This window comes from Sphingosinicella sp. (assembly GCF_013911755.1).
In the GTDB taxonomy this organism is placed as follows: domain Bacteria; phylum Pseudomonadota; class Alphaproteobacteria; order Sphingomonadales; family Sphingomonadaceae; genus Sphingosinicella.
Map to the genome: position 1 here is coordinate 1 of NZ_JACESP010000021.1, position 53,860 is coordinate 53,860.

Consider the following 53,860-nt stretch of genomic DNA (forward strand, 5'->3'; position numbering starts at 1 on the left):
GCGCGGCGCGCGATCAGATCGCGATTCTCGTCCAGAAGTTTGACAACGCCGGCGCCGACCGTGCCGAGCCCGGCAAGCGCGATGCGCAAGGGAGGATTCACTACTTAACCCCGATTCTCAAGACATTCCGACAAGCGTTTACTCGCCAATGGCCTTTTGCTGGCCCGGCGTGTTTACACCCATCGATTGAAGATAGCGTTTCACGTTGCGCGCCGCCTGGCGGATGCGCTGCTCATTTTCCACCATGGCGATGCGCACGAAGCCCTCGCCGTCCTCGCCGTAGCCGACACCCGGCGCGACCGCGACGCCCGCGTGGGTGAGGAGCTGCTTGGTGAATTCTAAGCTGCCGAGATGCGCGAGCGCAGGCGGCAGCGGCGCCCAGCAGAACATCGAGGCGCGCGGGCTGGGAATGTCCCAGCCGGCCCGCCCGAAGCTCTCCACGAGCACGTCGCGGCGGCGCTTGTAGAGCTCGCGGTTCTTCTCGACGATATCCTGAGGGCCATTGATGGCCGCCACCGCCGCCGCCTGGATCGGCGTGAACGCGCCGTAATCGAGGTACGACTTCACGCGCGTCAGCGCCGCGATGAGCGTCTTGTTGCCCACCGCGAAGCCCATGCGCCACCCGGCCATCGAGTAGGTCTTGGACATGGAGGTGAATTCCACCGCCACGTCCTTCGCGCCCGGCACCTGCAGGATCGAGGGCGTCGGCACGCCGTCGTAGTAAAGCTCCGAATACGCGAGATCCGAGAGGATCCAGAGGCCGTGTTCCTTCGCGAACGCGACGACGCGCTCATAGAAGGCAAGATCCACCACCTCGGCGGTCGGGTTCGAAGGATAGCCCATCACCAGCACCGAGGGCTTGGGCACGGTGAACTTCACCGCGCGCTCCAGCGCCTCGAAATAGCGCTCGTCGGGCGTCGTCGGCACGCTGCGGATGGTGGCACCCGCGATGATGAAGCCGAAGGTGTGGATGGGGTAGCTCGGGTTCGGCGCCAGTACGACGTCGCCCGGCGCGGTGATCGCCTGGGCGAGGTTGGCAAGGCCTTCCTTGGAGCCGAGCGTCACCACGACCTCGCTATCGGCGTCCAGCTCCACACCGAAACGCCGCGCATAATAGCCCGCCTGCGCCTTCCTGAGCCCCGGAATGCCCTTCGATGCCGAATAGCCGTGCGCGTCGGGTTTCCGCGCCACTTCGCACAGCTTGTCGATGACGTGCTGCGGCGGCGGCAGGTCGGGGTTGCCCATGCCGAGGTCGATAATGTCCTCGCCTGCCGCACGTGCTGCTGCCCGCATCGCGTTCACTTCGGCGATCACGTAGGGCGGCAGGCGCTTGATGCGGTAGAAGTCTGACATTGTCTCCTCTTGGGTCTTTCCCGTGCATAGGCCGCATGATCGCGGCGGGCGCCGTTATAGCGACCGCCCTTGGCGCTTGGCGAGCGCTTGTTTATCGTCGGCGCAACTGCTGCTCTCGGGGAGATCGTGATGGTTGCCGCCGCCGACATCGAAGGTCTTGCCGAGCACGTCCAGCGCTGGACGTGGCTTGCGGGCAAGATGCAGCAGATGATGATGGAATTCCTCGCGAAAGAAGCCACTGACGGCGTCGTGCTCGGCCCCGATCCGCTCGGCCTTGTCGAGACGTGGAGCAAGATGGCGACCGCCGCGATCACCGATCCCGCTCGTCTCGCCCAGTTGCAGGCGGATTACTGGCGCGACGCGATGACGCTCTGGCAGGCATTCGCCACGCCGGGCGAAGTCCAGCCCCCGCAGCTTCCTGCCGACAAGCGGTTCAAGGGGTCGGCGTGGTCGGAAATGCCTGCATTCGATTTCCTGAAGTCCTCCTACTTGCTCGCCAGTCAGTACATTCTGCAGCTCGTCGGTGGCCTCGATGGCCTCGACGACAAGGAGCGGCAGAAGGCGATCTTCTACACGCGCCAGTTCATCGATGCCCTGTCGCCCTCGAACTACGTGCTTACCAACCCCGAAGTCCTGAAGGCCACGGTCGAGACGCGCGGCGAGAACCTGCTCAAAGGCACGCAGAACCTGCTCGACGACCTGCAGCGCGGCCGCATGACGATGACCGACGAGAAGGCGTTCGAGGTCGGCCGCAACGTCGCCGTCACCCCCGGAAAGGTCGTGTTCGAAAACCGGATGTTCCAGCTCATCCAGTACACGCCGACCACCGCGAACGTTTACGAAATCCCGCTCCTCATCTTCCCGCCGTGGATCAACAAGTTCTACATCCTCGATCTGACGCCGGAAAAGAGCTTCATCCGCTGGGCGGTGGCACAGGGCCTCACCGTGTTCGTCGTTTCATGGAAGAACGCCGACGCCAGCATCGCCGACGCGACGACCGCGACCTACATAGAGGAAGGCTTCATCACCGCGATCGATGCTGTGCTGAAGGGCCTCGGCATCAAGTCCACGCACGTCATCGGCTACTGCGTCGCGGGCACGACGCTCGCGATGACGCTCGCCTTCATGGCGGCGCGGGGCGAGGCGGAGAAGGTGAAGACCGCGACGTTCTTCACCGCGCAGGTCGATTTTTCGGAGTGCGGCGACCTCGGCGTCTTCGTGGACGAGGATCATCTGAAGGCGGTGAAGGAGCTTTCCGAAAGCAAGGGCTATCTCGACGGCCGCTACATGGCGACGACTTTCAACATGCTCCGCGCGAACGACCTCATCTGGAACTATGTCGTCAACAACTACTTGCTGGGTAAGGATTATTTCCCCTTCGACCTGCTCTACTGGAACTCGGACGCAACGAACGTCCCCGCCAAATGGCACGCCGAGTATCTCGAAGGGCTCTACCGCGACAACAAGATGATCAAGCCGGGCGCCATCGTGATTGACGGCACGCCCATCGATCTCACCAAGGTCCACACGCCGGTCTACATCCAGGGCGGAAAGGAAGACCACATCGCCCCTGCCCGATCCTCCTACAAGCTAACCCGGAACTTCGCCGGACCGGTTCGCTTCGTCCTTGCGGGCAGCGGCCACATCGCAGGCGTCGTCAACCCGCCCGACGCGAAGAAGTACCAGCACTGGACGAACGACACGCTCCCAGAGCGCTTCGAGGACTTCGCCGCCACCGCCACCGAACACCCCGGCAGCTGGTGGCCGGACTGGATCGCATGGCTGACGCCGCAATCCGGCAAGGAAGTCCCCGCCCGCACCCCCGGCAAGGGCCCGAAGGGCGGCACGCTCAAGGTGATCGAGGATGCCCCGGGGAGGTATGTGCGGGAACGGGTTGGGTAGGGCGGATATCCCGCCGCTGTAGAAAGGTTGCCCATGCGTCTCATTGATCGGCTCGGCCTGTCGGTTCCGGTGATCCAGGCTCCCATGGCGGGCGTATCCACGCCCACACTTGCTGCAGCCGTGTCGAACGCGGGCGCGCTTGGTTCGATCGGCGTGGGCGCAACGGATGCTCATCACGCGCGCTTGATGATCGACGAGCTTCGGGCGCGCACCGACCGCGCGTTCAATGTCAATCTATTCGTCCACGATCGTGCCAAGGCTGATCCGGTGCGCGAAGCCGCGTGGCTGGATCGACTTGCGCCGCTGTTCGCCGAGTTTGAAGCAGAGCCGCCGAACACGCTCCAAACGATCTACAAGAGCTTCGCCGACGATGCCGACACGCTGGCCATGCTGCTGGATACCGCGCCACCGGTGGTGAGCTTTCACTTCGGTCTGCCACCTGCTTCGACAATCCGCGCCTTTCAGGAGAAAAACATTCTCCTGATGGCCACCGCGACCAGCGTCGAGGAAGCGCGCCTCATCGAAGAGGCAGGGATCGACGCCATCGTCGCACAGGGCAACGAAGCCGGCGGGCATCGCGGCATGTTCGATCCTTCCGCACCAGACGACGCGCTCGGCATGGCTACCCTCACCCGCCTGCTGGTCAAGGAAAGCAGGCTTCCCGTGATCGCGGCGGGCGGCATCATGGATGGGGCGGGTATCGCAGCCGCACTCGATCTCGGCGCTGTTGCCGCGCAGCTCGGCACTGCCTTCATCGCTTGCAGCGAATCCGCGGCGGATGAAGCCTATCGCGCCGCGCTCATGGGTCCGGGGGCCTATCACACCACGCTGACACCGATCATCTCGGGACGGCCCGCCCGCGTGCTTGCCAATCGTTTCAGCGGCCTTGCGGGGATGCTCTCGGATTGCAAACCTCCCGATTACCCGATCGCCTATGACGCGGGTAAAGCCCTGCACGCAGCGGCGAAGGCGAAAGGTGAGAGCGGCTTCGGAGCGCAATGGGCAGGGCAAGGCGCGCCGCTTGCGCGTGCAATGTCCGCCACCGAACTGGTCGAAACGCTACGCCTCGAACTCCAACACTGCCGACGCGATAGCGTTTGAAGGCTACGGCCGCACGAAGGGGTCAGCGCACGCGGGGGAGTGGCGGCATCGGTGCCCGTGAGGGGCGGTTGCGGTCGCGCGGGAGCTGGGCCTGATAGGCCTCCGCGCAGTGCGCCATGCAGTAGGGGAAGCCCGGGTTCACCGGGCGGCCGCAGAACTGGAAGTCGGGCTCGCCGGGGTGGCCGATCGGCCACTTGCAGATCTTGTCGCTGAGGTCGAGCAGCGTCACCTTCTCACCAGGCGCGCGCGGCTTCACCGGCGCGGCGGGCATCGCGGCGCGGACCGGCATCGCGGGCTTGGGCGCGGCAGCGGGCGCCGACGCGGGGGCCTTGGCTTCGGGTGCCGGGCGCGGCTGCGTCGCGGCGACTTCCGGCGCGCTGGGTTCGGGCTTCGGTTTGGGCGCAGCGGGCGCTGCGGCCTTCTTCACCGTCTCGCGCGGCGTGCCGTCGCTGTCGCCCTTGACGGGCGACGGGCGCGCCTTCAGCCCCAGCCGGTGCGCCTTGCCGATCACCGCGTTGCGGCTCACGTTGCCGAGCTTGTCGGCGATCTGGCTCGCGGTCAGCCCCTTTTCCCAAAGGCTCCGCAGCGTTTCGATCCGTTCGTCCGTCCAGGACATCGCGTTCCCACTTCCAATCTTCAAACAAAAGAGCCGACCGGCTTGCGGGGTCGGGCGTCAGCCTCTACTCCCACGCGCATGCACGATCAGCTTGCCCAGCCTTCCGTAGCGAAACCGGCGGCGCCGGTCCACAGCGAACCCGGCGTGCCGATCATCGGGCGCATCAACTGGCCCGGCCTTCGAACGCTCTATGTGAAGGAGGTGCGGCGGTTCTTCAAGGTGCAGCTGCAAACCGTGTGGGCGCCCGCCATCACGACGCTGCTGTTCCTGGCGATTTTCACCGTGGCGCTGGGACGCGGCAGCCTCACCGTTCTCGGCGTGCCGTTCAACAGCTTCCTTGCGCCGGGTCTCATCGTCATGGCGATGATCCAGAACAGCTTCGCGAACACCTCTTCCTCGATCCTGATCGGCAAGGTGCAGGGCACGATCGTCGACATACTGATGCCACCGCTTTCGCCCGGCGAGCTGCTCGTCTCGTTCGTCGCGGGCGCCGTCACCCGCGCGTGGCTCGTCGGCACGGCGGTCTGGTGTGCGATGGTGCTGTGGCCAGGCGTTTCGGTGGCGATCCACAATCCGCTCGCCGTGTTCTTCTACGGCACGATGGGCGCGGTGATGCTGGGACTGCTCGGGGTCATCACCGGCCTGTGGGCGGACAAGTTCGATCATGCCGCCGCGGTCACCAACTTCGTCGTGCAGCCGCTCTCGCTGCTCTCCGGCACCTTCTACTCGATCGACCGGCTCGCCGGTGTGTGGCACACCGCGAGCCACTTCAACCCGTTCTTCTATGTGATCGACGGCTTCCGTTCGGGCTTCATCGGCGTCCACGACGGCCCGGCGCTCGGCGGCGCGATCGCGCTTGTCGCGATCAACACCGCGCTCTGGACGCTGTGCTACTGGGCGCTTCGCACCGGCTGGCGCACGCGCCAGTGAGATTGACTTGAAGGCCCGCGTAGGTCATGGAAGCGCGCAAGTCCGAAGGGCGGTCAGCATTGGCCGCCTTTTTCCGTTTCGAAGGCCGGTTTTCGGGGCCATTCACGAACGAAGGTTTGAAGGGCGATGCGGCATTTTCTCGATCTCGAAAGCACGGGCGCCGACGCCCTGCGGCTGATCCTCGACGAGGCGAAGCGCCGCAAGCAGGCTCGCGCCGGGCGCCCCAAGGGCGCGGTAGACGACGATGCCCCGCTTGCCGGGCATATGCTCGCAGCGATCTTCGAGAAGTCATCGACCCGCACGCGCGTCTCCTTCGACATGGCGATGCGCCAGCTCGGCGGTTCGGCGATGATTCTCTCCTCGGCGGACATGCAGCTCGGCCGCGGCGAGACGATCGAAGACACCGCGCGCGTCCTCTCCCGCTTCGTCGACGCCATTTCGCTGCGCACCAACGGGCATGACAAAGTCGAAGCGCTCGCCGCCGCCAGCAGCGTGCCGGTGATCAACATGCTGACCGACAGCGGGCACCCCTGCCAGATCGTCGCCGATCTGATGACCGTGGAAGAGCGCCTGGGCCGCAGCGTTGCGGGCACGGTGTGGACGTGGCTCGGCGACGGCAACAACGTCTGCCAGTCGCTGATCGAAGCGGCGGGCCTGCTCGGTTTTGAAATGCGGCTTTCGGTTCCCGCCGCCTACGATCCCGACGACACCGTCGTCGCCCGCGCGGAGGCGCGCGGCGCGCGCATCGTCGTCGAACGCAACCCGGAGGCGGCAGTCGCTGGCGCGGACGTCGTCGTTACCGACACGTGGGTCTCGATGGGCCAGTCGGGCGCCTCGGCGCGCATGGTTGCGATGGGGCCGTATCAGGTGACCGAAGCGTTGATGGCCAAGGCGAAGCCCTCCGCGATCTTCCTCCATTGTCTTCCCGCGCACCGCGGTGAGGAAGTCGTCGATGCCGTGATGGACGGGCCGCAGTCGGCCGTGTGGGACGAAGCCGAAAACCGCGTACATGCACAGAAAGCGATCCTTCTCTGGTGTCTGAACACGCTCGGCTGAACGGCAACGGCTCTGCAGGCACCCCGCAAACGGGGCGCGTGCTGCCGTTCACGATCCCGGCGCGGAGTGCGCGCGGGCGCGTCGCACGGCTCGGCCCTGCGCTCGCCGCAATCCTCAGCGCGCACGACTACCCCACCCCGCTCTGCCAGCTCCTCGGCGAGGCGCTGATCCTCACCGTGCTCATCGGCACCACCGTGCAGAAGGGCGAGGGCCAAACCACCGTGCAGGCGCAATCCAAGGGCGGGCCGATCGACCTTCTTGTCTGCGATTACCGTGCCGGCGAGATTCGCGGCTACCTCCGCTTCGACCCCGAACGGATGGGCGAAATCGCACCTGGCGCGCTGCTGCCAGACCTGTTCGGCGCCGGCTACCTCGCCATCACCATCGAGCAGAGCGCCGCTGACGAGCGCTATCAAGGCATCGTGCCGCTGGAAGGCGACACGCTGTGCCACGCGGTCGAGCGCTATTTCACGGATTCGGAGCAGGTGCCGACACTCGTGCGCGGCGCGGTGCGGCAGGCCGAGGACGGCGCTTGGGAAGCCGGTGGGCTTCTCGTCCAGCACCTCCCCCATGGCGAAACCGGCGGCCCGCGCCTCGCCGCGCGCATGGACAATCGGGACTGGGAGCATGTGCTCGCGCTTGCCTCCACGATCACCGACACGGAGTTGACCGACAGTCATCTGAGCGAGGAAACCGTGCTCTGGCGGCTGTTTAACGAGGACGAGGTCCGCGTCTCGCCGCCTATCGGGCTCACGCGCGGCTGCCGCTGCACGGTGCAGCACTTCCGCGAGGTGCTCAGCCGCTTCCCCACCGAAGAACTTGCCGAAATGCGCGGCCCCGAAGGCACGATCGACGTAAACTGCGAGTTCTGCTCGCGTCTCTTCCCAATTGAAATGAGGGATTAACGTCCCGGATATGCCTTATTCATCTGTAATCCTTATAGTGTGACCATCTCCGGATCGCCGGAGATTTGACAGGGAGTTACGCGCTCATGCGCCGGAGTCTGGTTCTTGCTGGTGGTGCCCTTGTGGCGGCTACAGCTGCGTTCGCGCAGCCGGTAACGCTGTCGCTGTTCGGTGGCGGTGATTTTCAGCCGGGCTCGTACAGCGTTTCGGGCGGTGCCAACCGTTGCATCATGTCGCCGGAATCGCTGATGCACGTCGGCCTTGAAGCCGCGGACGGCAAAAGCTGTGTCCATACCGTGGTCGAGGACACCGCCGAGCGCGCCACAGTGGCGTACAGCTGCCGCGGCCTTGGCAGCGGCCGAACGACCATCGTGAAGGACAACCGCAACCACTTCACGATCGATGCGCAGGGCATTCGCGGCCGCGAGCCGTTCGCGGTGCGTCAGGAATTCAAGCGCGTCGGCGACTGCTGATCAGTGGGCGGCGCCTGCCGCCGCGGGGCTCGTGAGCAGGAACAGCGGGATCGCGGCGTCGAAGCCCTGCCCCTTTTCGTCAAGCATCTGGAACGAGCCTGCCATCGTGCCCATCGGCGTTTCGAGCGGGCAGGCAGAGACGTAGTCGTAAGCCTCCCCCGGCGCGATCACCGGCTGCGCGCCGACGACGCCCGCGCCGCGAACTTCATGAACGTTGCCCGTGCCGTCCGTGATGATCCAGTGCCGGCTGATGAGCTGCACGGGCGCGTCGCGGCCGTTTTCGATGCGGATGTGATAGGTCCACACATAATGGTCCCGCTCCGGCAGTGAACGCTCCGGCAGGTAGGACGGGTTCGCACGCACGGTGACACCGGCGGTCGTCGCAGAGGCTGCGAAGAACTCCTTCACAACCCCACCGCCGAGAGCGCCCGGTCGAGATCGTCGATGACGTCGGCCGGGTCTTCGAGCCCTACGGAGAGGCGCAGCATCGATTCCGTGACACCCATCTCCTCGCGCACCTTCTCGTCGAGGCCGGCGTGGGTGGTCGAGGCAGGGTGCGTCATCAGCGTGCGGGAATCGCCGATGTTGTTCGAGATATCGACGAGGCTGAGCGCGTCCAGGAGCCCGTGCGCCTGCTTGCGCCCGTCTGCAACGAACAGGCTCATGATCGTGCCGCCGCCCGACATCTGCGCCATCGCGAGATTGTGCTGGGGGTGCGAAGGCAGCGCGGGATAAAGCAGGCGCGGCACGCGCGCATCGAGGAAGCGGGCCACCGTGAGCGCGTTCTCGCACTGCTTCGCCATCCGCAGCTCGAGCGTTTCAAGGCCCTTCAGCACCACCCACGCGTTGAACGCGGAGAGCGTCGGCCCCGTGTTGCGGGTGAAAGCGAGGAGGTCGCCTTCGATGAATTCTTCCGGGCCGAGCACGGCGCCCGCCAGCACACGGCCCTGTCCGTCGAGCATCTTCGTTGCCGAATAGGCCACGATGTCCGCGCCGAATTCGAGCGGGCGCTGGAGGACGGGAGTCGCAAAGGCATTGTCCACCACGACGACCGCACCGGCATCGTGCGCGATGTCCGAAATGGCGCGGATGTCGCAGATATCGAGCGTGGGATTCGCGGGGGTTTCCATGAAGAACAGCTTGGTGTTCGGACGTACCGCCGCCTTCCAGTCATCGACCTCGCGGCCATCGACCACCGTGGTCTCGACGCCGAACTTCGGGAGCAGCGAATCGACGAGCCAGCGGCAGGAGCCGAACAGCGCGCGGCCCGCGACGACATGATCGCCCGCGCGCAGCTGCGAGAGCAGCGCCGCCGTCATCGCGGCCATGCCGCTCGCCATCGCGCGGCACGCCTCGGCGCCCTCGATGAGCCGCAGCCGTTCCTCGAACATCGCGACGGTCGGATTCTGCAGGCGCGAGTAGGTCATACCCTTCTCGTCGCCGCGGAAGCGCGCCGCCACCGTCTCAGCGTCGTCGTAGCAATAGCCGGACGTCAGGAAGATCGCTTCCGAGGTTTCACCAAACTCGCTGCGCATCGTGCCGCCGCGCACGGCACGCGTGGCCGGACGCCAGCCTTTGGTTTCTTCCCTGTTTGCTCCGCTCATCCGTTTCATGGCGCGTGCATCGCAGCCGCGCGCGTCCGCGTCAACGCCTCTTGACCAGCGCAGGCGCGCCATTCAAATGGGCGCCGTGCGGGTGTAGCTCAATGGTAGAGCAGAAGCTTCCCAAGCTTACGACGAGGGTTCGATTCCCTTCACCCGCTCCACCCGGAGAACGCCCTTGATCCTGCCGCCATCGGTTTCGACTCCGGCTGTGGGGCGCCCGTTCTACGCGCACCTCTATTTCCAGGTTCTCCTCGCGATCGCGCTCGGCGGCACGATCGGTCACATCTGGCCGGAATTCGGCGAAAGCCTGAAACCGCTCGGCGATGCCTTCATCAAGCTCGTCAAGATGATCATCGGTCCGGTTATCTTCCTCACGATCGTGACGGGCATCGCCGGGATGCGCGACCTCGGGCGGGTCGGACGCGTGGCGGCGAAGGCCTTCATCTACTTCCTCGTCTTCTCGACGCTCGCGCTCATCGTGGGCCTTATCGTCGCCAACGTCATCCAGCCGGGGCGCGGCCTGAACATCGACCCCGCGACGCTCGATGGCGGCGCGGTTGCCCAATATTCGACCGCGGCACACGACAGCAGCATCGTCGGTTTCCTGATGCACATCATCCCGAACACGCTCGTCAGCGGTTTCGTGGAGGGCGACATCCTGCAGGTGCTGTTCGTCTCCATCCTGTTCGGCATCGCACTCACACTTGTCGGCGACATCGGTGCGCCGGTCCTGCACTTTTTCGAGGCGCTCGGCGCCACTGTGTTCCGGCTGGTCGGCATCCTGATGAAGGCCGCGCCCATCGGCGCGTTCGGCGCATTTGCCTTCACGATCGGCGCCTACGGCATCGGCACGGTGGCGAATCTCGCCGCCCTGATCGCGACCTTCTACCTTACCTCGCTGCTGTTCGTGCTCGGCGTTCTCGGGCTGGTGGGCGTCGCGAACGGCTTCTCGATCCTGAAGCTCATCCGCTACCTCAAGGAAGAGCTGCTGCTCGTGCTCGGCACGTCGAGTTCGGAAGCCGCCCTCCCCAGCCTGATCGCCAAGATGGAGCGCGCGGGCGCTTCCAAATCGGTGGTCGGGCTCGTCGTGCCGACCGGCTATTCGTTCAACCTCGACGGCACCAACATCTACATGACGATGGCGGCGCTGTTCATCGCGCAGGCGCTCAATATCGATCTCAGCCTTGAAGAGCAGGTGCTGCTGCTGCTTGTCGCGATGCTGAGCTCGAAGGGAGCGGCGGGGATCACCGGCGCTGGTTTCATCACGCTCGCCGCAACGCTTTCGGTGGTTCCCAGCGTGCCGGTCGCAGGCATGGCGCTGATCCTCGGCATCGACCGCTTCATGAGCGAATGCCGCGCGCTCACCAACTTCGTGGGGAACGCCGTGGCGACGATCGTTGTCGCGCGCTGGGAGGGCGAACTCGACCGCGCAGCGCTCAACGCCGCGCTCGCGGGACCGCCGCTTCCGATCGCGGCCAAGCCCGATCCCGCCGCCGGTCCGGGCGACGACACCGCCGTTACCGAGGACTGATCCCGCCTCGCCCGCGCCTGCCCAAAATCGTGGCTTGCCCGTATATATCTAAAAGTCATATTCTCCCGACAAACACGAGGAGGACTTGATGAAAACACGCATCACCGAGCTTTTTGGCATCCAGCACCCGATCATTCAGGGGGGCATGCACTTCGTCGGTTTCGCGGAAATGGCCGCCGCCGTCTCTAACGCCGGGGGCCTTGGCATCATCACCGGCCTCACGCAGCGCACGCCTGCCGACCTCGCGAATGAGATCGCGCGCTGCCGGGACATGACGGACAAGCCCTTCGGCGTGAACCTCACCTTTCTCCCGGTGGTCAACACACCCGATTATCCGGGCTACGTGCGCGCGATCATCGAAGGCGGTGTCAAGGCGGTCGAAACGGCGGGGAACAACCCGCAGCAGGTGCTTCCCTACCTCAAGGACGCCGGCATCAAGGTCATCCACAAGTGCACCTCGGTGCGCCATTCGCTGAAGGCCCAGTCGATCGGCTGCGACGCGGTTTCGGTGGACGGCTTTGAGTGCGGCGGTCATCCCGGCGAGGACGACGTGCCGAACTTCATTTTGCTGCCGCGCGCCGCCGAGGAGCTTGAAATTCCGTTCGTCGCTTCGGGCGGCATGGCTGACGGGCGCAGCCTCGTCGCGGCGCTCGCGCTCGGTGCGGAAGGCATGAACATGGGCACGCGCTTCATCGCCACGAAGGAGGCGCCCGTGCACGAGAAGGTGAAGCAGGCGCTCATCGCCGCAAGTGAACTCGACACGCGGCTTGTCATGCGACCGCTACGCAACACCGAACGCGTTCTCCACAACGCGGCCGTTGAACGCCTGCTCGAAAAAGAGAAGCAACTGGGCGCGAACCTGAAGTTCGAGGACATCATCGAGGAGGTCGCAGGCGTCTACCCACGCATCATGAAGGAAGGCGACATGGACGCGGGCGCGTGGAGCTGCGGCATGGTCGCCGGGCTGATCCACGACATTCCGAGCTGCAAGGACCTGATCGATCGCATCATGGCCGAAGCAGACGCGATCATCCGGCAGAGACTGACGGGCTTCGCGAACGCATAGCGCCCCGGAGCTTTCAAAGAGCACGGGGTTTCGTCCCACGACTTTCCCTATTTGGAAAGCGCTTTCAGGGCCGCTTCAAGAGCGCCTGTACGACGTCGATCCCGCCCGACCGGAAGCCACCTTCGCAATACATCAGGTAGTAGCGCCAGATCGTATCGAAGGCGGCGTCGAACCCGGGCGGCAGGCGGCCTTCCTGCCGTGCGGCATCGTAGCGGAGGCGCCATTGGCGGAGCGTCTCGGCATAGTGCTGCCCGAACGCCTGCGCACCTTCCCACCGGAAGCCCGCGTTTTCCGCCGAGGTCCGCAAGCGCGGCTCGCTCGGCAGGATGCCGCCGGGGAAGATATAGGTCTGGATGAAGTCCGCGCCGGAGCGGTAGGCGGGGAACACCGCTTCGTCTATGGTGATGACCTGCATCGCCGCGCGTCCGCCCGGTTTCAGGGCGCGGAAGGCGGAGCGCATGAAGGTCTTCCAGTAGCGCGCACCGACCGCCTCGAACATTTCAACCGACGCCATGTGATCGAAACGTCCAATATCCTCGCGGTAATCGGCGATGCGCAGGTCGACGCGGTCTGAAAGCCCGGCGGCCGCCATCCGGCGCTGCCCGTACTCCAGCTGCTCCCGGCTGAGGGTGATGCCGGTGACGTGGACGCCGTATTCCTTCGCCGCGATCTCGGCGAGGCCGCCCCAGCCGCAGCCGATTTCCAGCAGACGCTGGCCCGGCTTCATCTCCAGCCGGTCGAGCAGCACGCGCACCTTGCGGCGCTGCGCGTCGGCGAGCGGCTCGTCCGGCGTGCCGAAGATCGCCGACGAGTATGCCATCGTTTCGTCGAGCCAGGCGGCGTAGAAATCGTTGCCGAGATCGTAGTGGAACTGGATGTTGCGGCGCGCGCCAGTGAGCGTGTTCGCCTGCAGCGCACGCATCAATCGGTTGAACAGGCGCCCCGGAAGCGCGCCGCGCCCGGTGCTGCCAAGCTCGCGCCGGTTCAGCATCATCACTTCGAAGAAAGCGGGAACATCTGGGCTTGCCCAGTCCCCGTCGAAATACGCCCGCGCCCATCCCGCCGATCCGCCCGCCGCAAGCCGCAGGAAGGGACGCCAGTTGATGAGGCGAAGCTCGGCCTGCGGACCCGGGGCGCGGCCACCGAGGCGCTGCATGCGGCCGTCCGGCTCGATGAGCGTCAGCGTGCCCCGAGCGAGCCCGGCGTCGACGCGGTTGATGAGGCGCTGGCGGCTGCCGGCAAACAATCGTGCAGGAAGGCCGCCAATCCAGAACCGGCGGTCTGCTTCGACGACGCGCGCGCCGCGCGTTTCCGGATGTGTCGCCATCCGTTTCTCCCCGGCGGTGAGTATGCGGCATTTCCAAGCGAATTCAAAGCCTAGCGAATCGTGGAGAGGGCAGCGAGCGCACGCTCCCGCGCCGGGCGGTGCCCGATGCGTTTTGCGGGATAGGCGACGGGCCGCGCGTCGTGCGCTTCCGGGTCGTGGATCACGGCGTCGTCAAGGCGCGAAAGTTCGGGCACCCAGCGGCGGATATAATCGGCAGCGCCGAACTTTTCGGACTGGGTGAGCGGCGCCATGATGCGCACGAACATGTTGGCGTCGATGCCCGTGCCCGCCGTCCACTGCCAATTGACGCTGTTGCTGCCATAGTCGGCATCGACGAGCGTGTCCCAGAACCAGCGCTCGCCCTCGCGCCAATCGATGAGGAGATGCTTCACGAGGAAACTGGCCGCGATCATCCGCACGCGGTTGTGCATCCACCCCGTCGCCCAGAGTTCGCGCATCCCGGCGTCGACGATAGGGTAGCCCGTCTCACCCCGGCACCATGCGCGGAAATCCGCAGCGACATCGGGGTCCGCCATATCGCGCCAGGGGAACGGATCGAACGCCGGCAGGCCGTTCGCCTTGCCGTAGTCCGGGCGAGCGAGGATGACGTTTTGCGCATAGTCCCGCCAGGCAAGCTCGCGCAGGAACGGTTCGGCGCCCGGCCGAGCGGCGGCGCGGCGCCAGACCTCGGCGACGGAAATTTCGCCGAAGTGAAGATGCGGCGACAAATACGAGACGCCCTGCTCCGACGGCAGGTTCCGCGTGGCATCATAGGCAGCGACGTTCGGCAGGAACGCTTCCAGCCGCTCCGCCGCGCCGACTTCGCCGGGCGTCCAGACGTGGAAACCGCTTGCCCAGTCGGGACGCTTGGGTAGCAGCGCCCAGTCCTCCAGCGTGTCGGACGCGGGCCAATCTTCCGGCGCCGTGAAGCGCTCGGGTGCGGCGATTGATGCGGCAGGCTGTATCCGGTCGCGGAGGGCGCGCCAGAACGGTGTGAAAATCTTGTAGAAATCGCCCGCCCCTGTCCGGACCTCGCCGGGCGGCAGCAGGCAGACGCCGTCGTGGAGGACGAGATCGACCTTGCCGCCGAGCGCCCGCTCGGCATTGCGCCACCACGGCGCATAGTGGCGTAGCGCGTGGACCCGCCGCGCGCCGGTTTCCGCGGCGAGATCGGCGAGGACGTCCGCTGCGACGCCGCGACGCAGAATGAGGCGGGAGCCGCGCTTGCGGAGGTCCGCATCGAGACTTGCAAGACTGTGGTGCAGCCACCAGCGCTGCGCGCCGCCGAGACGGCGGTGGCGAGGCGTTTCGTCGTCGAGGACGTAAACGGGGATCACCCTGCCCTCGCGCGCCGCAGCGGCAAAGGCGGGCTGGTCGGCGAGGCGGAGATCCTCGCGGAGCCAGACGATCGTACCGTTCATGCTTTTCCCTTCATCGCCGCTTGTTCTTCCCTGCCCCGAACACTAGTCAGACTCGCAGAAAACACGGAGTCGCAACGATAAAATGTCCCGCCTCGCTTACGTCAACGGTCGTCTCGTTCCGCTCGCCGATGCCACGGTTCACATCGAAGACCGCGGCTTCCAGTTCGCCGACGGCGTCTACGAGGTCGCCGCGACGTTGAACGGCCGGATGCTTGACTGGCCGCAGCACGTTGCGCGGCTCGGCCGCAGCCTTCGTGAACTCTCGATCGCCGCGCCGATGAGCGACGCGGCGCTTTCGATCGTTGCCCGCCGCGTGCTTGCCGCGAACCGTATCCGCGACGGGCTGCTGTATGTGCAGGTGACACGCGGCGCGGCGCGGCGTGACCACCCCTTCCCCGCCAATGCCGTGCCGACATTGGTGATGACCGCCCGCCCGTTCGATTTCCGGGTGCGGGTCGCGCAGCAGAAAACCGGGATTTCCGTCATCACGCAGCCGGAAAGCCGCTGGCAGCGCCGCGACATCAAGTCCATCGCGCTGCTGCCGAACGTGCTCGCCAAACAGTCGGCCCGTGAGGCGAAAGCGTTCGAGGCGTGGTTCGTGAACCCGGACGGCACGGTCAGCGAAGGCTCCTCCACCAATGCCTGGATCGTCCGCAAGGACGGCACCATCGTTACGCACCCCGCCACGGAAAGCATCCTCCACGGCGTGATGCGGGGCACGCTGCTTGCCCTTGCCCGCGAGCACCAGATCCGGGTCGAGGAAGCGCCCTTCACCACCGCCGACGCACTGGACGCCGCCGAGGCGTTCCTGACCTCGACGACCGCGCCTTGCCTGCCGATCATCAGCATCGACGGCAATCCGGTCGGCAAGGGCGTACCCGGCCCGGTGACAGCCCGACTCGCCGAAGCGCTGTGGGCCGAGGTCGAGCGCCAGACCGGCTGGCGGCGGTAAACGATCAACCGTTCCGGTCGGGATCGACCGGTTCGGGCGGCGACACCGGCGGTACCGGCGACACCGGCGACACCGGCGGGATCACGATCCAGAGGCTGCCGGTTTCCTTGGTGTTGCGCAGCATCTCCTTGCGCATCTTTTCCATCTCGCGCCTCATGCGCTCGCTGTCGATGCGGCTGCGCTCCTGCGCGTCCTTCATCCGTTCGCGGGCACGGGCGAGGTGTTGCATCATGCGCTCTTCCTGCGCGCGCATCCCTTCGGCGAAGGCGCGCCGGTCCTGCAGCGACAGCCGCTGATAGGCCTTCAGCATTTTTTCCTGCGCGCGCGCGTGCTCCTTGATCGCGAGCGACCGCTCCTCGGCCTGCGCCTTGCGGATCGCTTGGATATCGAGATTTTCCGCCGAAATCAGATCGAGTACCTTCTGCCGGGCCTTGCGGACCTCCTCCGCATTCGACGGCAGGCGCTGCGCCTGCATCGCCTCGGCGACGATCGCCGCGCCCTGCGGCGACATGTCAGCGAACGGCGCCTTCCATTCGAAGCGGTAGGTGTGCCGCTGCGCGCGCACGTCGTCGCCCGCGAAAGCCGTCGTCGCGCCGAATGCAGCGACGACCAGCATCGCGCCTGCGAACGCCATTTTCATAACACCATCTCCTCTTCGGGCGTGGGCGTGAACACGTTCCCCCACACCAGCATGTCGTGCGCCGCCTGGGCATCCTCTCCGGGCAACTCGCCGAGCGCGACCTGAACGGCGGGGGGCGCAGCGGGCGCCGCCGGCACCGGCACGGCATCGGGCCGCGACAGGAGCACAGCGCCGATCGCGAGCGACGCGGCGATCGCCCCGCCGAACGCGGCGCGCATCCACATGCGACGCGGCGCGCCCGACCGGTAGGCTTCGGCAAGCGCCCGATCCGCGGCGGCATCCGCCTCCGCATCCGTCGTCGGGACGAGTTCACAGGCCCAGTCGCGCAGCAGCCGGTCCACCTCGCGCGCGTCATTCATCAGGGCGGTGAGCGCTGCATCCGACAGCGTGAGCCGCTCCGCCGCCGCGCGTTCATCCTCGGGCCACGCAGCGGGATACCCGCCGTAAGCCTCGATGATCTCGATCACTCTTCCCCGTTCCATCACATCACCTCTTCGGCAAGCGACCGGAGCCGCTCCGCAAGCTCGACGCGCGCACGCGCCAGAAGTCCTTCCACAGCCTTCGGCGTCGTCTCCAGCGCCTCGGCAATCTCGTTCATCGTCGCGCCTTCCCCATAGAAAAGCGCGATGGCGGTGCGCTGCCGCGCGGGCAGATGCGCCATCGCCTCCGCGATCCGCCGCGAGCGGGCGCTCTGCCCGGCCAGCATTTCCGGATCGGGGTCGTCGCTCGCCCGCTCCGCCACAAGTTCGAGCGGCTGCACGGGCCGCAGCGCCCGCTTCCGATCGATGCAGGCGTTGACGACGATGCGGCGAAACCACGTTTCCACCTTCGCCTTGCCCGCATCGAACGACGCCGCCTGCCGCCAGAGCTTCACGAGCGCCGCCTGAACCGCGTCCTCCGCCTCGGTCCGGTCGCCGAGAACCTTGGTCGCGACGCCGATGGCAGGCCCGTAAAGGCGGCGAGTCAAAAGGCGAAAGGCGTCCTCGTCGCCGCTCTGCACGGCAACCATGAGCACCCCCGGCTCGTCCGATCGCTCGGCGCCCCTATTCACCTGCAGCATCGGGAGGGGATACGCATGGCGGCAGCGAAGTCCCCCGCGGCGATTTTTCGCGCACGGCGATTTCAGGGCGCGGCGCGGCCGGGGCGCGAAGTTGATGAAGTTGAGACATGCCGGAGGCCGTCGCGGGCGCCGCGCCAGCCCCCCTCGTCATCGCCCGTTTCGCGTTCGTCTTCATCCTCATCGCCGTCTTCATAATCGCCTTCGTCGTCATCGTCTTCCATCGTATCGGCAAGACCGCTGCGGAAGGCGCGCTCCCACTGATCGTCGTCCCAGTCTTCGGACTCCGCCGGATCGAGATCGGAGATGTCGATGTCTTCGGGAGCCATGGCGGCCAAGGCCCGCCGCCGGTCCGCCTCCGCCAGCGACCGCATGAGCGTGGCATCCGTCATCGGCGGGGCGGGCTGAGGCGCAGGCCGGTGCGCGGCGACGAAGGCGGCTTCGGCCTCCGCATCGCCGGCCTCCACGCATTCGAGCAGCGCCTCGAAATCCGCCGCGACGGTGGTGACGGTGCGCGCGGCATCGTCGAACTTCTCCGCCTCGCGATCGAGCCGGGTGAGCACGGCCATCGACAAGCGGTTGTCGAAGCGGTGGCGCGTGATGACCTCGTCGCCGCGCTCGACCGTTTCGGTGCAGCCGTGCATGGCGCGGGAGAGCAGCTCATCCGCCAGCCGCTCACGCGCGTGGCGGAGGGCAGCAGCCCAGCCGAGCGCAAACAGCGCGCCGGACGCCCGCTGACGCAGCGCATAGGCACTCGCCGGGCTCATCCCCGCGGCGCGGCAGGCATCCTGCACGGTGCCGCATTCAGCGAGGGTTTCGAGGAAGATGCGCCGGCGTTCGGGCGTCCAGCCATCATGGCGCTGGGTTGCGGTGCGGGGCGAAGGAAGTGCGGGGGCTTGGGTCATGTGCCGGAGGAGGCACAAGTGTTCCTATTATGGAAGGGTGGGTATGGTAGGTGGACTCATCGCTCCTTGCGTGTTTCCACTTCCGACCAACTACGACATTCAAAGTTGTCCCTAAAGGGTGATCGACAACTCCACCGGTTCGATACTGTCGGCGAAAAATCGAGAACCATCCTCAAACTCGACTACGACTTCCTCTTTTCGGAATCGCATAATGCGCTTCACGGTTTTCCCGCGCAGCATCGCTGTTGCACGTTTGCTCTCTTCCTCGAGTGTCATAAGCGGCAGAATATCAGCGGAAATAGCCGCGTACCAACTCATAGTCGCAAGGCAGGCGCAGGCGGCCATGGAAAACTTGGTATGTGACTATCTGTACCCAGCCTCCTTCTGATGACGGATAGCGAGAATCGTGACGGCATCGTCATCGACACGGTATCGGGCGACATAGCCGCTCTCCCCGAAGTCGATCAGCCATTCCCGGTATTGTTCGGGCAGATCGTCCACGATCCGGCCCATGCGCGGAAATACGCTCAGTGCCTTCACGCCCAGCCGGATCGCCTCACCGGCCCGGCGTGCCGCATCGGCATCCTTCGGTCGCAAGAAATCGTGCAAACGTTGCAGATCTCGGATTGCCGCAGGGGCAAAGACTACTTGCGGCATTCGGGCGCGGGCAGCTCGTTTTCAGTACCCCAGCTCGCCAGCCACTTATCGACGTCCTCGGCCGTCGCGTACTGTCCGGTTGCCTGAAATTCGTCCCAAGCTTTCAGCGTGTCGCGCCGCAGGGCTTCGCGCTTTTCCTCGCGCTCGACATATTCCGCGATCGCCTCGCGCATGATCCAGTGCGGACTGCGACGCCGCGCTTCCGCGAGGTCGCGCACGCGGTCCTTCAGGTCTTCATCGAGCTTGATCGAGGTTGCCGTCGCCATCATCACCCTCTGTAGCAAAAGGTATTACCTCTCGCTACTTTACCCTATGAAGGCATCTTTGTCGATCAAGGTTTAATCTTCGCGCCTGTGCGCCTCAACATGCTTTTCCAGACGCGTGGCTTCATCCTTCGCGGCGCGCTTCTCGGCGAGCGTTCTTCCGTGGAGGTGGCGATTTTGGGCGGCTTTGGCCTCCGCCTCGGCGCGGGCTTTTGCCTTGCGCCTTTGGCGGAGGTTTATGAGTTCGGCCATGCGGGCCTGCCCTCCCCGCCCGCTCGGTTCAGTCGCGCTTTTCGGCGACTTCCCACGTCTGGCCCTTGCGGATCAGCGCGGAGAGGTCGGCGATCTTGCCCTGGGTCAGCGTCTTCGTCTGTTCGACGAGCGCGCTTTCGTAGCTGGGCGCGGGCGAGCAGAAGATGACGCCGAGCGCGATCGGGAAGCCGGGGAACGGCATGTCGACCAGCATCTGCGCGACGCCCTTGTTGGTTTCATCGTGGACGATGACGCCCGCGGCTTCCCAATCGCCGTCCGTGACCTCGACGACTTCGAGGCGGAGATCTTGCCGGTTGAGCGTGAGGCCCTTCGTGCCGCCCGCGAACAGCATCGGCTTGCCATGCTCCAGCCAGATCTGACTTTCGGCGGCGTTCGCCTTCGCGGTGAACGGCTCGAACACCGCGTCGTTGTAGACGATGCAGTTCTGGTAGAGCTCGACGAAGCTGGTGCCCTTGTGCGCGTGGGCGCGCTTCAGGATGCCGGGCATTTCCTTCTGCGCCGTATCGATGCAGCGCGCGATGAAGCGGGCGCCGGCGCCGATCGCGAAGGCGCAGGGGCTCGCGGGCCGGTCCACCGAGCCGAAGGGCGTGGAGGGCGTGCGCGTGCCGATGCGGCTGGTGGGTGAATACTGGCCCTTGGTGAGGCCGTAGATCTCGTTGTTGAACAGCAGCACCTGGCAATCGAGATTGCGGCGCAGCAGGTGCAGCAGGTGGTTGCCGCCGATCGAGAGGCCGTCGCCGTCGCCCGTGACGAGCCACACGTCAAGCTCCGGATTGGCGAGCTTCACGCCCGTCGCCACCGCCGGCGCGCGGCCGTGGATGGTGTGGAAGCCGTAGGTCGCCATGTAGTACGGGAAGCGCGACGAGCAGCCGATGCCGCTGACGAACACGGTCTTTTCAGGCCGCGCGCCGATTTCCGCCATCGTGCGCTGCACGCCCTTCAGGATCGCGTAGTCGCCGCAGCCGGGGCACCAGCGCACCTCCTGATCGGTGGCGAAGTCGGCGGGCTTCAAAGGGGTCTGGACGTTCATGCGAGGGCTCCCTCGATAGCGGTCTCGATCTCGGCAATCTTGAACGGCTGGCCGGAGACCTTGTTGAGCGGCTTCGCGTCTACAAGGAACTGATCGCGCAGCACGGTCTTCAGTTGGCCGGTGTTCATCTCGGGCACGAGAATCCGGTCGTAAGTCTTGAGAAGATCGCCGAGATTTCTCGGCAGCGGCCAGATGTGGCGGATGTGGATGTGCGCGACGCTCGCGCCCTTCGCGCGGGCGCGGCGGACGGCCTGATGGATCGGGCCGAAGGTCGAACCCCAGCCAACGACGGCGAGCTTTTCGCCTGGGCCGCCGAGGCAGACCTCCTGCTCGGGAATATCGTTCGCGATGCCGTCGATCTTCGCCTTGCGCGTGTCGGTCATCTTCTGGTGGTTCGCGGGCGCATAATCGATGTGCCCCGAACTGAAGCTTTTCTCGATGCCGCCGATGCGGTGCATCAGGCCGGGCGTGCCGGGCTTGATCCACGGGCGGGCGAGCTTTTCGTCGCGGGCGTAGGGATTGAGCTCGGTGCCTTCGGGCGGCAGGTCTTCGTGGAACGTGACCGGGAACTCGTCATACGTGGCGAGATCGGGCACCTTCCATGGCTCGGCGGCATTGGCGATGTAGCCGTCCGTCAGCAGCATCACGGGCGTCATGTAGCGCACCGCGAGGCGGCAAGCCTCGATCGCGGCATCGAACGCATCGGACGGAGAGGACGCGGCGACCACCGCGAGCGGCGCGTCGCCATTGCGGCCATAGACGGCCTGATAGAGATCGGACTGCTCGGTCTTGGTCGGAAGGCCGGTGGACGGCCCGCCGCGCTGCGAATTGACGATGATGAGCGGCAGCTCGGTCATGATCGCGAGGCCGATCGCCTCGCCCTTGAGCGCGATGCCGGGACCGGACGAGGAGGTGATGCCGAGCTGGCCGGCATAAGACGCGCCGATCGCGGCGCAGATCGCGGCGATCTCGTCTTCCGCCTGGAAGGTGGTGACGCCGTACTCCTTGAGGCGCGCGAGCGTGTGAAGGATCGAGGACGCGGGCGTGATCGGGTACGAGCCGAAGAACAGCGGCAGGTGCGCGAGGTTCGCGCCGACGACGAGGCCGAGGCTGAGCGCTTCGGCGCCCGTGACGGTGCGGTAAAGGCCTGCCTCCGCAGGGGCGGCTTCGACCGTATAGTGCGCGAAGGTCCCCATCTCCGCGGTCTCGCCATAAGCGTGACCCGCGTTGAGCGCGGCGATATTCGCGTCCGCAAGGACGGGATTCTTCGAGAACTTGGCGTTCAGCCAGTCGATCAGCGGCTGGCGGTCACGTCCGAACATCCAGAGCGCGAGGCCGAGCGTCCACATGTTCTTGCAGCGCAGCGCTTCCTTGTTGCCAAGGCCGTATGCGGCGACGGATTCCATCGTGCGCGCGCTGATATCGAAGGCGACGACCTGATAGCCATCGAGGCTGCCGTCCTCGACCGGGCTGACTTCGTAGCCGGCCTTCTTGAGGTTGCGGGCGTTGAACTCGCCGGTGTCGGCGATGATGAGACCGCCGGGACGCAGCGCCGACAGGTTCGTCTTCAAGGCCGCCGGGTTCATCGCGACGAGGATATCGGGCGCGTCGCCCGCGGTTTCGATCGCCGTCGAACCGAAGTTGATCTGGAACGCCGAGACGCCGAAGGTCGTGCCCTGCGGCGCGCGGATTTCCGCCGGGAAATCCGGGAAGGTCGCGAAGTCGTTGCCGGCAAGCGCGCTCGACAGCGTGAACTGGCCGCCGGTAAGCTGCATACCATCGCCGGAGTCTCCGGCGAAACGAACGACGACCGCATCACGCGCGATCGCCGCGCCCTGTGTGGGCATGGGGTCTCTAAGCTTCGTTGCCATTGGCGGTCCCGGGACTGTGTATTCTTGTTCGCCCGAATCTCTAAGCCCGCGAGCCCGTACCCGCAAAGTAGATTTTATGTGAGGCTCACAAGGTCAGGCTTGCCAGCCTTACGCCGAAAGGTCAGCGGCGACGGCGACGCAGCGCCACGGCAACAATGCCGAGACCGAAAAGACCGAGCATACCCGGCCACCCTAACCGCTATGACAGACTTGCGGGTGCAGCGCGGGGCGCGGATAGTCCCCACCAAATCCATACAGGAGGGAGATTCGGCGATGACCTTCGTTCGTCCAGACGTGCAGGCGTTCCTCGACATGCTGAACGCGCAGCCGGGGCCAAAGCTGCACGAGCTTGACCCCGGGACGGCGCGCCAGATGATGGGCATGATGGTGCAGATGGCGGAGGTGCCGCGCGGCGAAATCGCCCGGGTTGAAGACCTCGCCTTCGACGGGCCGCACGGCGACCGGATTCCGCTGCGTCTCTACAGCCCGCGCGCGGCGGGCGGCGCTCCGCAATCGGTGCTTATGTATTTCCACGGCGGCGGCTGGGTGGTCGGCGACCTGGAAACGCACGACGGCCTCTGCGCCGAGATCGCGCGCAGCCTGGATATCACGGTGGTTTCGGTCGACTACCGACTCGCCCCCGAACACGCGTTTCCGGCGGCCGGCGAGGACTGCATCGCCGCGACACGCTGGGCGGCGGCATCGCCAAGGGAGATCGGGCACGCCGTGACGAGCATCGTCGTGGCGGGCGACAGCGCGGGCGGCAACCTCGCAGCCATCGTGGCGCAGGAACTGGCGGGCAAGCTCAGCGCGCCGATCATCGCGCAGTGGCTGATCTACCCGGGCGTCGACATGACTGCCAACGAAGGATCGATGGCGGACTTCGCGGACGGCTACCTGCTGACCGCCGAGAGCATGGCGTGGTTCATGCGCCACTATATCGGGAACCTCCCCGACCCCACCGATCCGCGCGCATCGCCGCTGCATTCGCCCGCGCTCGACAACCAGCCCGCCGCGCTCGTCTTCACCTGCGGGCTCGACCCGCTGCGCGACCAGGGCCGCGCCTATGCCGCGAAGCTGATCGCGAGCGGCGTGCCGACCGTGTTCCGCGAGGCCAAGGGCCAGATCCACGGCAGCATCACGCTGCGGCAGGCGATACCGTCGGCGCAGGGCGACCTCGCGGGGTGCCTCTCGGCGCTGCGGGACATCATCAACGAGGCCGGAGCCGACCTCACCATGATGAAAGCCGCCGCCGAATGACCGAACGCCTCCACCCTTCCGGGCTCCCGTATCGGCCCTGCGTCGGCATCATGCTGCTCAATCCCGCGAACGACGTGTTCGTGGCCAAGCGACTCGATATGGTCGCGGAGGCGTGGCAGATGCCGCAGGGCGGTATCGACCCCGGCGAAGACCCGGTGGAGGCGGCGGTGCGCGAGCTTGGCGAGGAGATTGGCACGACCAAGGCCGAGATCATCGCCGAGAGTGCCGGCTGGCACTGGTACGACCTGCCCGACGAGCTGATCGGCAAGATCTGGAAGGGCCGCTATGCCGGGCAGCGGCAAAAATGGTTCGCGATGCGCTTCACCGGCAAGGACAGCGATATCGACATCGAGACCGAACACCCGGAATTCAGCGAATGGAAGTGGGCAAAACCTGCTATGCTTCCCGACCTGATCGTGCCGTTCAAGCGGCAGCTGTATATTGATGTGTTGCGTGAGTTCGAACCCATTCTCGCGTGAACGGCAGCGGCGGAATTGATCCGCCGCGTATAATCCTGTATTCGCCGCAGCGCGAGGAAGAGCAGCGCGGGGCAACCCGCGCAGACAGGAGATATGCCATGAGCACATCCACTCGCGTTTCCCTCGCCGTTTTCTCGCTTGCCGCGCTCGCCGCGATTCCCGCTGCCGTCCCCGCCTCCGCAAAACTGACACCCGAAGCGATGCGGCTGCTGAACCCGGCGACCGCCTTCAGCCAGGCCTGCGGACAGGGCAAGAAGAGATCGCTGCTGCCCCAGCGCATCCAGTATGCGATGGCGAACACGCTGCCGCAGTTCGACAGCGAGCCGCCGCTCTACGAGGGGCTGGGCAGCATCAACTTCCCGATCACCACGAAGACCCCAGAGGCGCAGGCCTACTTCAACCAAGGGCTGGCGCTGGTGTACGGCTTCAACCATCAGGAGGCGATCCGCGCCTTCCGCGCCGCCGCGCGCCGCGATCCCGACTGCGCGATGTGTTACTGGGGCGAGGCCTATTCACACGGCTCCAACGTCAACGCGCCGATGGACCCTTCGACCAACGAGGCGACATGGGCCGCGCTGCAGAAGGCCGTGGCCGCGAAGGACAAGGCGAGCCCGCGCGAGCGCGCGCTGATCGAGGCGCTGCAGACACGCTACGCCGAGAACGCGCCCGCCGACAGGAGCGGGCTCGACAAGGCGTTTTCCGCGTCAATGATGAAGGTGGCGGCCGACTATCCGATGGACAACGACATCGGTGTGCTGGCGGCGGAATCGGCGATGACATCGTCGCCGTGGGACTATTGGGAGCCGGGCGGGCTCACCCCCTACCCGCACATGGTGCCCGCGATCCGGCTCGTCGAGCAGGTGATGGCGCGCGATCCGTATCACCCGCAGGCGGCGCATCTTTATATCCACCTGCTCGAAGCCTCGGCGCGGCCCGCGCAGGCGGAAGCGGCAGCGGATCGGCTTTCAAAGCCGCTGGTGCCGAACGCCGGACATCTCGTCCACATGCCCGGCCATTTGTTCTACCGCGTCGGGCGCTATGCAGACGCGATCCGCGTGAATGTCGATGCGGCGAAGGTGGACGAGGATTACCTCAAATCCTCGCCGCTCGCGGGCATTTACCGGTTCGGATACTACCCGCACAACGTCCACTTCATCGTAAGCGCCGCGCAGATGGCGGGCGACATGGAAACGGCGGTTTCGCAGGCGACGAAGCTGCGCGAGATCCTGAACCCGGACGTGACGGCGACGATCCCGTTCGTGCAGCCGGTGGATGCGGCGCCGTATCTTGCCTACGCGCACTTCGCGACGCCCAAGGAGATCATGGCGCTGCCGGCGCCAGACGCGCGGCTGCCCTATGTGCAGGCGATGTGGCGCTATGCGCGCGCGGTGGCGCAAGCAGATGCGAGGAATGACAAGGGCTTCAAGGCCGAACTTGATGCGATGCGTGAAATCGGCCGCACGACCGACTGGAAGCCGCTGACGGACGGGCTGGTGCCGGTGCCGGCACTGCTGGAGGTCGCCGAGAACGTCGCGCTCGGACGGCAAGCGATGGCGAAGAAGCGCTACAAGGAAGCAGTCGCCTACTACCGCAAGGGCGCGCAGGCCGAGACACGGGTGAACTACACCGAGCCGCCTTACTGGTACTATCCGGTGAACCAGTCGCTGGGCGGCGCGCTCTACATGGCAGGCGACTACAAGGGGGCCGAGGCGGCGTTCCAGAAGGCGCTGGTGCAGTACCCGGGGAATGCCTGGGCGCTGTGGGGGCTCGGCGAGACGCAGGCGCGGACGGGAGACAGCGCGGGTGCGACCGCGACACGCGCGGCTTTCGCGAAGGCGTGGATGGGAAAGAAGGACTGGCTGACGATGGCGCGGCTTTAGGGGCGCAGCCCCTCTCCCCGTCCCTCTCCTCATCCGGGGAGAGGGAGGTGGGGGCTCAGGATTTCAGCGGACCGCCGATCGACCAGATATGGCCGAACGGGTCGTTCACCTGCCCATAGCGCTGGCCCCAGAACTGGTTGTCCAGCGGGAAGCGCACGGTTGCCCCCGCAGTGATGGCACGCTCCCACGCTTCGTCGGCGTCGGGCACTTCAAGGTGCAACACGACACCGGTCGGCGCATCCGCCGCCTTACCGCCCATCATTTCGGGGAAATCATCATGCAGCATCAGCGAGCCGCCCGCGAGCGCGAGGTGGGCATGCATCAATCGCACACCGTCTTCGGCGGCATGACGGGATATCTCCCGGGCGCCGAACGCACGGCTATAAAAATCAATCGCATCCCTGGCTTTATTGCCGCGAATTGTAAGGTGGGGTGTGACCCCAGTCAGGTTGGGCGGCGCGTCTGTCATGATTGCCTCCACACGCTTCGGGTCATGCCATCATAACACAGAAAACGGCCGGCCCCGAGCGGGTCCGGCCGTCTCTTTTACGCGAGCAGCTAGACGCGGTCGCCGAGGGCGCCCTTCACCTTGCCTTTTGCGTTCTGAACCTCGCCCTTGCGCTCCTGCGCTATGCCTTCGCCTTCGAGGCGGGGATTGTTCGTCGCTTTGCCGACGGCCTGCTTGACGTTGCCGGCGGCCTCGTTGCCGAGGCCTTTTGCGCGATCCTTGAGTTCGCCCATCATTCTACTCCTGAAATTGCATGTGCCGGGGGATGCGCACATCAGGAGAATGCTCGGGAGCCCCGCAGGGTTCCGCGGCTCGTCGCAAGCCTCAGATCAGGCCGCCAAGGGGACTGGAAGGATCGGCATAGAGCCGCCGCTGCATCCGGCCCGCGCGGTAGGAGAGCCGTCCGGCCTCAACGGCATGACGCATCGCGCGCGCCATCATCACCGGGTCTTTCGCCTCGGCGATGGCGGTGTTCATGAGAACGCCATCGCAGCCGAGCTCCATTGCGACCGCCGCGTCCGACGCCGAGCCGACGCCCGCGTCGACGAGCACGGGCACCTTCGCCTGCTCGACGATAAGGCGGATCATCACCGGGTTCTGGATGCCGAGGCCCGAGCCGATCGGCGCGCCGAGCGGCATGATCGCGGCGGCGCCCGCATCCTCCAGCTTCTTCGCGGCGATGGGGTCGTCCGCGCAGTAGACCATGACATCGAAGCCGTCGTTCACGAGTTCCTTCGTGGCGCGCAGCGTCTGCTCCATGTCGGGATAGAGCGTCTTCGCTTCGCCCAGCACTTCGAGCTTCACGAGGTTCCAGCCGCCCGCTTCGCGCGCGAGGCGCAGCGTGCGCATCGCGTCTTCCGCCGTGAAGCAGCCCGCGGTGTTGGGCAGGTAGGTGTAGCGCTTCGGATCGACATAGTCGGTGAGCAGCGGCTGCGACCGGTCCGTGAGGTTCACGCGGCGCACGGCGACGGTGACGATCTCGGCGCCCGAGGCTTCGACCGCCGCGGCGTTTACCGAATAGTCCTTGTACTTGCCCGTGCCGACGATCAGGCGCGAGGTGAAGCGACGCCCGGCCACTTCCCAGCCGTCATCCTCGCTGCCTCCAGCACTGCCGCCACCGACGAAATGCACGATCTCCAGCCGGTCGCCTTCCGCAAGCGCGACTTCGGCGTAGGCGGACTTCGAGACGATCTCGAGGTTCCGCTCCACGGCCACGGTCTTCGGATCGAGATCGAGGTCGGTGACGAGCGCCGCGATGCTGGCGCCGGAGGCAATGCGGCGCGGTTCGCCGTTCACGGTGATGCTGATGGTCATCGGTCCTTGTTCTTCTCAGGCTTCCCTGTCGCGCGGAGCGTCCATATAAGGGCCGCTTTCGTCCTAGGCCAGTGTCTGGGACAAAGGGGCTTCGAATGGCAAAACCGCCGCTGGTGCTGGTCCTTAACGGGCCGAACCTCAATCTGCTCGGCACGCGCGAGCCGGAGATTTACGGCGCCGACACGCTCGACGACGTGGCGGTGATGCTGGAAGACCGTGCCAAAGGGCTCGGCCTTGAAGTCGACGTGCGCCAGTCGAACCACGAAGGGCATCTCGTCGACTGGCTTCATGAGGCGGCTTCGCGGAAGGCGAAGGCCGTGATCCTGAACGCAGGTGCCTATACCCACACGTCGATCGCGATCCGCGACGCCATCAAGGCGATTGCGGTTCCGGTCATCGAAGTCCATATTTCAAACCCTCACGCCCGTGAGGCCTTCCGCCATCTGAGCCACGTGGCGCCGGTTGCGAAGGGATCGATCACGGGCTTCGGCATCCACGGCTATGCGCTGGCGCTGGACGCCGCCGCAAAGCTTTAAGACCTTACAGAACAACAACATCGGGGACGCAAACACGTGACCAATGGCAAGACGGGCATGAACGTCGATACCAAGCTGGTTCGCCAGCTCGCAGAATTGCTGGATGAAACCGGACTCACCGAGATCGAGGTGGAGGACGAAGGGCGCAGGATCCGCGTCGCGCGGCAGGTGAGCGGCGTTGTCGCCGCCGCGCCGGTCGCAGCGGCCCCGGCCGCGCCCGCCGCCGCGCCGGTCGTCGCAGCACCGGTCGAGACCGACCTCAAGTCCCACCCCGGCGCCGTGAAATCGCCGATGGTCGGCACCGTGTACCTCTCCTCGGACCCGAGCGCCCCGCCGTTCGTCAAGGAAGGCAGCAGCGTTTCGGCAGGCGACACGCTGCTGATCGTTGAGGCGATGAAGGTGATGAACCCCATCGTCGCGCCGAAATCGGGCACGGTCGTGAAGATCTGCGTGGCGAACGAACAGCCCGTGGAATACGATCAGCCGCTGGTGGTCATCGAATAACGATGTTCGACAAAATCCTCATCGCGAACCGCGGCGAAATCGCGCTTCGCGTCCACCGCGCGTGCCATGAAATGGGCATCAAGACGGTCGCCATCCACTCGACCGCCGATTCCGACGCCATGCATGTGCGCCTTGCCGACCAGGCCGTGTGCATCGGCCCGCCGAGCGCGACCGAATCGTACCTCAACATCCCCGCGATCATCTCGGCCGCAGAGATCACGGGCGCGGACGCGATCCACCCCGGATACGGCTTCCTTTCCGAGAACGCGCGCTTTGCGGAAATCGTGGAAGAGCACCAGATCGGCTGGATCGGGCCGAGCCCCGAGCACATCCGCATGATGGGCGACAAGGTGGAGGCGAAGCGCACCGCCGCGCGTCTCGGCCTGCCGCTCGTTCCGGGCAGCGACGGGCCGATCACCGATCTTTCGGAAGCCGAAACGGTGGCGTTCGAGATCGGCTATCCGGTGCTCGTGAAGGCCGCCTCGGGCGGCGGCGGACGCGGCATGAAGGTCGTCGATAGCCCTGAAAAGCTCGGCACGCTGATCGCGCAGGCGCGCGCCGAAGCGAAGGCGGCATTCGGCGACGACACCGTCTACCTCGAAAAATACCTCGGCAATCCGCGCCACATCGAGTTTCAGGTGTTCGGCGACACGCACGGCAATGCCGTCCACCTCGGCGAGCGCGACTGCTCGCTGCAGCGGCGCCACCAGAAGGTGCTGGAGGAAGCCCCCTCGCCCGCGCTCAACGCCGCGCAGCGCGCGGAAATGGGCGAGATCGTGCGCAAGGCGATCGCGGGCCTCGGCTACCGCGGCGCAGGCACGATCGAGTTCCTGTACGAGGACGGCCGCTTCTACTTCATCGAGATGAACACGCGGCTGCAGGTCGAGCATCCCGTCACCGAGATGATCACCGGCATCGACCTCGTGCGCGAGCAGATCCGCGTCGCCGCGGGGCTGCCACTGTCGGTGAAACAGGAAGATATCCGCTTTGCGGGCCATGCCATCGAGTGCCGCATCAACGCCGAAGACCCGGCGACGTTCGCGCCCTCGCCGGGCAAGGTGGAGCATTATCATGCACCGGGCGGGCTGCACGTGCGCGTCGACAGCGCGCTCTACGACGGCTACCGCATCCCTTCAAACTACGACAGCCTGATCTCCAAGCTGATCGTCTACGGTTCGGGGCGCAACGACTGCCTGATGCGCCTGCGCCGCGCGCTGGAGGAATACATCATCTCCGGCCCGAAAACGACGATCCCGCTGCACCAGGCGCTGATCGAAGACCCGGAGTTCCAGAACGGCGACTACACGATCAAGTGGCTGGAAAGCTGGCTGGAGAAGCGGCGCGAGGGCTGAAGGGCCTACCCTCTCAATCTGCCAGATTGCATCCCGGCGCGGCGGCTGAGACAGTCGGTCATCCGACTCGGGGGGAGGTTTCGTATGGCCTTTGTTTCACGCCGCGGTTTTCTGGGAACGGGCGCGGCGATTGCCGCACTTTCCGCATGTCGCCAGACGACAGCGGCAAAGGCGCCGCCCAGCAACTGGACTGATGCCGTTTCGCAGGCGAAGGCCGCCAGCGAGGGCAAGGTGCAGCCCGCCGCGCTTGTCGAGACCGCGATCAAACGGCTCGAAAGCGTGAACGGCAAGATCAACGCCGTGAAGTTTCCGAATTTCGAGCGCGCACGCGAAATCGCGGGAAACGGCGTGAAAGGCCCGCTGGCGGGCGTGCCGACGCTGATCAAGGACAATGTGCACCAGAAGGGCCTGCCCTACACGCAGGGGTGCCGGGCGCTCGCCGCGACGGTCGCCGACGAGACCGATGCGTACCCGGCCGCGATCGAGACGGCGGGGTTCGTTTCGATCGGCCGTTCGACGCTGCCCGAATTCGGCATCACCGCGACGACGGAGCCGCTGCTGACGGGCGTGACGCGGAATCCGTGGAACCTCGACCATTCGACGGGCGGCTCGTCGGGCGGCAGCGCGGCAGCCGTGGCGGCAGGCGTCGTGCCCATCGCACACGCCAATGACGGCGGCGGATCGATCCGTATTCCCGCGAGCTGCTGCGGGCTCGTGGGCCTCAAGCCTTCGCGGCGGCGCATGGCGGGCGATGCCGCATCGCCGGACGTGGCGACGCACCTTGGCGTCGAGGGCTGCGTTTCCCGCACCGTGCGCGACACGGCGGCGTGGTTCCATGCGACTCAGGCGCGGGGTGAAGGCGCCCCCTTCCCCGAAGCCCCGCTCGTCACGGGCCCTTCGAAGGACCGGCTGCGCGTCGGGCTTCGGCTCAACCACCCATCCGGAGGCCTTCCCGACGAGGACGTGCAGCGCGTGTTCGGCGAAGCCTCGGCGCTGCTCCAGAAGCTGGGGCACACGGTGAAGGACGTCCCCGCCCCTTACAAAGGCGACGTCGTGATCCCCGCCTTCATGAGCCTTTGGGAATCAGGCGCGGGTCAGGCCGTCGCCGAGATCACGAAAATGGCGCCGGGCGTCGACCCCGCGACACTCCTCGAACCGCTGACGCTCGGCATGGCCGCGCAGGCCGCGACCTACACGCCCGAGCATATGCAGGTCGCCTTCGCTGCGCTTGACGAAGCCATGGCGAGCTACCGGGCACAGTTCGGGGACATCGACATCTACATGACGCCGGTGCTCGGCAAGGCACCGGCACCGATTGGCTATATCGCCCCGACGATCCCCTGGATGGAGCAGCGCGACCGGCTGATCGCCTATGCGGGTTTCACGGGCATCGAGAACGTCGCGGGCGTTCCCTCCATCGGGCTCCCCATCGGCGAATCGAAGGATGGCCTGCCCATCGGCATCCAGTTCGCGACGGCGCCGGGAGGCGAGGCACGGCTCATCGCGCTTGCCTATGAACTCGAACGCGAACTTTTATGGTATGATCGCAGGCCCGGCGCGTGGGCCGGCGAAATCTGAAGTGAGTGGAGGCGGAATGCGCGTTATCGTCTGGTACAATCCCCGCTGCGGAACGGCCCGCAATGTGCGCGACTATCTGACCGAGCACGCCATTCCCTTCGACCTGCGTGAATATCTGGAGGATATACCGAGCCGCGCGGAAATCGAGGATGTGCTGCGGAAATCCGGCATGGCGGCGCACGAGCTGCTGCGCGCCAAGGAGCCGCTGGCGAAAGAGCTCGGCCTCCTCGAACCGGGCGTTTCCGAGGAGCACATCATCACCGCGATGCACGAGAACCCCATCCTCATCAACCGGCCGGTCGTGATCGACGGGAAGCGGGCCAAACTGTGCCGCCCTTCCGAGGTGATCGCGGAGTTTCTTCCGCCGCCGGACTTGCGGCGTCCCGGCAAAGCGCTGTAAGGCCCCCCACCCATTGAGGTCGGTGAGGGTCTCCCTATGCAACTCGTGATCGTCGAATCCCCGGCGAAGGCTAAGACGATCAACAAGTATCTGGGTTCGGACTACAAGGTCCTGGCCTCGTACGGCCATGTCCGCGACCTGCCGCCCAAGGACGGATCGGTCGATCCCGACCACGACTTCAGCATGAAGTGGGAGGTTTCCGCCGACCGGTCGCGACAGCTGAAAGAGATCGCCGACAGCGCGAAGACCGCCGACACGCTGATCCTCGCCACCGACCCCGATCGCGAGGGCGAGGCGATCAGCTGGCATCTTTACGAGCATCTGAAGGCGAAGAAGGCGCTGCCCGCAAAGGTGCAGCGCGTGACCTTCAACCAGATCACCAAGACCGCCGTGACGCAGGCGATGGCGGCGCCGCGCGAGCTCGACGCACCGCTCATCGACGCCTACCGTGCGCGGCGGGCACTCGACTATCTCGTGGGGTTCACGCTTTCCCCCGTGCTGTGGCGCAAGCTGCCGGGCGCGAAATCGGCGGGGCGCGTGCAATCGGTGGCGCTGCGGCTCGTGGTGGAACGCGAGCGCGAGATCGAAGCGTTCAAGACGCGCGAATACTGGACGGTCGACGGCCAGTTCCAGACCGCGACCGGGCAGGCGTTCACCGCGCGGCTGACGCACTGGCAGGGCAAGAAGCTCGACAAATTCTCGCTCAACAACTCGGCACTGGCGAACGAAGCGCGCGCCGACGTGGCCGCGGGCGATTATGTCGTCGCGTCGGTCGAGAAGAAGCCGGTGTCGCGGAATCCCGCCCCGCCCTTCACGACCTCGACGCTGCAACAGGAAGCGGCCCGCAAGCTGGGCCTTTCCGCGACGCAGACGATGCGGACCGCACAGACGCTGTATGAAAGCGGGCTCATCACCTACATGCGGACGGACGGCGTCGATATGGCGCCCGAAGCCATCGCCGCCGCGCGCGACGTGATCGCCGAGGATTTTTCGGGGCGCCACCTGCCCGAGAAGCCGCGCTTCTACACGACCAAGGCGAAGAACGCGCAGGAAGCGCACGAGGCGATCCGCCCCGTGGACATGCGCCGCCGCCCCGCGAAGGCTGGGCTTTCGGGCGACGAGGCCCGCCTTTACGAACTGGTCTGGAAGCGCACGCTCGCGAGCCAGATGGCCGCCGCGAACCTTGAGCGCACGACCGTGGACCTGAAAGACAAGAACGGCCGCGCCGATCTGCGCGCCACGGGCCAGGTGACGATCTTCCCCGGCTTCCTCGCGCTCTATCAGGAAACCGCCGACGATCCCGAAGACGAAGAGGGCGACGACGGCAAGCGCCTGCCCAAGATCGAAAAGGGCGACACGCCCGCGATTCAGGGCGCGCACGCCGACCAGCACTTCACCGAGCCGCCCCCGCGCTATTCGGAAGCGAGCCTTGTGAAGAAGATGGAGGAGCTCGGCATCGGGCGCCCCTCCACCTACGCCTCGATCCTGCAGGTTCTGAAGGACCGCGCCTATGTGCGGATCGAGCAGAAGCGCTTCCATCCCGAAGAGAAGGGACGGCTTGTCACCGCCTTCCTCGAACGCTTCTTCGAACGCTATGTGAGCTACGACTTCACGGCGGGGCTTGAGGAACAGCTCGACGAGATTTCCGCCGGGAGCATCGACTGGACGGCGGTGCTGCACGCCTTCTGGAAGGACTTCCAGCCGAAGACCGCCGAAATCCTGGAGCTGAAACCCTCCGAGGTGACGACGGCGCTCGACGAATTCCTCGCGCCGCTGCTGTTTCCCGACGCGGGCGACGGCAAGGATCCGCGCGTCTGCCCGGTGTGCGGCGACGGACGGCTGAGCCTGAAGACGGGCAAGTTCGGCGCCTTCGTCGGCTGCTCCAACTACCCCGAGTGCCGTTTCACACGGCCCTTCGCGAGCGAGAACGGCAACGGCGGCACGGGCGAAGGCGGCGACCAGCCGCGCTTGCTCGGTGAGGATGCGGGCGAGCCGATTACGATCCGCTCGGGACGCTTCGGCCTCTTCATCCAGCGCGGCGAGGGCGAGAAGCCGCCGCGCGCCTCGATCCCGAAGGACGTGGACGCGGCGACGATCGAACTCGACATGGCGGTGAAGCTGCTCGCGCTGCCGCGCGAGGTCGGGACGCACCCCGAGACGGGAACGCCGATCACCGCCTCGATCGGGCGCTATGGCCCGTATCTGATGCACGACGGCAAGTATGCGCGGCTCACCTCCACCGCCGAGGTGTTCGAGATCGGCATGAATGCCGCCGTCGTGAAGCTCGCCGAGCAGAAGAAGGGCTTCGAGCGCAAGGCGCCCGCCGCGCTGAAGGAACTCGGCGCGCACCCGACATCGGGCGCGACGCTGAAGGTGATGGACGGCCGCTACGGCGCCTATGTGACCGACGGCACGACCAACGCGACGCTGCCCAAGGGCACCGACCCGCAGGCGCTGACGCTGGACGCCGCCGCGACGATGATCGACGAGAAGGCCGCCAAGGGGCCGGCGAAGGGCAAGGGCAAGCGGAAGGCTCCGGCGAAGGCGGGCGCGGCGAAAAAACCTGCGGCGAAGAAGGCCCCCGCCAAGACGAAGGCGGCGAAGTAGCCGCCATGGCCGAGCGATTCGAACGTCACAAACAGCCTTGGACCGCCGCCGAGATCGACAAGCTGCATACGCTGGCGAAGAAGGGCATGGCGCTGAAAGCCATCGCCAAGGCGCTGACCCGCAGCGAGGAATCTGTGAAGGATCGCGCCAAGGCGGACGGGCTCAGCATCGCGCGGTTGCGATAGCGCGGGTACTGACATTGCGGTTGTGCGTCCCTCGACTTCGCTCGGGATGAAGGGCCTTTGTACCCGGTAAAAACGTGCATCATCCCGAGCGAAGTCGAGGGACGCACGAGGTCTATGTCCATCTTGACCCTCACTTCCACAGCCGCCAAATAAACCCCGCGAGGCCACGTCCTCCCCCTTCATGGGTAGAAGTCCGGGACGGCCCGGCTCTTTTGAAGAGGAGCGCCGTCATGGCCTGGGTGTATCTTGGAATTGCGGGACTGCTGGAGGTCGTCTGGGCCTTTTCGATGAAGCAGTCCGAAGGGTTCACGCGGCTTGCGCCCAGCATCATCACCATCATCGCGATGATCGCGAGTTTTGCCTTGCTGTCGATCTCGATGAAGTCGCTGCCGCTCGGCACGGCTTATACAGTCTGGACGGGGATCGGTGCGGTGGGTGCGTTTCTTGTGGGCGTCGCGGTGCTCGGCGAGAGCGTCAGCCCGATGCGGGTGCTCGCGGCCGGGCTGATCGTCGGCGGGCTGGTATTGATGAAGCTTTCGGAACGGTAGGGGGTTGCCGCTGAGGGCCGAAGGCCCGACATGAGGGGGAATGGCGAAACGACCCACCCCCGGCCTCCCCACCCGCGAACAGATCCTGAGCTTCGTCGCGGAGTCCCCTTCTCCCGTCGGCAAGCGCGAGATCGCCAAGGCGTTCGGGCTGACCGCGCAGGACAAGATCTTGCTGAAGGCGATGCTGAAGGACATGGCGAACGAGGGCCTGCTCGACAGCGGGCCGGGCCGCGCCTTCCACAAGGGCGGCGGACTGCCGAAGGTGACGGTGCTGAAGATCGTCGGCATCGAGGGCGGACGCGCGGTCGCAGTGCCGGAAAGCTGGGCGAACGATACGCCCGCGCCGAAGGTGCGCGTCGTCGAGGGCCGGAAACGTGCGGCGCTGGCGGTGGGCGACCGCATCCTCGCGCGCATCGAGGAGACGGGGCGCGGGCACCTTGCCCATGTGATGAAGAAGATCGGCGCGTCTTCCGAAGATGCGCTGCTCGGCGTGCTGCGGCGCGATGCTTCGGGCTGGTTTCTCGTGCCGACGGACAAGCGGCTTCGATTCGACCTCAAGATCACCGATATTGGCGAGGCGGACGCGGGCGACCTCGTGCTCGCCGAACAATCGGGCCGCGGGGCGCGCGCGACCGGCCGCGTCGTGCAGCGGCTCGGCGATCCGATGGCGCCGCGCAGCTTCTCGCTGATCGCGATTCACGAAAAGGGTATTCCGCACACGTTTTCCGAGGAAGCGCTCGCCGAAGCGGAAAAGGCCGCGAAGCTGCCGCTAGGGGCCCGCGAAGACCTGCGCGACCTGCCGCTCCTCACCATCGACCCCGCCGACGCGCGCGACCATGACGACGCGGTGTGGGCGGCTGCGGACGACGATCCCGGCAATCCGGGCGGCTTCAAGGCGATCGTCGCGATCGCCGACGTCAGCTTCTACGTGCGCCCGGGCACCGCGATCGATCGCGAGGCGCGCGAACGGGGGAACAGCGTCTACTTCCCCGATCAAGTGGTGCCGATGCTGCCCGAGGCGCTCTCGACCGATGCGTGCTCGCTGAACGCGAACGAAGACAAGGCGGTGCTCGCCTGCCACCTGACGATCGCGCGCGACGGCACGGTGAAAGACTGGCGCTTTACGCGCGCGGTGATGCACGGCGTCGCGAACCTCGCCTACGAGACGGTGCAGGAGGCGATCGACGGGAAGATCGAGCACGCGCTGACGGAGAGCGTTCTGCGGCCGCTGTGGGCAGCCTGGACCGCGCTCAAGTCCGCGCGCGACAGGCGCGATCCGCTGGCGCTCAACATGCCGGAGCGGCGCGTGATCCTCGACGAGAAGGGCCGGATCGCGGAAATCCGTGTGCGCGAGCAGCTTCCGGCGCATCAGCTGATCGAGGACTTCATGATCGCGGCGAACGTCGCGGCGGCGAAGGCGCTGGAGGCGAAGACGTCGCCGGTCGTCTACCGCGTGCACGAGCGGCCGAGCCGGGAAAAGCTGGTGACGCTGTCCGATTACGTGAAGTCGCTGGGGCTCAGTCTGTCGCTCGGGCAAGTGGTGACGCCGACGACGTTCAACCGGCTGCTGGCGCGGATCACCGAGCCGGCGCTGCTCGAACAGGTTTCCGAGCAGGTGCTGCGCAGCCAGGCACAGGCGTTCTACGGCACCGACAACCTCGGCCACTTCGGGCTCGCGCTCGGCAGCTACGCGCACTTCACCTCACCGATCCGGCGCTATTCGGACACGCTCGTCCACCGGGCGCTGGTGCGGGCGTACAAGATCGGCGAGGGCGGGCTGACCGACGAGGAAATGCGCGCCCTGCCCCGCACCGCCGAGCATATCTCGATGACCGAGCGGCGCGCGATGGAAGCGGAGCGCGACACGATCGACCGATACGTTGCGGCGTATCTCGCGCAACATGTGGGGCAGATCGTCCGCACGCGGATCAGTGGGGTGACGCGCTTCGGGCTGTTCGCGAGCGTCGAGGGCGTGGGCGGCGACGGGCTGATCCCGATGTCGATGCTGGGCGCCGAGCGCTTCCACTTCGACGAGGCGACCAAGACGATCGAAGGGCTGATGACGGGGGTGACCTATCACGTGGGGCAGCGGCTTGAGCTGCGGCTGGCCGATGCGAACCCGATCAGCGGGGCGCTGCGCTTCGAGTTTCCCGATGGGCCAGCGCCGCGGGCGGGCAATCGACCACCGCCGCGCAAGGGGCGTCCTCCGCTGCCGAAGGGCACGGGCAAGGTGAGACGGAGACGGTAGGACTTACGCCGCGTCGAGCAGGCGGAACATGCGGTCGATGCGCGGCTGGAGCGTGGTGACGCTGGCCAGCGTTTCCTCGGCCGCGTGAACCTCGGCCGCGAAATCATTGAAACCGAACGCCTTCGCGAGACCTTTCAGCGAATGCAGCTGTCGCCGCACTTCGCCGTGGCTCCCCGCGAGCAAGAGCAGCTGGATGTCCTCCAGCTTGTCGGACAGCTCCTGATGCAGCGATTCGAAGTCTTCGTCGATCATGCCCGAAGGCTAGTGGGAAAGTCGTTAGAACAGGGTTAAGCACGCGCCATGTCGATCAGCCTTCTCGGATTCGCCTGGGACGCCAGTTCGTCCTACGCGCGCGGCGCGGCACTCGCGCCTTCGGTGGTACGCGGATTGCTGTTCAGCGAGGCCTCCAGCCCCTACAGCATCGACGGCGTCGACCTCGCGGACGCGTTCGGCGACCGGCACTTTCCCGACCTGCCCGAGGACGCCGCAGAGGCGCGCGCGATCATGACCGCCACGGTTGCCGCCGCGCTGAAAGCCGGCCGGCGGCCGCTCAGCATCGGCGGCGATCATTCGGTGACCTATCCGATCCTCAGCGCCATGAAGGCCGCGCACGGGCCGGTGAACGTGCTGCATGTCGATGCGCACCCAGACCTTTACGAGGACCTTGGCGGCGACCGCTATTCGCACGCCTGCCCGTTCGCACGCGCCCTCGACGACGGCTGCATCGCCAATCTCGTGCAGGTGGGCATCCGCAGCGCAACGCCGCAGCAGCGCGCGCGGAGCGCGGCGGCGGGCGGCGTGATGCTGGGCGCCGACGCATGGGACTGCGTGCCGTGGGAGCGGCTGCAGGGGCCGGTCTACGTCTCGATCGACCTCGACGGGCTCGACCCGGCGTTCGCGCCCGGCGTCTCCCACCCCGAACCCGGCGGGCTTTCGACGCGCGAACTGCTGACGCTGATCGCGCGCGTGCCGGGCGAGATCGTGGGCGCCGACGTCGTCGAGCTGAACCCCGAGCGCGATATCGGGATGCTGACGGCGGGCGTTGCGGTGCGCCTCGTCAAGGAACTGGCCGCCAGAATGCTGTGACGCCGCTTGACTCAGGGGCGCGTTTTCGGCATTAGCCCGCCCGTAAGCGCGGCGCTAAAGACGCCGCGTTCTTTTTTGAACCACCAGAGATCAAGCGCAAGGACTGCCGCGCCATGGCCAAACCAACGACCGTCAAGATCAAGCTCGTCAGCACGGCCGACACCGGCTTCTTCTACGTGACGAAGAAGAATCCGCGCACGCAGACCGAGAAGTTCACCTTCCGCAAGTACGATCCCGTCGTGCGCAAGCATGTCGAGTTCAAGGAAGCGAAGATCAAGTAAGGCGGCACGGCCGCCTTCCCTTTCCGCCGGCCGCTCTAGGCGTATTGGCGGACGGTTTCGATAAAGCGCATCACCGAGATCGGCTTGGCGATATACGCCTCGCAGCCGCCGGCCTTGATGCGCTCTTCATCGCCTTTCATCGCAAACGCCGTGACCGCGACGACGGGAATGTCGCTCAGCGCCGCGTCGCTTTTCAGCCAGCCGGTGACCTCCAGCCCCGAGACTTCGGGAAGCTGGATATCCATGAGGATCAGGTCGGGGCGGTCCGCGCGCACCAGATCGGGCACGCTGCGCCCGTCGCGCGTTTTCATCGTGCGATAGCCGTGTGCTTCCAGAAGGTCGCAGAACAGCTTCATATTGAGGTCGTTATCCTCGACGACGAGGACGGTTTTCTGCATGGTGCCCTCTTCGCAAGCCCTGCCGCGCATTTAGCCCCGCGAACCGGCTTGCTGAACAATCGCCTTGGCGAATGGTTGATACAATCCTAATTGTCCAGAGTTAATGACCTCTTACCAATCTGCCCTAACGCGCGAGGAGGCCGAAGTGATGGCGCTGCACGCCCTGGCGTGGGTTGCGAGCGACGAACGGCTTGGACCACGCCTGCTGGCGCTGACCGGTCTTGACGCGGCAACGCTGAGGGCGCGGGCCGGAAGCGCGGAAATTCTCGGCGCAACGCTCGATTTCCTTGCCGCACACGAGGCTGACTTCATCGCCTGTGCCGAAGCGATCGGCACCGAACCCGCCCGGCTCGCGGCGGCGCGCGGGAGGCTCGGGCAATGACGAAGCCACTTCTCATCTGCGACTGCGACGAGGTGCTGCTGCACTTCGCAGGGCCGTTTCGCACCTATCTTGACACCGCGCACGCGCTTGAGCTCAACTTCGAAAGCTTCGCGCTTTCGGGCAACATCCGGCGCAAGGCGGATGGCAGCCTCATCGAACGCAAGGACATCGGCGCGCTCGTCGACGGCTTCTTCGCGAACGCCATGGAGGGCCAGTCGGTGGTGGAAGGCGCGGTCGAGGCGCTCGGCGTCCTTTCCGGCCACTACGAAATCGTCATCCTCACCAACATCCGCGACACTTACCGCGACCGCCGCCGCGCGCAGATCGCCGCGCTCGGGATGCCCTTCCCCGTCTATGTGAACGATGGCCCGAAAGGCCCTGCCGTCACCACGCTGATGCGCGAACACGGCCGGGACGCCGCCGTTTTCATCGACGACTTGCCCCCGCACCATAGTTCGGTAAAGCGGGACGCGCCGCACGTGCACCGGCTGCACATGGTCGCCGATCCGGAGCTGAGACCTCTGATCCCGGCCGCAGACGATGCGCACGCACGGATCGATATCTGGTCTCAGGCATTACCGTATCTGCTCAGGCAGACGGCGCCGTAACGACCCGACGGGCAATGAAAGGGAATCTCCGGTCATGAGTATTGAAGCGCGTCTCGCCGAACTTGGAATCACGCTGCCGAAAGCCTCCGCGCCCGCGGCGAACTATGTGCCTACGGTTCTGCATGGAAACACGCTCTACATCTCCGGCCAGATCCCCTTCCGCGAGGACGGCACGCTCGTGCTCGGACGGCTTGGTGAAGACATGGACGTCGCGGCCGGCCAGGCGACCGCGCGGCTCTGCGGCATCGGCATCCTTGCGCAGGCCCAGGCTGCGCTGGGCAGCCTCGACCGCATCGAGCGCGTATTGAAGCTTGGCGCGTTCGTTTCGAGCACGGCGAATTTCTTCGACCAGCCGAAGGTTGCCAACGGATGCAGCGATCTTATGGTCGAGGTTCTGGGAGACGCGGGGCGGCACGCGCGGAGCGCGGTGGGCGTCCCTGCGCTGCCGCTCGGCGTCGCCGTCGAGATCGACGCCGTGATTGCCGTGAAGGTCTGAACGGAGCCAGATGCTGCGAAACACACCCCGCGATCTCGAGTTTCTCACCCGCCATCCCTTTGCGCACAGGGGGCTGCACGGCGCGCCGGGTGTGCCCGAGAACAGCAGGGCAGCGTTCGAACGTGCGATCGCCGCAGGCTATGGCATCGAGCTCGATGTCCGGCGCACGGCAGACAAGGACGCGGTGGTGTTTCACGATGCCGAGCTGCCCCGCCTCGTCAACGCCGGCGGGCGCATCGCCGATCTGACCGTCGGCGAACTGGCCGCATTCCGCCTTTCGGGGACTGACGAAACCATCCGCACGCTGCGCGAGGTGCTGAGCGAGATCGGCGGGCGCGCGCCAACGCTGGTGGAAGTGAAGTCTCCGGGTCGGCGCGGCTATGGCAGCCTTTGCCGCGCGGTGCGCCGTGCGCTGGAAGGCGCAAACGGCTGGACGGCAGTGATGTCGTTCGATCCGCGCATCGTGCGCTGGTTCCGCGAGCACAGCCCGCACACCGTGCGCGGGCTCGTCGTGAGCAAGGAAGGCCGCGGGAATACCGGCGTTCGGGGCTGGCTTTCGCGCAACCTCGCGGTTCGCAGCGCGAAGCCGCACTTCCTTGCCTTCGACATTAATTCGCTGCCCTGCGGCTTTGCTGAACGCCAGCGCCGCAAGGGCCTCCCGGTACTGACCTGGACGGTGCGGGGTGAGGAAGCGCGCGCACGGGCCGCCGTGCACGCCGACCAGATCATCTTCGAGGATACCCCGGGACACGCATGACCGGCACGCCGGCGACTTTCCGGATCGTGACATCGGCCGCGGACATTTCCGCGGCCGACTGGAACGCCTGCGCGGGGGACAACAACCCGTTCACGCTGCACGCCTTCATCAGCGCGCTGGAGGATTCGGGGAGCGCGGTTGCCGCTGCAGGGTGGCAGGCGGCGCACGCGGTACTGGAAGATGCGAACGGCGCCATTCTCGGCATCGCGCCCGCCTATGCGAAATCACACTCGCAGGGCGAATATGTGTTCGACCACGGCTGGGCGGACGCGTTCGAGCGCGCGGGCGGGCGCTATTATCCCAAATATCAGATGGCGGTGCCGTTCACGCCCGCAACCGGCCCGCGCCTGCTCTTGCAGGATACCGCCCACGCGCCCGCGCTGATCGCCGGGATCACGCAATTCTGCGCGCGCCAGCAGATCTCGTCCGCGCACGCCACGTTCATCGCGCCCGAGCAGGTGCCGCTGTTCGCGGACGCGGGCTGGCTGATCCGGCACACCGAACAGTTCCACTGGCACAACGCGGGATACGGCACATTCGAGGATTTCCTCGGCAGCCTCGCCTCGCGCAAGCGCAAGACCATCCGTCGCGAACGGCGGGAGGCGGCGGAAAGCGGCCTTCGCATCGTGGCACTTTCGGGTGCGGACATACGCGAGACGCACTGGGACGCGTTCTGGCACTTCTATCAGGACACCGGCAGCCGCAAATGGGGCCAACCCTACCTGACCCGCGCCTTCTTCAGCCTGATCGGCGCACGCATGGCCGAGCGCGTGCTGCTGGTGCTGGCGATGGACGGCGACACGCCCGTGGCGGGCGCGCTGAACTTCATCGGCGGGGACTGCCTCTACGGGCGCTACTGGGGCGCAGTGCGCGACCTGCCCTTCCTGCACTTCGAACTCTGCTACTATCAGGCCATCGACTACGCGATCACGCATGGCCTCGCCCGCGTCGAGGCGGGCGCGCAGGGGCCGCACAAGCTCGCACGGGGCTATGTGCCGGTGGTGACGACCTCCGCGCACCATATCCAGCATCCAGGGCTGCGGCGGGCCATCGAGGACTATCTGGAGCGCGAACGCCCGGCGATTGCCGCGGACATCCGCGCGATGGAGAGCTTCACGCCCTACCGGCGCGGTTCATAAAGCCGGGCACAGGCGCGGCCCGCCTGCTTCGCGGCATAGAGCGCTACGTCCGCCGCCTTGACGAAATCCGCCGCGTTTGCCGCGTGATCGGGATAGAAAGCCACGCCTACGCTTGCCGTGCTCTCGCCGGGCTCCTCGCCGCCTGTCGTTCCGGCATGAACCGCCTGCGCCGCAAGCGCCATCACATCCTCGCCGTGCCGCCCGGCATCGGGAAGGATGATCGCGAACTCATCGCCGCCGAGCCGCGCGACCGAACCGCCGGGGAACGCATCGCGCAGGCGCCGTGCCGCGCGGCGCAGCAACGCATCGCCCACGTCATGGCCGAAGCCGTCGTTGACCGCCTTGAAGTGATCGAGGTCGAACAGCATCAGCGCCATCCGGCCGCCCCGCGCGTCGGTTTCCCGCATCGCAGCGAGCAGCAGCTCCTGGAAACGCCCCCGGTTGGGAAGCTCGGTGAGCACATCGTGCGCGGCGAGCCAGCGCAGGCGATCGTCGCGTTCGCGCTGCTCGGTCATGTCGGTGCGCGTCCCGATCATGCGGAGCGCCTTTCCGTTCGCATCGCGCTCGACGACGCGGCCGCGCTCTGCCACCCACACCCATCCGCCATCCTTGCAGCGCAGGCGATGCTCGAGGTTCACCATCGGTTGCTCGCCCTTGAGGCACGCGGTGATGCTGCGGCTATGCTCTGCGAGATCGTCCGGGTGGATATAATCGGCGAAGCCGGCGGCGTGGCCCTTCACCTCCTCGCTCGCATAGCCCTGAATCGCGAGCGCGCTGTCGCTGAGCCAGACATCGCCCGACACGATATCCCAGTCCCACACGCCGACGCGGGTACCGTCGAGCGCGAGCGACAGGCGGGTTTCGAGCCCCTGAAGCGTCTCGGTTGCAGCCTGACGCTCGCTGACATCGATGACTGCGCCGACGTAGCCGTCGTAATCCCCGGTCTCGTTGAAGCGCGGGGCGCCCACGTTGAGTACCCAGGCGATCGATCCGTCGGCGCGCTGGGTGCGATATTCGACGGCGTAGCGTTCGCGGCGGTCGGTTGCGGCGATCAGTTGCTCCGCCACGCGGCGGCGATCGTCGGGGTGGACCGTCGCGATCCAGTTGCCGAGATCGTGCTGGCGCGTGCCCGTGAGGTCGTACCAGTTGTCGGAGATGAAGGTGACGTTGCGCCGCTCGTCAGCCATCCAGATGACGATGGGGAGCGATGCGGAAAGTTGCCGGAACTGGGTTTCGTAACGCTTGCGGAGTGCCTTTTCGCGGGCCAGTTCGGCGCGCAGCGTGGCAAGCTCGTCTTCACGCGACTCGGAAGGCTTTGCAGGAAATGCTTTGATTTCCGATACTTTTCCAGACAACCGCGTCGCCAAGGCGCCAGTCCCCCTGCTGCTTACGACAGCAGATATAGCAAGCGGCCATTTCGCTTTATTTGCAAGCCCCAAGCGCCTGATTTCTCAGGCTTGCAGTGATTCGGACCAGGCCTAGTGGCGTGTCTGCATCAGGAATGCGCGCGCCTCGCGCTGTGCCGCGGCGACCTCGGCGGGCGTCATCGACGCCGCGACCTCGCTGCGATCAAGCTGGGCGCGCTCATCGCCCGACATGGCGGCGAGGTTGAACCACTTGTGCGCTTCGACGAGGTCAATATCGACGCCGTTCCTGCCGACCGCATACGCGACGCCAAGCTCGTAATACGCGTCCGGCTTGCCGGCCATCGCCGCCGCCATCTGCGCGTGAAGAAACTGGACTTCAGAGACCGGATGACTTGCCATTCGAAAATCCCCCTCAACGCTGGGAGATTTGGCGTGTCTTCTTCAAGAAATGGTTAACGCCGAAAAATGGCGGAAATCCTGATGCGACTCAGCCGAAGAGCGAATTGGCCCGGCGGAATGCGAAGGCTTCCTGGCGACCGCTGCGCGCGAGGCGGACACGCCCGGGCGGCATGGTGACGACGGCGCGGGTCCCCCGGCCCGGAGACGAGAGCAACTTGAAGCTGCCCTCGTGCAGCTCGGTGAGTGCCTTGACGAGCGGCAGGCCGAGTCCGCTGCCGGCGAGCATCGTCTTGTCGTCCGGCCCGCGCGCGAAGGGTTTCATCGCCGTTTCCATCGCGCGGGGCGACATGCCGGGACCATTGTCGCGTACCTCGATAAGCATCCGATCGGCCTTGTCGACGCGCGCCGCGATGACGAGCTTCACCTTCTCGCCGCCGTACTTGAGCGCGTTGCCGGCGAGGTTGACGAGGATCTGCCGAAGCATCCGCGCATCGGCATGGAGAAACGGCAGATCGGCCTCCATCTCGATCGCGACGCTCGCGCCGCGTGCATCGGCCATGGTCCCGAGCATACGGAGCACGGACGCGGCGAGCTGGCGAAGATCGACGTCGGTTTCATCGAGCGGCGCAGCGTCCGCCTCGATGCGAGCGAGGTCGAGAATGGAATCGAGCGTCGAGAGCATCCCCTGCGCCGCTTCCCAGATCACCGCGTTCTGGCTGGCGGCGGCGTGCGTGCGGCCGCTTTGGAGGCCGAGCGCGACAAGCTCGCTGTAGCCGCTGATCGCATTGAGCGGCGTTTTCAGTTCGTGGCTGAGATTGGCGGCGAGCATCCTGCGGTCGCGACGCAGGCGGCGCGCCTCGTCGCGTGCGCCGCGGGCAGCGCGCTCGCCGGCATCGACAGCGCGGGCCAGCGCCTGGGCGAGACGGGGTCCGGAAATGCGCCCGATCGGCTCTGACCCCATGACCACCGCAACCCCGCCGGTGAGGCAGAGCGCGATGTCGGCACGGGCGAGAAGTTCGGCAGGCCGGGTCGCGGCGTCAATCGCCCGGCCGGGAAGGTCCTCCCCCGGGGGCTCCATGACATCGATCAGCCAGTCCTGCATCGAGAATGCTCCGCTGCAAACGGCTGGAATCCTGCACAATCGAGGATGTCCGCCGGGCCTCCTGCAACGGCGTTAATAGTTATTGAGAATTCCTAATGAAAAGTTAACGCGGGCCGTTTTCGGCCGCTTAGACCGCCAGATTGTCGATAAGACGCGTCGAGCCGAGCCGCACCGCCGACAAGATGCGCGCGGGGCGATCAAGAACGGTCACCTGCAACAACGTTTCGGCATCACGAAGCGCGACATAATCGGGCACGAGCCCTGCCGCGCGCAGTGCCGCGTCGGCCTCCGCGAGCGCGGTTTCGATCGCCGCCCCGGCACGGATGGCGTCGCGCGCCGCCATCAGCGTCTTCGGGAACAACGCGGCGCGGGCGCGCTCCTCCGCCGAAAGGTAGGCGTTGCGTGACGACAGCGCGAGACCATCCGCCTCACGCACCGTGGGGACGCCGACAATCTGCGTGGCGATGTCGAGGTCAGCGGCCATGCGGCGGACGATGAGAAGCTGCTGATAGTCCTTCTCGCCGAACATCGCGAAATCGGCCTGCGCCTGATTGAGCAGCTTCGAGACCACGGTCGCGACGCCGTCGAAATGGCCGGGCCGGTGCGCGCCGTCGAGTTCGGCGGTGAGACCGGCAACGTGAACGCCGCTTGCGAAGCCCGCCGGGTACATCTCCTCCACCGTGGGCGCAAACAGGAGGTGACACCCCGCTCCCGCGAGCGCTGCCGCATCCTCCGCCTCGCGGCGCGGATAGCGCGAGAAGTCCTCGTTCGGGCCGAACTGCGTGGGGTTCACGAAAATGCTTGCGACGACCCGGTCGGCACGGGCGAGACCGGCCGCGACGAGCGCAAGATGCCCGGCGTGGAGCGCGCCCATCGTGGGCACCAGCGCCACGCTCTGCCCCGCCGCGTTCCATGCGCGTACGCGCGCACGCAGTGCCGCGACCGTCCGCACGGTTTCGAAAGCCTCCGGAATCTTGCCTCTCCTCGATTGACTCCCCGGCGCCCGTGAATGAAACAGTCCGCCATCCAACGGAATGCAGCCATCGGGGGCGCGTTACTTTTATGGCCAAAGCCCATGTCATCGTTCTTGGCAATGAAAAAGGCGGGACCGGCAAGTCCACGACCGCAGTCCACATCGCCGTCGCGCTGATGCACAGCGGCCGCAAGGTCGCCGCGATCGACCTCGATTCGCGCCAGCGCACCTTCACGCGCTACATGGAAAACCGGCAGAGCTTTTCCGAAGGCCACGGCCTGGGGCTGAAGACGCCGCGGCTGCAGGTGATCGACGACAACGACAGCCACAGCGAAACGCTGCTGCGCACCACGCTCGATGCGTGGGCGCCGGTGGTGGACGTGATCGTGGTGGACACGCCCGGTCGCGACAGCCCCTTGTCGCGCGTCGCGCTGGGCCGCGCTGACACGCTCATCACGCCGATGAACGACAGCTTCGTCGACTTCGACCTCATCGGACAGGTCGATCCGGACACGTTCAAGGTGAAGCGCCCGAGCTTCTACGCCGAGCTGATCTGGGACGCGCGCAAGGCGCGCGCGAAGACTGACGGCGGATCGGTGGACTGGGTGGTGGTGCGCAACCGCATGTCCTCGCTCGCCGCGAAGAACATGATTCGCGTCGGCGGCGCGCTCGACGAACTTTCCAAGCGCATCGGCTTCCGCATCGCGCCCGGCCTTTCCGAACGCGTCATCTATCGCGAACTCTTCCCGCGCGGGCTGACCCTGCTCGACATCGGCGTCATCGACGACGTCAACATGAGCCACATCGCCGCGCGCAACGAGCTTCGCGAACTCATCGCGAGCCTCGCCCTCCCCGAAATCGAAGAAGCGCAGAGCCTCGCCAGCTGATGATCGTGGTCCTCGCCCTCGCGGCGGGAGCGCTCGGCGCGCTGTGGTATACAGGCGCGTTGACACCGGCGCGGCTGCGCTGGATCGGCATTGCCGCGGGCGCGGGGCTCGCGCTGCGCCTGCTGCTGACCGGGCAATGGCTCGGCGCGCTCGCGGTCGCAGGCGTGACGGCGTGGCTGGCGATGGATCAGCGGCCCCGCCGCCGCGAATCCGGTATGTCTCCTGAGGAGGCGGGCCGTTTGCTCGGCCTGTCCCCCGAGGCCGGCGCGATCGAGATCAATGCGGCATGGCGGCGGATGATCACGGCGGCCCATCCCGACAAGGGCGGCAGCGCGGAGGCGTCCGCTCGCCTCAACGCGGCAAGGGATACGCTCTTGAAACATCTTCGCGATACCAGGCGTTGACGCGATAGTTTCGCGATTCTCACAGCAAGGGCAGTATCTTGGACCGGCACGACTTCCACCCGACCTCGCTTCGGGAATATGACATCCGCGGCATCATCGGCGAAACGCTTGGCGAGGACGACGCCTACGCCATCGGGCGCGGCTTCGGCACGCGCGTGCGCCGCGCGGGCGGGACCAAGGTCGCGGTGGGCTACGACGGGCGTCACTCCTCGCCCACGCTGGAAGCGGCGCTGGTGCGCGGCCTTGAGGACACGGGCTGCGAGGCGCTGCGCATCGGACTCGGGCCGACGCCGATGCTGTATTTCGCGGTGCACCATCTGGACGCGGACGGTGGCGTGATGATCACCGGCAGCCATAATCCGCCGAACTACAACGGCTTCAAGATGATGCTGGGTCACGGGCCGTTCTACGGCGCCGACATCACCGGGATCGGGGCAATGGCCGCGGCGGGCGACTGGGAACAGGGCACGGGGTCCAATCGCAAAGTCGATGTTTCCGAAGCCTACGTCCAGCGGCTGCTCGGCGACGTGCCCGCGCACGGCTTCCGCATCGCGTGGGACACGGGGAACGGCGCTGCCGGACCGATCGTGGAACGGCTGACCGCTGCCATGCCAGGCGAGCATCACCTGCTGTTCACCGACGTGGATGGCGATTTCCCGAACCATCACCCGGACCCGACCGAGGAGAAGAACCTCGCGGACCTCCGCCGCGTCGTCGCCGAAAAGGGCCTCGACTTCGGGCTTGCGTTCGACGGCGACGGCGACCGCATCGGCGCGATCGACAGCACGGGGCGCATCATCTGGGGCGACCAGCTGCTGATGATCCTCGCGGAAGACGTGCTGCGCGACGTACCGGGCGGCACGATCATCGCCGACGTGAAGGCCAGCCAGGCGCTCTACGACCGCGTCGCAGAACTCGGCGGCAAGCCGCTGATGTGGAAGACCGGCCACTCGCTCATCAAGGCGAAGATGAAGGAAACCGGCGCGCCGCTCGCGGGCGAGATGAGCGGGCACATTTTCTTCGCGCACCGCTATTACGGCTTCGACGATGCGATCTATGCCGCCGTGCGGCTGATCGGCGCGGTGGACCGGAGCGGCAAGTCGCTGACGCAGCTGCGTGGCGAGATGCCCGCGATGGTGAACACCCCCGAGCTGCGCTTCCCCTGCCCCGAGGAACGCAAGTTCGCCGTGATCGACGAAGTGCTGGCGCGGCTGGAAGCGAGCGGCGCGCAGGTGAACCGCACCGACGGTGCGCGCGTGAACACGCCCGACGGCTGGTGGCTGCTGCGCGCCTCCAACACGCAGGACGTGCTCGTGGCGCGGGCGGAAGCGGTGTCCGAGGAGGCGCTGGAACGGCTGGTCGCCGCGATCAACGCACAGCTTTCCGCTTCGGGCCTCGCGACTTTGACGGGACACTGAGCCCGCCTCACATTTCACTTATGTTGCAGTGCACAAAAAGCCTTGACGAATCCGGGCGACATCTTTATGTTGCAGTGCAGCATAAGGTGCGCCCCTGGAGGTCACGATGGCTGAAGCAGCAAAGGTGGAAGTGAAAGTGGAACCCGTCACCGCGGCGCCGGCGAAGCCTGCCGCCGCTCCGAAGGCAGAAGCCGCACCCGCCGCCAAGGTTGAAGCGAAACCGGCGCCGAAAGCCGCCGCGCCCGCCCCCGCGAAGCCCAAAGTGAATCCCAAGGCCGCCGCGAAGGTCGTGGAGCAGTCGGTGAAACCGGCGCCCGCCAAGGTTGAAGCGAAGGTCGCGAAAGCGCCGACGCCGAAAGCCGCCAAACCCAAAGCCGTGGTCCCCGCAGCTGTATCCGCGAAGGCCAGCGTCCCCCCGAAGCAGAAGGCAGTAATCATGACGATCAACGACACCGTGAAAAAGCAGACCGAAACCGCGATGGCGCAGAGCAAGGCCGCCGTCGAACAGTTCCAGACCAAGACGCGCGAAGCGATGGAAAAGAGCACCAAGGCCGCCGAAGAGATCGGCAGCTTCACGCGCGAGAACGTGGAAGCCTTCGTCGAATCCGGCAAGATCGCCGCGAAGGGCTTCGAGACGCTGACGCAGTCGGCCATCGAACTCGCCAAGAAGAACGGCGAAGCCGCCACGACGGCGTTCAAGTCGTTCTCGTCGGCCAAGAGCGCCAACGAGCTGCTGCAGCTGCAGAGCGATTTCGCGCGCAGCCAGTTCGACAAGTTCGTCGCTGACAGCAGCAAGATGACCGAAGCGTTCGTGAAGCTTTCGACCGACATGTTCGAGCCGATCTCCAGCCGCTTCGCGGTTGCGGCCGACAAGTTCAAGACGGCCGCTGTCGCCAAGTAAGCGCCTCGCAGCCGTTTCTACAGGAAGGGCGGTCGCTGTTGCGGCCGCCCTTTTCGTACATGGTCTTGTTATCGCGCCCGCAACTGCAATATCATGGCCCCGTGCGAAACCTCGTGAGTGAGCGAATGAATGACTGATCGCGAGTCAGACGACCGGAACGGTTCCGGCACGGACACCGGCGTCGCGACCAAGACCAAGCCCAAGACCAAAAAGCCTGCGCTTTACAGGGTCTTGATGCTGAACGACGACTACACGCCGATGGAATTCGTGGTGGAAACGCTGCGGCGCTTCTTCCGCATGTCCACCGAGGACGCGACGCGCGTGATGCTGCAGGTCCACCACAAGGGCGTCGGCCTGTGCGGCGTGTTTACCTACGAGGTCGCCGAAACCAAGGTGAACCAGGTGCTCGATTTCGCGCGGCAGAACCAGCACCCGCTGCAGTGCACGCTGGAAAAAGCCTGAAACGATTTCGTTTCATTGAAGTTCTTGATTGCAGTCAATGAGACAATCCATTGGCCGTGCTTTCCGATTTCCACGAGTATGCAGCGACGAAAGGAATCATCATGTCCGACACTGAATCCAATATCGGCATTCCCGCGGAAGACCGCGCCAAGATCGCCGACGGCCTCTCCCATGTGCTTGCCGACACCTATTCGCTGTATCTGAAGACCCACAATTTCCACTGGAACGTCACGGGTCCGATGTTCAACTCGCTGCACACGATGTTCATGACGCAGTACAACGAGCTGTGGCTCGCGACCGACGAGATCGCCGAACGCATCCGTGCACTCGGCCACTTCGCGCCGGGCGGTTACAGCGCGTTCGCGAAGCTCTCCAGCATCAAGGAAGCGCCCGAGCAGCCGCCCGAGGCGATGGAAATGGTGAAGCAGCTCGCCGAGGGCAACGAAGCCGTCGCGCGCACGGCGCGGAAGATCTTCTCGATCGTGGAAGACGCGGGCGACGAGGTTTCCGTCGATCTGCTCGTCAGCCGGATGCAGTACCACGAGAAGACCGCGTGGATGCTGCGCTCGACGCTCGGCTAACCAAAACCCCCTATTGATTCGGGTGAGTTGACGCTTCGGGCGCCTCACCCGAATTTGGGGGCATGGGAGCCTCCGCACCAAAGGTCTGCATCATCGGCGCCGGTTGCAGCGGTTTCACGACCGCCAAGCGGCTTGCGGACCGTGGTATTGCCTTCGATATCCTCGAAAAATCCGATCGCGTCGGCGGCAACTGGGCCTATGGCAATCCGAACGGCGTTTCCGCCTGCTATCAGTCGCTGCATATCGACACGTCGAAAACACGCCTGCAGTTCGAGGACTTCCCGGTTCCGGCGGACTGGCCGGACTTTCCGCACCACAGCCTGATCGACAGCTATTTCAACGCCTATGTCGATCATTTCGGGCTGCGCGAGCGCATCCGCTTCAACACCGAGGTGACAGCGTGCCGGCCGCTGGACGGCGGCGGCTGGGAGGTTACCGCGGGCGGAGAGGCGCGCCGCTATGACGTGCTGGCGGTAGCGAACGGGCACCACTGGAAGCCGAACATCCCCGCCTTCCCCGGCGCTTTCGACGGGCCGCAGATCCACAGCCACGACTACCGCACGCCGTTCGAACCCGTGAACATGGTGGGGAAGCGCGTGCTCGTCGTCGGGCTGGGCAACAGCGCGGTCGACATCGCGTCCGAGCTTTCCCAGCGGCCGATGGCGGCGAAGCTGTTCGTCGCCGCACGGCGCGGCGTGTGGGTGCTGCCCAAATATCTGGGCGGCAAACCTTCGGACAAGCAGGCGCTGCCCGAATGGATGCCGATCGGCCTCAAGCGCCGCCTCGCCGCGTTTGTGGTGAAGCGCGCGGTGGGCAGCATGGAAAGCTACGGCCTCCCCGCCCCCGACCATGCGCCGCTCGAAGCGCACCCGACGGTCAGCTCCGAATTCCTGCTGCGCTGCGGATCTGGCGACATCTCGGTGAAGCCGAACATCGCGGCGCTGGAAGGCACAAGCGTGCGTTTCGAGGACGGCAGCAGCGAGGCGATCGACGCGATCGTCTACGCAACGGGCTACCAGATCGCGTTTCCGTTCCTGAGCGACGCGGATGCGCCCGTGGTCGACAACCACATCGGCCTTTTCAAGCGGATGGTGCGCCCCGAACGGACGGACCTGTGGTTCATGGGGCTCGCGCAGGCGCTGCCGACGCTCGTGAACCTCGCCGAGCAGCAATCGAAACTGCTGGCCGCATGGCTGACGGGCGCCTACGGCCTGCCGGACGCAGACGCGATGCGGCGCACGATCGGCGCGGACGAAGCGCGGCACCAAGGGCACTACTACGCCTCGCGCCGCCACACGATGCAGGTGGATTTCGACGTTTATAAACGCGAGATCGCGCATGAACTGAAAGCCGGCAGCAACCGGCGAAAAGACTGGCCGGCGGCAACGACCGCCGCGGCCGCCTGAGGAGGACATCATGGATTTGTCGTTCAGCCCCGAAGACATCGCCTTCCGCGAGGAGGTAAGGCGCTTCATCGACGAGAACTATCCCGAACATCTGAAGGGTAAGCTCGACGAGGGCGAGGAATGGTCGAAGGAAGACTATCTCTCGTGGCACCGGATTCTCGGCAAGAAAGGCTGGGTCGCGCCCGCGTGGCCGACCGAATATGGCGGGCCGGGCTGGAGCGCGACGCAGCGCTACATCTTTTCCGAGGAGCTGGCGCGCGCCGACACGATCCCGATCCTGCCGTTCGGGATCAGCATGGTCGCGCCGGTGATCTACACGTTCGGCACGCCCGAACAGAAAGCACGCTTCCTGCCGCGCATCCTTTCGGGCGAGGACTGGTGGTGCCAGGGCTATTCGGAGCCGGGCGCGGGCTCTGACCTCGCCTCGCTGCGGACCAAGGCCGAGCGCGACGGCGACCATTATATCGTGAACGGCCAGAAG

Annotated in this window: 61 protein-coding genes, 1 tRNA gene and 1 pseudogene (1 of these 63 cut by a window edge); 37 read left to right on the plus strand and 26 right to left on the minus strand. The window is 66.0% G+C overall.

Annotated elements, in window-relative coordinates; translation table 11 throughout:
* Window positions 1-138: 138 nt before the first annotated feature.
* Complete coding sequence (locus H2052_RS13740) at window positions 139-1,353, minus strand: LL-diaminopimelate aminotransferase (RefSeq protein WP_293782639.1); 1,215 nt, start codon at window positions 1,351-1,353, stop codon at window positions 139-141.
* Between the two features lie 129 nt (window positions 1,354-1,482).
* On the opposite strand from H2052_RS13740, the gene phaC reads away from it, so the two are divergent.
* Window positions 1,483-3,255, plus strand: coding sequence for a class I poly(R)-hydroxyalkanoic acid synthase (phaC, locus tag H2052_RS13745; RefSeq protein ID WP_293782641.1), 1,773 nt, complete (start codon window positions 1,483-1,485; stop codon window positions 3,253-3,255).
* 33 nt (window positions 3,256-3,288) lie between these two features.
* Window positions 3,289-4,356, plus strand: a complete 1,068-nt coding sequence (locus H2052_RS13750; protein WP_293782643.1) for a nitronate monooxygenase — start codon at window positions 3,289-3,291, stop codon at window positions 4,354-4,356.
* A gap of 22 nt (window positions 4,357-4,378) precedes the next feature.
* Here the strand turns inward: H2052_RS13750 and H2052_RS13755 are convergent, their stop codons facing one another.
* Complete coding sequence (locus H2052_RS13755) at window positions 4,379-4,972, minus strand: GcrA family cell cycle regulator (RefSeq protein WP_293782646.1); 594 nt, start codon at window positions 4,970-4,972, stop codon at window positions 4,379-4,381.
* A 78-nt stretch (window positions 4,973-5,050) separates the two neighbouring features.
* Here H2052_RS13755 and H2052_RS13760 point away from each other — a divergent pair, with 78 nt between their 5' ends.
* From H2052_RS13760 to H2052_RS13775, 4 genes are all read left to right on the plus strand, one after another.
* Complete coding sequence (locus H2052_RS13760; RefSeq protein ID WP_293782649.1) at window positions 5,051-5,902, plus strand: ABC transporter permease; 852 nt, start codon at window positions 5,051-5,053, stop codon at window positions 5,900-5,902.
* A 126-nt stretch (window positions 5,903-6,028) separates the two neighbouring features.
* Window positions 6,029-6,958 (plus strand): ornithine carbamoyltransferase, encoded by a 930-nt coding sequence (argF, locus tag H2052_RS13765; protein WP_293782651.1) that lies wholly within the window; start codon window positions 6,029-6,031, stop codon window positions 6,956-6,958.
* On the plus strand, window positions 6,937-7,863 hold the full coding sequence (locus H2052_RS13770; protein WP_293782654.1) for an Hsp33 family molecular chaperone HslO: 927 nt from the start codon (window positions 6,937-6,939) through the stop codon (window positions 7,861-7,863). The genes argF and H2052_RS13770 overlap by 22 nt, the downstream gene beginning before the upstream one ends.
* A gap of 86 nt (window positions 7,864-7,949) precedes the next feature.
* Window positions 7,950-8,336 (plus strand): hypothetical protein, encoded by a 387-nt coding sequence (locus tag H2052_RS13775; protein WP_293782657.1) that lies wholly within the window; start codon window positions 7,950-7,952, stop codon window positions 8,334-8,336.
* On the opposite strand, the gene apaG is transcribed toward H2052_RS13775, so the two are convergent.
* Both apaG and metZ read right to left on the minus strand, forming a co-directional pair.
* Complete coding sequence (apaG, locus tag H2052_RS13780) at window positions 8,337-8,744, minus strand: Co2+/Mg2+ efflux protein ApaG (protein WP_293782660.1); 408 nt, start codon at window positions 8,742-8,744, stop codon at window positions 8,337-8,339. It abuts the gene before it with no gap.
* Window positions 8,741-9,949: an O-succinylhomoserine sulfhydrylase gene (metZ, locus tag H2052_RS13785; protein WP_293782663.1), complete on the minus strand. Its 1,209-nt coding sequence runs from the start codon at window positions 9,947-9,949 to the stop codon at window positions 8,741-8,743. The genes apaG and metZ overlap by 4 nt, the downstream gene beginning before the upstream one ends.
* A 78-nt stretch (window positions 9,950-10,027) precedes the next feature.
* Between metZ and H2052_RS13790 the strand changes: the two genes are divergently transcribed.
* The 3 genes from H2052_RS13790 to H2052_RS13800 all read left to right on the plus strand — a co-directional run bounded on the left by H2052_RS13790 (window position 10,028) and on the right by H2052_RS13800 (window position 12,537).
* Window positions 10,028-10,101: transfer RNA gene (locus H2052_RS13790), tRNA-Gly, on the plus strand.
* A gap of 14 nt (window positions 10,102-10,115) precedes the next feature.
* A complete protein-coding gene (locus H2052_RS13795; protein WP_293782666.1) occupies window positions 10,116-11,471 on the plus strand; it encodes a dicarboxylate/amino acid:cation symporter in 1,356 nt (451 codons plus the stop codon).
* A gap of 88 nt (window positions 11,472-11,559) precedes the next feature.
* Window positions 11,560-12,537, plus strand: a complete 978-nt coding sequence (locus tag H2052_RS13800) for a nitronate monooxygenase family protein (RefSeq protein WP_293782669.1) — start codon at window positions 11,560-11,562, stop codon at window positions 12,535-12,537.
* A gap of 64 nt (window positions 12,538-12,601) precedes the next feature.
* Here H2052_RS13800 and H2052_RS13805 read toward each other — a convergent pair whose 3' ends face one another.
* The gene (locus tag H2052_RS13805) at window positions 12,602-13,864 is read right to left on the minus strand and encodes a cyclopropane-fatty-acyl-phospholipid synthase family protein (RefSeq protein ID WP_293782672.1); all 1,263 of its coding nucleotides are present in this window, start codon (window positions 13,862-13,864) and stop codon (window positions 12,602-12,604) included.
* A gap of 50 nt (window positions 13,865-13,914) precedes the next feature.
* The gene (locus tag H2052_RS13810) at window positions 13,915-15,285 is read right to left on the minus strand and encodes a deoxyribodipyrimidine photo-lyase (RefSeq protein WP_293782675.1); all 1,371 of its coding nucleotides are present in this window, start codon (window positions 15,283-15,285) and stop codon (window positions 13,915-13,917) included.
* 82 nt (window positions 15,286-15,367) lie between these two features.
* Between H2052_RS13810 and H2052_RS13815 the strand changes: the two genes are divergently transcribed.
* Window positions 15,368-16,237: a D-amino-acid transaminase gene (locus H2052_RS13815; protein ID WP_293782678.1), complete on the plus strand. Its 870-nt coding sequence runs from the start codon at window positions 15,368-15,370 to the stop codon at window positions 16,235-16,237.
* Between the two features lie 4 nt (window positions 16,238-16,241).
* Here the strand turns inward: H2052_RS13815 and H2052_RS13820 are convergent, their stop codons facing one another.
* The 11 genes and pseudogenes from H2052_RS13820 to H2052_RS17865 all read right to left on the minus strand — a co-directional run.
* Window positions 16,242-16,877 carry a hypothetical protein gene (locus tag H2052_RS13820; protein ID WP_293782682.1) on the minus strand — a complete coding sequence of 212 codons (636 nt, stop codon included), beginning with the start codon at window positions 16,875-16,877 and terminating at the stop codon, window positions 16,242-16,244.
* Window positions 16,874-17,359: a hypothetical protein gene (locus H2052_RS13825; protein ID WP_293782685.1), complete on the minus strand. Its 486-nt coding sequence runs from the start codon at window positions 17,357-17,359 to the stop codon at window positions 16,874-16,876. Before H2052_RS13825 ends, H2052_RS13820 begins: the two co-directional genes overlap by 4 nt.
* Window positions 17,359-17,937 carry a sigma-70 family RNA polymerase sigma factor gene (locus tag H2052_RS13830; RefSeq protein WP_293782688.1) on the minus strand — a complete coding sequence of 193 codons (579 nt, stop codon included), beginning with the start codon at window positions 17,935-17,937 and terminating at the stop codon, window positions 17,359-17,361. The genes H2052_RS13825 and H2052_RS13830 overlap by 1 nt, the downstream gene beginning before the upstream one ends.
* A 62-nt stretch (window positions 17,938-17,999) precedes the next feature.
* On the minus strand, window positions 18,000-18,839 hold the full coding sequence (locus H2052_RS13835; RefSeq protein WP_293782691.1) for a hypothetical protein: 840 nt from the start codon (window positions 18,837-18,839) through the stop codon (window positions 18,000-18,002).
* Window positions 18,840-18,950: 111 nt separating this feature from the next.
* On the minus strand, window positions 18,951-19,184 hold the full coding sequence (locus H2052_RS13840; protein WP_293782694.1) for a hypothetical protein: 234 nt from the start codon (window positions 19,182-19,184) through the stop codon (window positions 18,951-18,953).
* Between the two features lie 18 nt (window positions 19,185-19,202).
* Complete coding sequence (locus tag H2052_RS13845; protein ID WP_293782697.1) at window positions 19,203-19,448, minus strand: type II toxin-antitoxin system RelE/ParE family toxin; 246 nt, start codon at window positions 19,446-19,448, stop codon at window positions 19,203-19,205.
* 35 nt (window positions 19,449-19,483) lie between these two features.
* Complete coding sequence (locus H2052_RS13850; protein ID WP_293782700.1) at window positions 19,484-19,762, minus strand: CopG family ribbon-helix-helix protein; 279 nt, start codon at window positions 19,760-19,762, stop codon at window positions 19,484-19,486.
* Window positions 19,763-19,834: 72 nt separating this feature from the next.
* Window positions 19,835-20,011 carry a DUF4169 family protein gene (locus tag H2052_RS13855; protein WP_293782703.1) on the minus strand — a complete coding sequence of 59 codons (177 nt, stop codon included), beginning with the start codon at window positions 20,009-20,011 and terminating at the stop codon, window positions 19,835-19,837.
* 28 nt (window positions 20,012-20,039) lie between these two features.
* Entirely contained in the window at window positions 20,040-21,062 is a 1,023-nt protein-coding gene (locus H2052_RS13860; RefSeq protein ID WP_293782706.1) for a 2-oxoacid:ferredoxin oxidoreductase subunit beta, read from the minus strand.
* Window positions 21,059-22,909 (minus strand): 2-oxoacid:acceptor oxidoreductase subunit alpha, encoded by a 1,851-nt coding sequence (locus H2052_RS13865; RefSeq protein WP_293782709.1) that lies wholly within the window; start codon window positions 22,907-22,909, stop codon window positions 21,059-21,061. The genes H2052_RS13860 and H2052_RS13865 overlap by 4 nt, the downstream gene beginning before the upstream one ends.
* A 145-nt stretch (window positions 22,910-23,054) precedes the next feature.
* Window positions 23,055-23,120: pseudogene (locus H2052_RS17865) on the minus strand (PEP-CTERM sorting domain-containing protein); the annotation flags it as partial.
* Between the two features lie 86 nt (window positions 23,121-23,206).
* Between H2052_RS17865 and H2052_RS13870 the strand changes: the two are divergent.
* The 3 genes from H2052_RS13870 (at window position 23,207) to H2052_RS13880 (ending at window position 26,552) form a co-directional block, all read left to right on the plus strand.
* Window positions 23,207-24,193, plus strand: coding sequence for an alpha/beta hydrolase (locus tag H2052_RS13870; RefSeq protein ID WP_293782712.1), 987 nt, complete (start codon window positions 23,207-23,209; stop codon window positions 24,191-24,193).
* Window positions 24,190-24,672: an RNA pyrophosphohydrolase gene (locus H2052_RS13875; RefSeq protein ID WP_293782715.1), complete on the plus strand. Its 483-nt coding sequence runs from the start codon at window positions 24,190-24,192 to the stop codon at window positions 24,670-24,672. The genes H2052_RS13870 and H2052_RS13875 overlap by 4 nt, the downstream gene beginning before the upstream one ends.
* A gap of 98 nt (window positions 24,673-24,770) precedes the next feature.
* Window positions 24,771-26,552, plus strand: a complete 1,782-nt coding sequence (locus tag H2052_RS13880) for a tetratricopeptide repeat protein (protein WP_293782718.1) — start codon at window positions 24,771-24,773, stop codon at window positions 26,550-26,552.
* 55 nt (window positions 26,553-26,607) lie between these two features.
* Here H2052_RS13880 and H2052_RS13885 read toward each other — a convergent pair whose 3' ends face one another.
* The 3 genes from H2052_RS13885 to thiS form a co-directional block, all read right to left on the minus strand.
* Window positions 26,608-27,021: a VOC family protein gene (locus H2052_RS13885; protein WP_293782721.1), complete on the minus strand. Its 414-nt coding sequence runs from the start codon at window positions 27,019-27,021 to the stop codon at window positions 26,608-26,610.
* A gap of 89 nt (window positions 27,022-27,110) precedes the next feature.
* A complete protein-coding gene (locus H2052_RS13890) occupies window positions 27,111-27,293 on the minus strand; it encodes a CsbD family protein (RefSeq protein ID WP_293782724.1) in 183 nt (60 codons plus the stop codon).
* A gap of 91 nt (window positions 27,294-27,384) precedes the next feature.
* Window positions 27,385-28,374 carry a sulfur carrier protein ThiS gene (thiS, locus tag H2052_RS13895; protein ID WP_293782727.1) on the minus strand — a complete coding sequence of 330 codons (990 nt, stop codon included), beginning with the start codon at window positions 28,372-28,374 and terminating at the stop codon, window positions 27,385-27,387.
* A 95-nt stretch (window positions 28,375-28,469) separates the two neighbouring features.
* Between thiS and aroQ the strand changes: the two genes are divergently transcribed.
* The 9 genes from aroQ (at window position 28,470) to rnr (ending at window position 38,332) form a co-directional block, all read left to right on the plus strand.
* Window positions 28,470-28,910, plus strand: a complete 441-nt coding sequence (gene aroQ / locus H2052_RS13900) for a type II 3-dehydroquinate dehydratase (RefSeq protein WP_293782730.1) — start codon at window positions 28,470-28,472, stop codon at window positions 28,908-28,910.
* A gap of 57 nt (window positions 28,911-28,967) precedes the next feature.
* Window positions 28,968-29,414 (plus strand): acetyl-CoA carboxylase biotin carboxyl carrier protein, encoded by a 447-nt coding sequence (gene accB, locus H2052_RS13905; RefSeq protein ID WP_293782844.1) that lies wholly within the window; start codon window positions 28,968-28,970, stop codon window positions 29,412-29,414.
* A gap of 2 nt (window positions 29,415-29,416) precedes the next feature.
* Entirely contained in the window at window positions 29,417-30,766 is a 1,350-nt protein-coding gene (accC, locus tag H2052_RS13910) for an acetyl-CoA carboxylase biotin carboxylase subunit (RefSeq protein WP_293782732.1), read from the plus strand.
* An 84-nt stretch (window positions 30,767-30,850) separates the two neighbouring features.
* On the plus strand, window positions 30,851-32,344 hold the full coding sequence (locus H2052_RS13915) for an amidase (RefSeq protein ID WP_293782734.1): 1,494 nt from the start codon (window positions 30,851-30,853) through the stop codon (window positions 32,342-32,344).
* A gap of 16 nt (window positions 32,345-32,360) precedes the next feature.
* Window positions 32,361-32,744, plus strand: coding sequence for an arsenate reductase family protein (locus H2052_RS13920; protein WP_293782736.1), 384 nt, complete (start codon window positions 32,361-32,363; stop codon window positions 32,742-32,744).
* Between the two features lie 36 nt (window positions 32,745-32,780).
* Entirely contained in the window at window positions 32,781-35,351 is a 2,571-nt protein-coding gene (gene topA / locus H2052_RS13925) for a type I DNA topoisomerase (RefSeq protein WP_293782738.1), read from the plus strand.
* A 5-nt stretch (window positions 35,352-35,356) separates the two neighbouring features.
* Entirely contained in the window at window positions 35,357-35,536 is a 180-nt protein-coding gene (locus tag H2052_RS13930) for a hypothetical protein (RefSeq protein ID WP_121047770.1), read from the plus strand.
* 230 nt (window positions 35,537-35,766) lie between these two features.
* Window positions 35,767-36,084, plus strand: a complete 318-nt coding sequence (gene sugE / locus H2052_RS13935; protein ID WP_293782744.1) for a quaternary ammonium compound efflux SMR transporter SugE — start codon at window positions 35,767-35,769, stop codon at window positions 36,082-36,084.
* 40 nt (window positions 36,085-36,124) lie between these two features.
* Window positions 36,125-38,332, plus strand: a complete 2,208-nt coding sequence (gene rnr / locus H2052_RS13940; RefSeq protein WP_293782747.1) for a ribonuclease R — start codon at window positions 36,125-36,127, stop codon at window positions 38,330-38,332.
* Window positions 38,333-38,335: 3 nt separating this feature from the next.
* Here rnr and H2052_RS13945 read toward each other — a convergent pair whose 3' ends face one another.
* The gene (locus H2052_RS13945; RefSeq protein WP_293782750.1) at window positions 38,336-38,584 is read right to left on the minus strand and encodes an Hpt domain-containing protein; all 249 of its coding nucleotides are present in this window, start codon (window positions 38,582-38,584) and stop codon (window positions 38,336-38,338) included.
* A gap of 48 nt (window positions 38,585-38,632) precedes the next feature.
* Here H2052_RS13945 and H2052_RS13950 point away from each other — a divergent pair, with 48 nt between their 5' ends.
* Both H2052_RS13950 and rpmG read left to right on the plus strand, forming a co-directional pair.
* Window positions 38,633-39,418 carry an agmatinase family protein gene (locus H2052_RS13950; protein ID WP_293782753.1) on the plus strand — a complete coding sequence of 262 codons (786 nt, stop codon included), beginning with the start codon at window positions 38,633-38,635 and terminating at the stop codon, window positions 39,416-39,418.
* A gap of 113 nt (window positions 39,419-39,531) precedes the next feature.
* A complete protein-coding gene (rpmG, locus tag H2052_RS13955; protein WP_157174781.1) occupies window positions 39,532-39,699 on the plus strand; it encodes a 50S ribosomal protein L33 in 168 nt (55 codons plus the stop codon).
* A gap of 35 nt (window positions 39,700-39,734) precedes the next feature.
* Here rpmG and H2052_RS13960 read toward each other — a convergent pair whose 3' ends face one another.
* Entirely contained in the window at window positions 39,735-40,097 is a 363-nt protein-coding gene (locus tag H2052_RS13960; protein ID WP_121047763.1) for a response regulator, read from the minus strand.
* A gap of 103 nt (window positions 40,098-40,200) precedes the next feature.
* Here H2052_RS13960 and H2052_RS13965 point away from each other — a divergent pair, with 103 nt between their 5' ends.
* From H2052_RS13965 to H2052_RS13985, 5 genes are read left to right on the plus strand one after another with little or no spacing between them, the layout of a single operon-like run.
* Window positions 40,201-40,479, plus strand: coding sequence for a DUF3572 domain-containing protein (locus H2052_RS13965; protein WP_293782763.1), 279 nt, complete (start codon window positions 40,201-40,203; stop codon window positions 40,477-40,479).
* Window positions 40,476-41,087, plus strand: coding sequence for an HAD family hydrolase (locus H2052_RS13970; protein ID WP_293782765.1), 612 nt, complete (start codon window positions 40,476-40,478; stop codon window positions 41,085-41,087). The genes H2052_RS13965 and H2052_RS13970 overlap by 4 nt, the downstream gene beginning before the upstream one ends.
* A gap of 34 nt (window positions 41,088-41,121) precedes the next feature.
* Window positions 41,122-41,583, plus strand: coding sequence for a RidA family protein (locus H2052_RS13975; protein WP_293782767.1), 462 nt, complete (start codon window positions 41,122-41,124; stop codon window positions 41,581-41,583).
* A gap of 10 nt (window positions 41,584-41,593) precedes the next feature.
* On the plus strand, window positions 41,594-42,340 hold the full coding sequence (locus H2052_RS13980; protein ID WP_293782769.1) for a glycerophosphodiester phosphodiesterase family protein: 747 nt from the start codon (window positions 41,594-41,596) through the stop codon (window positions 42,338-42,340).
* Complete coding sequence (locus H2052_RS13985; protein ID WP_293782771.1) at window positions 42,337-43,479, plus strand: GNAT family N-acetyltransferase; 1,143 nt, start codon at window positions 42,337-42,339, stop codon at window positions 43,477-43,479. Before H2052_RS13980 ends, H2052_RS13985 begins: the two co-directional genes overlap by 4 nt.
* Here H2052_RS13985 and H2052_RS13990 read toward each other — a convergent pair.
* The 4 genes from H2052_RS13990 to panC all read right to left on the minus strand — a co-directional run bounded on the left by H2052_RS13990 (window position 43,461) and on the right by panC (window position 47,299).
* On the minus strand, window positions 43,461-44,846 hold the full coding sequence (locus H2052_RS13990) for a PAS domain-containing protein (protein ID WP_293782773.1): 1,386 nt from the start codon (window positions 44,844-44,846) through the stop codon (window positions 43,461-43,463). The genes H2052_RS13985 and H2052_RS13990 overlap by 19 nt on opposite strands.
* Before the next feature lie 111 nt (window positions 44,847-44,957).
* The gene (locus H2052_RS13995; RefSeq protein WP_293782775.1) at window positions 44,958-45,245 is read right to left on the minus strand and encodes an SEL1-like repeat protein; all 288 of its coding nucleotides are present in this window, start codon (window positions 45,243-45,245) and stop codon (window positions 44,958-44,960) included.
* An 88-nt stretch (window positions 45,246-45,333) separates the two neighbouring features.
* Complete coding sequence (locus H2052_RS14000; protein ID WP_293782777.1) at window positions 45,334-46,347, minus strand: HAMP domain-containing sensor histidine kinase; 1,014 nt, start codon at window positions 46,345-46,347, stop codon at window positions 45,334-45,336.
* Between the two features lie 127 nt (window positions 46,348-46,474).
* On the minus strand, window positions 46,475-47,299 hold the full coding sequence (panC, locus tag H2052_RS14005; protein ID WP_293782779.1) for a pantoate--beta-alanine ligase: 825 nt from the start codon (window positions 47,297-47,299) through the stop codon (window positions 46,475-46,477).
* Between the two features lie 110 nt (window positions 47,300-47,409).
* Here panC and H2052_RS14010 point away from each other — a divergent pair, with 110 nt between their 5' ends.
* From H2052_RS14010 to H2052_RS14045, 8 genes are all read left to right on the plus strand, one after another.
* Entirely contained in the window at window positions 47,410-48,207 is a 798-nt protein-coding gene (locus H2052_RS14010) for a division plane positioning ATPase MipZ (RefSeq protein ID WP_293782781.1), read from the plus strand.
* The gene (locus tag H2052_RS14015) at window positions 48,207-48,611 is read left to right on the plus strand and encodes a molecular chaperone DnaJ (protein ID WP_293782783.1); all 405 of its coding nucleotides are present in this window, start codon (window positions 48,207-48,209) and stop codon (window positions 48,609-48,611) included. The genes H2052_RS14010 and H2052_RS14015 overlap by 1 nt, the downstream gene beginning before the upstream one ends.
* Window positions 48,612-48,649: 38 nt before the next feature.
* Entirely contained in the window at window positions 48,650-50,029 is a 1,380-nt protein-coding gene (gene pgmG / locus H2052_RS14020) for a phosphoglucomutase/phosphomannomutase PgmG (RefSeq protein WP_293782785.1), read from the plus strand.
* 106 nt (window positions 50,030-50,135) lie between these two features.
* Window positions 50,136-50,930 (plus strand): phasin family protein, encoded by a 795-nt coding sequence (locus tag H2052_RS14025; RefSeq protein WP_293782786.1) that lies wholly within the window; start codon window positions 50,136-50,138, stop codon window positions 50,928-50,930.
* A gap of 129 nt (window positions 50,931-51,059) precedes the next feature.
* The gene (gene clpS / locus H2052_RS14030; protein WP_293782787.1) at window positions 51,060-51,392 is read left to right on the plus strand and encodes an ATP-dependent Clp protease adapter ClpS; all 333 of its coding nucleotides are present in this window, start codon (window positions 51,060-51,062) and stop codon (window positions 51,390-51,392) included.
* Window positions 51,393-51,493: 101 nt separating this feature from the next.
* Window positions 51,494-51,973, plus strand: coding sequence for a Dps family protein (locus tag H2052_RS14035; protein ID WP_293782789.1), 480 nt, complete (start codon window positions 51,494-51,496; stop codon window positions 51,971-51,973).
* A 62-nt stretch (window positions 51,974-52,035) separates the two neighbouring features.
* Complete coding sequence (locus H2052_RS14040) at window positions 52,036-53,379, plus strand: NAD(P)-binding domain-containing protein (RefSeq protein WP_293782791.1); 1,344 nt, start codon at window positions 52,036-52,038, stop codon at window positions 53,377-53,379.
* Between the two features lie 10 nt (window positions 53,380-53,389).
* A protein-coding gene (locus tag H2052_RS14045) for an acyl-CoA dehydrogenase family protein (protein WP_293782793.1) crosses the window boundary here: on the plus strand, window positions 53,390-53,860 show its 5' end (the start). It continues 723 nt past the right edge of the window; 471 of the gene's 1,194 nt are visible here — the first part of the coding sequence; its start codon is at window positions 53,390-53,392; the stop codon falls past the right edge of the window.

What these genes read in the sequence shown, in the direction of transcription:
- H2052_RS13740 (WP_293782639.1), bottom strand. Translation starts at nt 1,353, where the DNA reads ATGTCAGACTTCTACCGCATCAAGCGCCTGCCGCCCTACGTGATCGCC.
- phaC (WP_293782641.1), top strand. Translation starts at nt 1,483, where the DNA reads ATGGTTGCCGCCGCCGACATCGAAGGTCTTGCCGAGCACGTCCAGCGC.
- H2052_RS13750 (WP_293782643.1), top strand. Translation starts at nt 3,289, where the DNA reads ATGCGTCTCATTGATCGGCTCGGCCTGTCGGTTCCGGTGATCCAGGCT.
- H2052_RS13755 (WP_293782646.1), bottom strand. Translation starts at nt 4,972, where the DNA reads ATGTCCTGGACGGACGAACGGATCGAAACGCTGCGGAGCCTTTGGGAA.
- H2052_RS13760 (WP_293782649.1), top strand. Translation starts at nt 5,051, where the DNA reads ATGCACGATCAGCTTGCCCAGCCTTCCGTAGCGAAACCGGCGGCGCCG.
- argF (WP_293782651.1), top strand. Translation starts at nt 6,029, where the DNA reads ATGCGGCATTTTCTCGATCTCGAAAGCACGGGCGCCGACGCCCTGCGG.
- H2052_RS13775 (WP_293782657.1), top strand. Translation starts at nt 7,950, where the DNA reads ATGCGCCGGAGTCTGGTTCTTGCTGGTGGTGCCCTTGTGGCGGCTACA.
- metZ (WP_293782663.1), bottom strand. Translation starts at nt 9,949, where the DNA reads ATGAAACGGATGAGCGGAGCAAACAGGGAAGAAACCAAAGGCTGGCGT.
- H2052_RS13800 (WP_293782669.1), top strand. Translation starts at nt 11,560, where the DNA reads ATGAAAACACGCATCACCGAGCTTTTTGGCATCCAGCACCCGATCATT.
- H2052_RS13805 (WP_293782672.1), bottom strand. Translation starts at nt 13,864, where the DNA reads ATGGCGACACATCCGGAAACGCGCGGCGCGCGCGTCGTCGAAGCAGAC.
- H2052_RS13810 (WP_293782675.1), bottom strand. Translation starts at nt 15,285, where the DNA reads ATGAACGGTACGATCGTCTGGCTCCGCGAGGATCTCCGCCTCGCCGAC.
- H2052_RS13815 (WP_293782678.1), top strand. Translation starts at nt 15,368, where the DNA reads ATGTCCCGCCTCGCTTACGTCAACGGTCGTCTCGTTCCGCTCGCCGAT.
- H2052_RS13820 (WP_293782682.1), bottom strand. Translation starts at nt 16,877, where the DNA reads ATGAAAATGGCGTTCGCAGGCGCGATGCTGGTCGTCGCTGCATTCGGC.
- H2052_RS13825 (WP_293782685.1), bottom strand. Translation starts at nt 17,359, where the DNA reads ATGGAACGGGGAAGAGTGATCGAGATCATCGAGGCTTACGGCGGGTAT.
- H2052_RS13830 (WP_293782688.1), bottom strand. Translation starts at nt 17,937, where the DNA reads ATGCTGCAGGTGAATAGGGGCGCCGAGCGATCGGACGAGCCGGGGGTG.
- H2052_RS13835 (WP_293782691.1), bottom strand. Translation starts at nt 18,839, where the DNA reads ATGACCCAAGCCCCCGCACTTCCTTCGCCCCGCACCGCAACCCAGCGC.
- H2052_RS13840 (WP_293782694.1), bottom strand. Translation starts at nt 19,184, where the DNA reads ATGGCCGCCTGCGCCTGCCTTGCGACTATGAGTTGGTACGCGGCTATT.
- H2052_RS13850 (WP_293782700.1), bottom strand. Translation starts at nt 19,762, where the DNA reads ATGGCGACGGCAACCTCGATCAAGCTCGATGAAGACCTGAAGGACCGC.
- H2052_RS13855 (WP_293782703.1), bottom strand. Translation starts at nt 20,011, where the DNA reads ATGGCCGAACTCATAAACCTCCGCCAAAGGCGCAAGGCAAAAGCCCGC.
- H2052_RS13860 (WP_293782706.1), bottom strand. Translation starts at nt 21,062, where the DNA reads ATGAACGTCCAGACCCCTTTGAAGCCCGCCGACTTCGCCACCGATCAG.
- H2052_RS13865 (WP_293782709.1), bottom strand. Translation starts at nt 22,909, where the DNA reads ATGCCCACACAGGGCGCGGCGATCGCGCGTGATGCGGTCGTCGTTCGT.
- H2052_RS13870 (WP_293782712.1), top strand. Translation starts at nt 23,207, where the DNA reads ATGACCTTCGTTCGTCCAGACGTGCAGGCGTTCCTCGACATGCTGAAC.
- H2052_RS13875 (WP_293782715.1), top strand. Translation starts at nt 24,190, where the DNA reads ATGACCGAACGCCTCCACCCTTCCGGGCTCCCGTATCGGCCCTGCGTC.
- H2052_RS13880 (WP_293782718.1), top strand. Translation starts at nt 24,771, where the DNA reads ATGAGCACATCCACTCGCGTTTCCCTCGCCGTTTTCTCGCTTGCCGCG.
- H2052_RS13885 (WP_293782721.1), bottom strand. Translation starts at nt 27,021, where the DNA reads ATGACAGACGCGCCGCCCAACCTGACTGGGGTCACACCCCACCTTACA.
- H2052_RS13890 (WP_293782724.1), bottom strand. Translation starts at nt 27,293, where the DNA reads ATGGGCGAACTCAAGGATCGCGCAAAAGGCCTCGGCAACGAGGCCGCC.
- thiS (WP_293782727.1), bottom strand. Translation starts at nt 28,374, where the DNA reads ATGACCATCAGCATCACCGTGAACGGCGAACCGCGCCGCATTGCCTCC.
- aroQ (WP_293782730.1), top strand. Translation starts at nt 28,470, where the DNA reads ATGGCAAAACCGCCGCTGGTGCTGGTCCTTAACGGGCCGAACCTCAAT.
- accB (WP_293782844.1), top strand. Translation starts at nt 28,968, where the DNA reads ATGAACGTCGATACCAAGCTGGTTCGCCAGCTCGCAGAATTGCTGGAT.
- accC (WP_293782732.1), top strand. Translation starts at nt 29,417, where the DNA reads ATGTTCGACAAAATCCTCATCGCGAACCGCGGCGAAATCGCGCTTCGC.
- H2052_RS13915 (WP_293782734.1), top strand. Translation starts at nt 30,851, where the DNA reads ATGGCCTTTGTTTCACGCCGCGGTTTTCTGGGAACGGGCGCGGCGATT.
- H2052_RS13920 (WP_293782736.1), top strand. Translation starts at nt 32,361, where the DNA reads ATGCGCGTTATCGTCTGGTACAATCCCCGCTGCGGAACGGCCCGCAAT.
- topA (WP_293782738.1), top strand. Translation starts at nt 32,781, where the DNA reads ATGCAACTCGTGATCGTCGAATCCCCGGCGAAGGCTAAGACGATCAAC.
- H2052_RS13930 (WP_121047770.1), top strand. Translation starts at nt 35,357, where the DNA reads ATGGCCGAGCGATTCGAACGTCACAAACAGCCTTGGACCGCCGCCGAG.
- sugE (WP_293782744.1), top strand. Translation starts at nt 35,767, where the DNA reads ATGGCCTGGGTGTATCTTGGAATTGCGGGACTGCTGGAGGTCGTCTGG.
- rnr (WP_293782747.1), top strand. Translation starts at nt 36,125, where the DNA reads ATGGCGAAACGACCCACCCCCGGCCTCCCCACCCGCGAACAGATCCTG.
- H2052_RS13945 (WP_293782750.1), bottom strand. Translation starts at nt 38,584, where the DNA reads ATGATCGACGAAGACTTCGAATCGCTGCATCAGGAGCTGTCCGACAAG.
- H2052_RS13950 (WP_293782753.1), top strand. Translation starts at nt 38,633, where the DNA reads ATGTCGATCAGCCTTCTCGGATTCGCCTGGGACGCCAGTTCGTCCTAC.
- rpmG (WP_157174781.1), top strand. Translation starts at nt 39,532, where the DNA reads ATGGCCAAACCAACGACCGTCAAGATCAAGCTCGTCAGCACGGCCGAC.
- H2052_RS13960 (WP_121047763.1), bottom strand. Translation starts at nt 40,097, where the DNA reads ATGCAGAAAACCGTCCTCGTCGTCGAGGATAACGACCTCAATATGAAG.
- H2052_RS13965 (WP_293782763.1), top strand. Translation starts at nt 40,201, where the DNA reads ATGACCTCTTACCAATCTGCCCTAACGCGCGAGGAGGCCGAAGTGATG.
- H2052_RS13970 (WP_293782765.1), top strand. Translation starts at nt 40,476, where the DNA reads ATGACGAAGCCACTTCTCATCTGCGACTGCGACGAGGTGCTGCTGCAC.
- H2052_RS13975 (WP_293782767.1), top strand. Translation starts at nt 41,122, where the DNA reads ATGAGTATTGAAGCGCGTCTCGCCGAACTTGGAATCACGCTGCCGAAA.
- H2052_RS13980 (WP_293782769.1), top strand. Translation starts at nt 41,594, where the DNA reads ATGCTGCGAAACACACCCCGCGATCTCGAGTTTCTCACCCGCCATCCC.
- H2052_RS13985 (WP_293782771.1), top strand. Translation starts at nt 42,337, where the DNA reads ATGACCGGCACGCCGGCGACTTTCCGGATCGTGACATCGGCCGCGGAC.
- H2052_RS13995 (WP_293782775.1), bottom strand. Translation starts at nt 45,245, where the DNA reads ATGGCAAGTCATCCGGTCTCTGAAGTCCAGTTTCTTCACGCGCAGATG.
- H2052_RS14000 (WP_293782777.1), bottom strand. Translation starts at nt 46,347, where the DNA reads ATGCAGGACTGGCTGATCGATGTCATGGAGCCCCCGGGGGAGGACCTT.
- H2052_RS14010 (WP_293782781.1), top strand. Translation starts at nt 47,410, where the DNA reads ATGGCCAAAGCCCATGTCATCGTTCTTGGCAATGAAAAAGGCGGGACC.
- H2052_RS14015 (WP_293782783.1), top strand. Translation starts at nt 48,207, where the DNA reads ATGATCGTGGTCCTCGCCCTCGCGGCGGGAGCGCTCGGCGCGCTGTGG.
- H2052_RS14025 (WP_293782786.1), top strand. Translation starts at nt 50,136, where the DNA reads ATGGCTGAAGCAGCAAAGGTGGAAGTGAAAGTGGAACCCGTCACCGCG.
- clpS (WP_293782787.1), top strand. Translation starts at nt 51,060, where the DNA reads ATGACTGATCGCGAGTCAGACGACCGGAACGGTTCCGGCACGGACACC.
- H2052_RS14035 (WP_293782789.1), top strand. Translation starts at nt 51,494, where the DNA reads ATGTCCGACACTGAATCCAATATCGGCATTCCCGCGGAAGACCGCGCC.
- H2052_RS14040 (WP_293782791.1), top strand. Translation starts at nt 52,036, where the DNA reads ATGGGAGCCTCCGCACCAAAGGTCTGCATCATCGGCGCCGGTTGCAGC.